This is a genomic window from uncultured Eubacterium sp. (assembly GCF_934561735.1).
Lineage (GTDB): Bacteria > Bacillota > Clostridia > Oscillospirales > Acutalibacteraceae > Eubacterium_R.
Genome location: NZ_CAKTGT010000002.1, coordinates 228947 through 286617, shown reverse-complemented (window position 1 = coordinate 286617; position 57671 = coordinate 228947). Strand labels below are relative to the sequence as shown.

Below are 57671 nucleotides of genomic sequence, written 5' to 3'. Positions count from 1 at the left end.
CAATTCTTGTTAATTTGCCGTGGTCGGGTGCAATTACTCAACCCGGAGCAGAGGAAGGTCCGATTGACACCTTGTTTAACGCAGGTATAGCCAACGAGCTGTTCCCGTTGCTGTTATTTATCGGCATCGGTGCAATGATAGACTTCGGTCCGTTGCTTAAAAATCCGTGGCTGATGCTTTTCGGTGCTGCAGCACAGTTTGGCATATTCTTTACATTCTTTGTTGCAAGCTTTTTCTTTGATGTCAACGACGCCGCTTCAATCGCCATTATCGGTGCGGCAGACGGTCCTACATCAATCTTTGTTGCAAATGAGCTTAACTCCAAGTATCTCGGTGCAATTATGGTTGCGGCATATTCGTATATGGCACTTGTTCCGATTGTTCAGCCTCCTGTTATCAAGGCTGTTACAACCAAGAAAGAACGCCAAATCCGTATGAAGTACACAGCAGGCGATGTATCAAAAACAACCAAGATTTTGTTCCCGATTGTTGTTACCGTTATTGCGGGTCTTGTTGCTCCAAAATCGGTTGCTCTTGTCGGCTTCTTGATGTTCGGCAACCTCATCAGAGAATGCGGCGTGCTTAACAATCTTTCAGAAACTGCACAAAATTCATTTGCAAATATCATCACAATTCTTTTGGGTATCACTGTTGCAGGCAGAATGAACTATAAGTCTTTCGTTCAGTGGGATACAATTTTGATTCTTGCCCTCGGTTTGGTTGCGTTTGTGTTCGATACAATCGGCGGTGTTATGTTTGCAAAGTTCCTCAATCTGTTCTTGCCAAAGGATAAAAAGATTAATCCTATGATTGGTGCTGCCGGTATTTCCGCATTCCCAATGAGCGGCAGAGTTGTCAACCAAATGGGACTTAAAGAGGATAATCAAAACTTCTTGCTTATGCAGTCAATCAGCGTTAATGTTTCGGGTCAAATCGCTTCTGTTATTGCCGGCGGCTTAATCCTGACTCTTGTATCTTAATAAGGAGGGAATATAATGCAAAATTTATTTATTTCTCTTTTAACGGTTTTTACAATGGCAATTCACGCAGATAGCTGGAAAACCTCACTTCCTGTTGTTTTGTACGGAATGCTCGGTATATTTATTGTTATCGGCGTTATTGTTCTTGTGACTTACTTGCTTAATAAATTCACATCTAAGAAAAAAGATGATTCGGATAAATAGTTTTTTATAACACAAACAAAAACGGAGAGGCTCACGCCGCTCCGTTTTTATTTATGTAGTTTCTTTTATTGCATTTTAGCTTCACGCTTTGCTTCGAGTTCCTTTTGTGCTTCTTCCTTTACCTTGCCGGTATAGTCGTTGAAGAACATAGGAATAATTGTAAGCAAGAATCCGATTGCCGGAACAATCGTTACAAGTGCAACAAGCATTTTTTGTGTGCTCTCCGATTGCTGGAAGAAAATCTGTCTGCCCGCAACATCCACAAGTGATTTGTCAACAGCCTTAAAGTCTGTTCTGTCAAGGATTTGACCGAATACAAATGTTGCAACAGCGGCGTTAACCTTTGAAAGGAAGGTTTGGAATGCAAAGCACACACCCTCTTGGCGTTCGCCAGTTTTCCATTCAAGATAGTCAACTGCGTCGGCAATGAGTGCATAGGTGATTACATTGTAAATACCGAGCGGAAGACCCATCAAGAAGAGGAATACCCACAAAACATAAATGTTGGCCTTTGTTACATCGTGAGCCATTACCACATAGCAAAGTGCGTGTACAACCATACCGAAAAGGGCAGAACCGATGTAAATTTGCTTGAGTGAAAACTTCTTTCTGAGAACAGGGAAGATAGCCATAGCAGGTACCATACCCACGCCGATAGCAACTGTGAGCGTTGTTACGATAGTTCCGCGAGGAATCCAAAAATCGTAAGCCGCAGCGGCGTCAACATTGTCGATGAGCAACTTTTGTGCACCCGGAAGGAAATCTTGGAAAATCTGCGTAAAGTCGGTGTAGTTTTGGATGATAACATAGTTGCCGATGTAGTCTGCACATTGGTTTGCAGTAACCATTGTAGAGCCGAGAACAGCAGCAAAAATAACGATGATGAGAAGCTTGTTTTTGCCAAGAACAACAAATGTTTCCTTAAATGACGGTGTGTGGTCCATCTTTGGAACTCTTTCCTTTGAAACAAAGAAAATAAGGATAGAAAGTGCACATCCGAGAACTGCAAAGATTACGCCTGAAAGGAAGAAACCCTTTGTGTAGCCCATATTGCTTTGGTAAAGAATCGGAACAAGGAGTGCCGGCAAGATACCGCCGAATGTAGAACCGAGTCTTGCAGTTGAGATGAATGATGTTCTTTCGCTTTCAAGCGGAGTGATTACGGAAGAAAGTCCCCAGAACGGAACATCCTGTACCGTAAATGCCACACCCCAAAGGATGTATGTAACAAGTGCCCATATAAATGCTGCCTTTGAACCTTCCTCAAAAGGTGCAGAGAACAATGCGATTGTTGTCAATGCAATCGGCACAGGTGAGAACAAAAGATATGGACGCATCTTGCCCCATTTTGACTTTGTTCTGTCAACAATCATACCCATTACAGGGTCGTTGAGTGCGTCAAAAATTCTGCCGATAAGAATAATTGTTGTGCCTTGTTTAAGTGTCAAGCCTGCTCCGTTTTGGAAAAATACGAGAGTAAACATTGACATAAGTGTGTATATGCCCGAACGGCCGAACGCACCCACTGTAAAGCAAATACGCTCTTTCATAGTTAAGTATTTTTTCTGCTCCATTAAATCTTCCTCGCTTTTACTGCCGGCATAATAATAGGTTTATCTTCACCGACATTCATCATTTCGTCAATAAGCTGTTGTTTCAATTCTTCACGAACCTTAGCATAAGCCTTGTTTTTGATAAGATTATGCTTTTCAATCGGGTCTTTTTCCAAATCGTAAAGATAATCTTCAAAGTAAACTTTTGCCTTTGCGTGAATATATCCGCAAGGAGTTGCGTCCCTGATTGAATATTTGTATTTATCGGTTCTTATGGCTCTTGAGTTTGAAGCCTCGCTGACCTGAATAAATACATTCTTTCGCGGCGGCTCTTCACCGCTTACTTGCTTTGCAAGGTCGATACCCATATACTGCTTTGGAATATCAATGCCCGCCATAGCCATAAGTGTCGGCGGAATGTCAATGAGTGATGAAAGCCTTGTTTCTCTTTTGCCACCAACAAATTCGCCGCCCTTGATGATGAGCGGGGTATGTGTTGCACTTTCGTGGCAAGAACGCTTGTATTCAAGGTTTCTTGTCTTGAAGTGACTGCCGTGGTCGGAGGTGTAAATAATGATTGTGTCATCATAAATGCCCTCGTCCTTGAGCTTTTGCACAAGTCTGCCTACATTGTAGTCAAGTCTGTTAATAGCCGACATATAGTCAGGGTACATTTCTTTGTAGTCGCCCTTCATAAATGTCAAATCATCCGGGAGCGGATAGTTTTTGTAGTCATCTATCGTTTCCTTGAAGCCCTCATAGCAATGATGGTCGTTTTGATGATGTGGCTCAAGCTGACTGATGAACATAAAGAACGGTTTGTCCTTATCTCTGTTTTCTATGTATTCGGTTGCATAGTCGTTTATGCAGTCCGCTCTGTATCCGGTAAAGTCGATTTTGTTGCCGTTTTCATCGAATATAAATCCGTCATAGCCGTGTGATGTAAATTCCAAAACATCGGCACCACGAAAGTATTGATATTCACCGAGTCGCTCCTTTGGAATTGCGGTTGCTTCGCAGTGCATACCGATGCCCGGTAATCTGTCCGATGCCAAATGCCATTTTCCGATGTACGCCGTTTGAAAGCCTGCATTGTTGAAGTAATGTGCAAGGCTCGGAGTACCGTCAGGAAGCGGAATACCGTTCCAATAACAACCGATTTGAGTTGCATAAAGTCCCGATTGCAGGCACGCTCTCGCAGGTCCGCAAACAGGCTGGCAGGTAAAGTTGTTTTCAAACATAACGCCCTCGCTTGCCAACTGCATTAAATTCGGTGTTACTCGGTCGTTAACCGTGTCCCAACGCTGTTGATCGGAAAAATAGAATATAATGTTTTTTTTCTTCATAATTTTCCCCTTTATTTTTGTTTACCGTGCAATAAATCCTGCTATTGCATTGTAGAAGTTAACAAGTGCAACGCAGGTAACAATTACGGTAAATATTTTTTGTATAACTTTCTCATTAACCTTTTTGTTCATTTTTGCACCAACGATACCGCCGATAGCCGCACACAAAATTGCAACAATAAGTGTAACAACATCAAACTTTGGTATTGTATGTGTAACCCCAAGGGTAATAAGCTTTGAAAGCTGACTGAAAAAGATTGTACCAACGCTGTAAACGGCAGCCTCTTTTACTGTCATAGAGAAGAACAGCACCAAAAATGCAACATTGATAGGTCCGCCGCCAACTCCCAAAAACGATGCAATAAATCCAAGAGTTAAACCAACAATAACAATAGGTACAGGCTTTGTGAGTTTGAAACTTTTTGCATTTTTTGCGTTTACATATATAACGGATGCCACGAGCAATATGCCCAAAACAAGCCCTTGAATACTCTTTAGAAGTGAGTTGTTGAACAATGTCAGGAAGTAATCAAACAGTTTTGAACCGCAAATACCTCCGACAACAGCACCTATTGAAAGATAAATGATTATGCCGAATTCAATTTTTGTTTTTGCTCTGATGTGTTTAACGGTTGAGGTTATGCTCATACTGAACACGGCACAAGCAGAGATGAAGTTAACCACCGCAATTGTATCGTGACCGATTAAATCAAGCAACGGCTTGATGATCACACCGCCGCCAAGGCCGACAAATGCTCCAAAAAATGTAGCGGCAAAAATTACAACCGCATATATTAAACAAAAAGCCATATTATCTCCGATTCTATTTGTTTTAATTCGTTGACATAAATCCGTCCGATTGATATAATCAATTTAAGGATGGTTGATTTTATGCCTATTTCAGTTATGATAAAGCCGTCGTCATCGGCTTGTAATTTAAAATGTGAATACTGTTTTTATACCTCTCTTGCCGAAAAACGAGATGAGGCGTTCAAAGGATATATGAATGATGAAACGGCTCAAAATGTTGTCAAAAGTGCACTTGAATACGCTGATTCAACAGAGGTGATTTTCACTTTTCAGGGTGGCGAGCCATTGCTTTCGGGCATAGACTTTTTCAAAATGTTCATCAAAAAAGAACAGGAACTTAACGCCAAAGGTTCAAAGATAACAAATTGTATTCAAACAAACGCCACACTTATAAACGAAGAATGGTGCGAGTTTTTTAAATCAAACAACATCCTTGTCGGTGTATCGCTCGACGGCGACCGTGAACTTAATTCCTACCGTATTTATAAGGACGGCAGGGAATCGTTTGACGATGTTATGTCGGCAATCGAACTTTTGAAAAAATATAATGTGCAGTTCAATATTTTGAGCGTGTTGACTTCTCGACTTGCCCAAAATTTCAGAAAATCATATCGCTTTTTTAAAAGTAACAATTTGCACTTTTTGCAGTATATCCCGTGCCTAAAGGAATTTGGCGAAGAAAACAGCGAATACGCAATGTCTGTTGAAGATTATGCAAACTATCTAAAATCGGGATATAAACTTTATTTCAACGATATAAGCCGAGGCACACAGATGTCAATCCGTCAGTTTGATAACTATCGACTTCTTATGCAGGGCAGACCTGCCGAGCAATGCGGAATGAACGGCTTTTGCTCCGAACAGTTTGTTGTTGAAGGTGACGGATCAACTTATCCGTGCGATTTTTATTGTATAAACGAATGTTACCTCGGTAATATAAACGAGACTTCATTTTCTAAAATGCGAGAAAGCGAAATCTTTAAATCTTTTGTAAAATCATCATATGCCGTTGATGAAAAATGCAAAGAATGCCGCTATTTTCGTCTTTGCAGGGGCGGCGGATGCAAGCGAAACAGAGCTTCTGCCGACTACTGCGAGGCATATAAAATGTTTTTTAAAAATATAATCTGTTTTTAAAGCCAGTAAATATTATACATTTTTTTATATATAAAGTCAACGAATATAAAAATTTGTACATACCGATACAATATGTTGATAATTTACAGTTTATTTGTGGTTGTACAAGTGTATAATTATCTATTTTGCATATTGACACATATATTACATATTGTTATAATACATTATACAAATTGTTATTGAAGGGATAACACTATGAGCAGAAAGATGAAGCACAGCGAAAAGCTTGCTTATAAATACAAATTCCTGCGTGAAAAGATTATTGAATCTTATCGCAAGGGTTGTAAAATTCTTAATATTGTAAAAATCGTATTTTCTGTTATTTTTATGATTTACAGCATTATTGTTGCATCTGCCATCAGAGAATCAAGTGACAAAACCGTTTGGCTTATTTGGTGGGTTGTTATTATATTTGTTGCGGTTGATGTGTTTACAATAACCGATTATTGCAAATATCTTGTAAAAGATAAGGTAATACCGTATTTGCTTGACGATGACCGGCTTGAATTTGGCGAATACGACATTTTCAAAGACGATGACGAAGAAGAAAACGAAGAAGAGGAGGACGAAGAATGAAAAATATATTCAAGATTTTCAAAAGAGATATGAAAAATATCTTTACCAATTCAATGGCTATTATTCTTGCTGTCGGCGTTGCTCTTTTGCCAAGTCTTTATGCGTGGTTCAATATTTATGCAAACTGGGACCCTTACGGCAAAACAGGTGCTATGAAAGTAGCTGTTTGTAACGAAGACGAGGGTGCAACATATAAAAAACTTGAAATTGCCATCGGTGACCAAATTTGCGAAAATTTAAAGGGCAACGATTCTATCGACTGGCAGTTCGTTTCAAAAAAGGATGCCGTAAAAGGTGTTGAAGCAGGCAGATATTATGCCGCTATCGAAATTCCGAGCGGCTTCAGTAAAAACCTTGCGTCTATCGTTACCGAGGATTATGAGCGGCCGCAAATCGTTTATTATGCAAACGAAAAGAAAAACGCTATTGCAACAAAAATCACCGACAAGGTTGTACAAACCGTTCAAACTACTGTTAACGAATCGTTTGTAACAACTGTTGTGGATGTGCTCAGTGCCGTCATCGGTTCGGCAATGGAGTCCGATTCCGTAACAGGTGAAAACACTTTTGATTATCTCAAACATCAGGTTAACAATGCAAGGGAAACAATCGGTACTCTTTCCGATTCTTTGGTAAGTATGGAAAAACTTCTTAAACTTACAAAAAATGTTAACTATGATGATACGAGCATAAAAGATTTGCTTAATGATACCGATACAATGATTGAGGATACTACAGATGCCGTAAAGGTTACTCAGGAAGCGTTTTCGACAACTGTTGATTCTTTGGGTAAGGTTTTGTCATCAAGTTGTGAGGTTATTGACACATCGGCTGACACTCTTGATAAAATTGCCGATAAGGATATGTCAAATGTAACAGCAACATTCAAGCAAATTTCGGTTCAACTTGATAATATTTCCGATCAGCTTACGGAAATGAGCTCTTTTTTAACAAAACTTAATACGGCTTTGCCAAAGCCTATAACAGAAATTACAAACTTTACAACAAAGCTTGACAATATCAGTACTTCTCTTAAAGAAACATCAACACTTTTGGTTAAGGTTTCTTCCGTTGATTATGACAAAACCGCATACGATGTTGCAAAAAAACTCCGTTCGGTTTCTTCTTCGCTTAAATCTGCCGAAAAATCATATTCAAACAAGGTTGAACCCGTGCTCACCAAAACGGTTGACAGTTTGGTAATTACTTTGGGTGATTTGAGCGATATGCTTAATAATTTTGACAGCAAATCTCCGCAGATTAACACCTTTGTTTCCACATTAAAAGAATGTGCCGATACAGGCGAAAATCTTGTATCGTCAATGAATAAGGTGCTTAAAAACACCGATAAAAAACTTGTAAATCTTATTAATATCATTGATAATATTAAGGACAGCGAAATTGTGAATGCCGCTGTAAACCTCACCACCAAAAACGGCGGTGATCTCGGCGAATTCCTTGCTTGCCCTGTTGAAGTAAAAACAGATAAGGTTTACGGAATCGAAAATTACGGTTCTGCCATGGCACCGTTCTATTCAACTCTCGCAATTTGGGTTGGTGCAATTATGCTTGTTGCCCTGGTAAAAACAAATGTCAAGAAGAAAAAAGAAATTTCACCGTTGCTGAAACCTCATGAAGAATTCTTTGGTAGAAGCCTTTTGTTCATGTGTATTGCGATTGTTCAGGGCTTGATTATCTGCCTCGGCGACCTCTATTTCTTGAAGATACAGTGCTATCACCCGCTCAAATTCCTGTTTGCAGGTGTGCTTGCCTCAGTAGTATATTCGTTCTTTATATATTCAATTGTATACACCTTTGGCGATATAGGCAAGGCAATAGGCGTTATTATGCTCGTCGTTCAAATCGGCGGTTCGGGCGGTACATTCCCGATAGATGTAACACCTCGATTCTTCGTATCCATCAATCCGTATATTCCGTTCACCTTTGTAATTGAAGCTATGCGTGAATGTATTTGCGGAACATATAGTAATAACTATTGGATTTATCTTCTCAAACTTCTCGCCTATGCGGTTGCAGGTCTTATTATCGGTTTGCCGGTTAAGGCAATTGTTAAAAAGCCTGTCAAATTCTTTGAAAAGAAGGTTGAAGAAACGGGATTATTCTAAGCTTACAGCTCCTCTTGTATGCACAAGGGGAGTTTGTTGTTATATTTTTTTGGAATTGTAAAAGTAAGATTTTGTGATATAATGTATTGGGTGATAAAATGGCAAAGATTATAAAAATTGCGTTAACGGGCGGACCTTGTTCCGGAAAGACTTCGATAGTCGAGCGACTTGCGGCAGAGTTTTACAGTGACGATAGGGATGTGTTTATCTGTCCCGAATCCGCATATGAGGTTATTGCAAACGGTGGCAGCAGGGAGGACTACCTCGCTTTTGAAACCCTTGTTGCAAAAAAGCAACTTCAAAATGAGTCTGAAATATTAAAAAAAGCCGAAGAAAGCGAAAAAAACGAGGTCGTTGTTTTTTATGACCGTGGTATAACCGATTGCTTCAGCTATGTTGACGACAGAGAGGCTCTTGCTGAAAATATCGGCATAAATATCATTGATTCTTGGGCTCGATACGATGCTCTTATTGTTCTTCAAACAGCACCGGAAAGTGAATATATATCGACTTGTGCACGAATTGAAGATTATCAAACGGCTCTTAAATTTGAGCAAAAATTGCTTGAGGTTACAGTCGGTCATTCGCACCTACGCTATGTAAAAAATCAAACAAATTTTGAAGAAAAATATCAATCCGTTAAGGCTGAAATAAATTCAATTTTAAGCGGATATGAGATTGAAAAAAAGTTTTTGATTGAATATCCCGATTTAACTTTGCTTCAAAAATATAAGCCTTTTAAGGCGGAAATTTCACAAACATATTTGCTTTGTGCAGTCGGCTCACACAGAATCAGAAAAAGAGGCGTCAACGGAATGTTTACTTATTTTGAAACGCTCAAAATCCGTGTAACAGGCTCTTGTGCGGAAGAAACCGAGGATGTTATATCCAAGGCACAATATGACGAACTGACGAAAAACGCCGACCCTAATAAAAATACTATTGTTAAGGACAGATATTGTTTTTTGTATGACGGTCAGTATTTTGAACTTGATGTGTTTCCGTTTTGGAATGATAAGGCTTTTTTGGAACTTGAACTAAAAAGCGAAAATCAAGAATATAAACTACCGCCCGAAATCAAGGTGATTGAGGATGTTTCAGACGATTATCACTATAAAAACAGTTATTTGGCAGGATTAAAATTATGAAAACAGTAAAACCGACATTTTATAAAGATTTTAAGTGCATTGCCGGTGCCTGTCCCGATTCTTGCTGTCAGGGATGGGAGGTAGATGCCGATATTGAGTCGCTTGAATATTACAAAACCCTTGATTCATCACTCGAAATTAAGCAGAGAATAGACCGTGTGCTTTCAAAGGATGAATTTGACAACACGATTTTTACCCTTGCAGCAAAAAAGCGTTGCCCTTTTTTGAATGACGAAAATCTTTGCGATATGCACATTGCAATAGGCGGAGAGCACACTCCGTACACTTGCCGTACTTTTCCGAGATTTATTTATGATTTTGGCGGTACAAGGGAAATCGGCGTTTCGTTTTCTTGCCCTGTTGCGTCCGATATGATGTATGATTTGCCGTCATTTGAGTTTGAGGAAGAAATAACAGACGAACTTCCGTCACTCAACGATATTGACGGTATGCTGTATTACACGCTTATAAAGGCAAGAAAAGAGGCATATGCGATAATAAAGGATAAGTCGCAACCTATCAGTCAACGACTTTCAAATCTCCTTGATTTTGCACGAAATTTGCAGTCACAACTTGACGATTATTCCGACGGTGTTGATGAAAGTACAGAGTTTTTTGAGGTGTTCGATAATCCGGAACTTATCAATCCCGAGTGGGAAGAAAAGGTTGAAAACAGAGTAGTTAAGCCTGTTTCAAATATTCAGGCAAACGAAAATATTGCAATGTATTTTTTGTATAAATATTTTTTGCAGGCTGTTTATGATTTGGATGTTTTGAGCAAAGCAAAAATGGCTGTTGTTGGCGTTCTTGTCAATACATATTTTGGCGAGGATAGCTGGACAATTCATCTTTGGAGCAAGGAAACGGAGCATTCTCAATATAATATGGACAGATACAAAAAACTTTTAAAAACCGCAAAGTGCCTGTCCGTAGAAGAACTGAAAAAACATCTTTTTATATAACAAAAAATTCCCGATTTTGTATCGGGAATTTTTATGTTAATTATTAAATATTGCATCGATAAGCGTTTCGTAAACTGCCGCAGGGTCGGAGATGAACTTGTCTTTTATCATTTCCGCTTGTGCTTCGTTAACGGCAAACAGTTCAAGGTTCATAAAATCCGTTGTGTTGTCGCTGACTTTGAGGTGAACTTTATATCCGCCGTCAACTTTTTCACTGATTACCTTGTTGTCACGCTGATATGTTTCTCTTGCGATAACCTTTTGGCAAGCTTTTATGCTTCTTTGTCTGATAGTTAACGGAAGCTCTTTCTCAATCAATGCAATTTCTTCTATGTCTTGTTCGTCCATATAGAGCATTTCGTCATCGTTTTCCATTATTGTGCCCGCTTTAAGGAGCTTTGCAACTGCGTCCGATATTTCAAAATAATTGGCAATCATTGCTCCGTCAACCGCTTCAATTATTGTTGCGGCACTTACTCTGTTATTCATATTTGCCACTATGTAGCATACAAGCATATAAATAGAACTTACGCTTCTCAAGCCGCCGTCTTTGACATTTGCCATAAAAGCGTCAAATCTCATTTTAGGCTCAATAATTTTTTCTGTATTGTCACTCATTTTTTTACCTCATTTATAATTTCTGTTTTATATATTAGCATATATTTATTCTTCTTGCAAACATTACTTGCAAATATCTTCAATATATATTATAATATAAAATACTAAAATGGAGATTTACGATGATTAAATTAACAAAACGCTTGCAGGCAATAGCCGATATGGTAAAGCGGGGCTGTATTCCCGTTGATGTCGGAACGGACCACGGATATATTCCCGTGTATTTGGTTCAAAATAAAATATGCAAAACAGCCGTTGCCTGTGATATAAATGAAGGTCCGCTTAATTCGTGCCGTATGCTTGTTTCACAATCGGGACTTGATGACAAAATCAAATGTGTTTTATCAAACGGGCTTCAAAGCGTTGATGATGAATACGATACCGTTATTATTGCCGGTATGGGCGGAGAACTCATTGCAGATATTTTGTCAAAGGCTGAAAATATTACTTCAAAAAACATTATTCTTAACCCTATGACACATCCCGAGATTGCCCGCAAATGGCTGTTTGATAACGGATTTGAGATTACAAGTGATATTGTTGTTGCCGACGGCAGGCATCATTACTGTATTTTTTCTGCCGAATATGTCGGCAATGTCGGTGAAAAAAAGCAGTCGGATTATTATCTTGGCTCAATTACGGATTTCAGCGATAAAGAATATTTTGAGCATTTGCTCGTTTATTTGAAAAATAAGCAAAAATCGGGGCTTGACCTTGCCGATTTGATAAAAACTATTGAGGAAAAATTATGACAACGGTTAAAAATATTTATGATTATATCAATTCGGTCGCACCTTATGATACGCAGGAAGAATGGGACAATTCGGGACATCTTGTCGGCGATTTCAGAAAACCGGTCAAAAAAGTTGTTATGGCACTCGACTGCACAAAAGATGTTGTCGCTTTTGCAAATGATGTAAACGCCGATTTGGTTCTTACGCATCATCCGCTTATTTTCGGCGGTATCAAAAATGTTTTGAGCGACACGGCGGTGTATAATCTTGCAAATTCAGACATTGCTTTTTTGTGTGCTCATACAAATTTTGACAAAGCTGAGTGCGGAATTAATGCCAATCTTGCAAAGATTATGGGCTTAAATGATACTCATACAATCTGTGACGGATTTGTGATTGTCGGCTCGCTTGACACTCCTATGAGTATGGATGATTTTGCCGAATATGTTGAACAAAAACTCGGTACGGTAGGTATCAGATATACAGATACAGACAAACTTATAAAAACGGTTGCCGTAGGCGGTGGCGCTTGCAGCGAATTTATGTGGGAGGCACTCCAAACATCTGATTGCTTTGTAACGGGCGACCTTAAATATCACGAAATGCTTGACGCCTCTGAAAAGAACTGTGCCGTTGTTTCGGCAGGACATTATGAAACCGAAAATGCGGCGTTTTTGATGTTTAAAGATAATTTAGAACAGATTTTTACGGATGTGAATTTTGTTGTTGCACCTCGTGAAAATCCGATTAAAACAATTTAGAATAGAGATGTACCATGGCATTTGACGGAATATTCCTTCATTTAATAAAAAACGAAATAGCTTCAAAAGTTGTAGGCTTTAGGGTTGATAAAATTTATCAACCGTCAAAGGAAGAAATACTCTTCACTTTCAGAACCTATGACGGAAGCGAAAAACTGCTTTTGTCGGCAAAGGCTGACAGCTCCAGAATACAGCTTACAAATCAATATATCGAAAATCCGAAAAAACCGCCTATGCTTACAATGCTTTTGCGTAAGCTTCTATGCGGTGCTGTGCTTAGAGAAATCAAGCAGGAGGGCTTTGAGAGAATACTCACCCTTGTTTTCGATGCAAAAAATGATTTGGGTGACCCTGTAGAATATCGCCTTATCATCGAAATAATGGGCAAGTACAGCAATATTATTCTTGTAGATAAGAAATACAAAATTATTGAGTGCGTAAAGCGAATTGACGAAACCAAGTCGTCTGTAAGAGAAATTTTGCCGGGATTAACCTATAAACTTCCGCCGGCACAGAATAAAATGAACATTCTTACCGACAGTATCCCTGACATCGAAGCAAAAATGAAGTCGCTTGATACCACTCGCGGCAAGGCAGCAGGCAAGGTTATTCAGGGAATATCACCGATTGTTGCCAATGAAATTGAGTTTGATTTGAGCCTTTCGGGATTAAAAGAGCATATCAATCATCCTCAACCTACTGTTGTCATTCTTGATAAGCCAAAAGATTTTACATATTTTATGCCGCATCAATTTGGCGATTTGTGCACATATAAAACCTTTGATACACTTTCGGATTTGGTTGATTATTTCTATTATGAGCAGGTAAGAATTGAGAGAATAAGACAGCGTTCAAATGATTTGTTCCACCGTCTTAATACCCTCAAAGAGCGTGCTGTAAGAAAGTCGATTAACCGAAAGAGAGAACTTGATGAGTGTGCGGATAAAGAAAGACTGAAAATCTGCGGTGATTTGATTAATGCAAATCTCCACCGCCTTGAAAAAGGTGCAATGTTTTATGATTTGGAGAATTATTATGACAATATGGCTCCGATCAGAATTCCTGTGGACCCAACTCTTTCTCCGGCACAAAATGCACAGAAGTATTATAAGAACTATCGCAAAAAGCAGATTGCCGAAAATAAACTTCTTGATTTTATTAAAGAAGCCGAGGAAGAAGCAGGCTATCTTGATACTGTTATTGACGAACTTTCAAGAGCCGAAACAGACAGCGAGATTACTGCAGTAAGAGATGAACTTCGTTCTGTCGGCTTACTCTCAAGAGCGGGAACTAAAAATCAAAAACAGAAAAAGCTACCGCCAAAGAAATATCTTTCTTCGGAGGGATATACAATATTTGTCGGCAGAAATAATGTGCAAAATGACAAGCTCACTCTTAAAACCGCTAAAAATTATGATTTGTGGTTTCATGTCAAAGATACACCGGGAAGCCATGTAATTGTTGAAGCGGTTAAGGAAAAGCCGTTTACAGACAAGCTCATTCGTGAAGCGGCGATGCTTGCGTGCGTAAATTCAAAGGCGGGTTCGTCATCAAATGTTGCGGTTGATTATACAATAGTAAAAAATGTTCATAAGCCTAACGGTGCAAAGCCGGGTATGGTTATTTATGACGACTATAAAACAGAGTATGTCACTCCAAATGAAGAAGAACTTGCGGAGGTGAAGGAAATTGAGTAATGTTGCCGTTATTCTCGGTGCCGGCAACGGTACAAGAATGAAATGTGAGCAAAGCAAACTTTTGCTTAAAATTAAAGGCAAAACCGTTATCGAGCGAAGCGTGGAAGCTTTTTTGAACATCTCCGATATAGATGAAGTTATTGTTGTTGCAAGGCAGCAGGATATAGATACATTTATATCTCTGTTTCCGGATGAAAGAGTATCTTTTGCAATCGGCGGAAATACAAGACAGCAGAGTGTTTATAATGCAATTCAAACGATTGATGATGCCGAGCTTATTGCAATTCACGACGGTGCAAGACCTCTTGTAAAAGCCGTGGATATAGAAAATACTATCCGTCAGGCTAAGGAACACAAAGCAGCCGCTGTCGGTGTTCCGGTAAAGGATACAATAAAGATTATAGACAAAGATTCTTTTGTTGTGGAAACTCCGGAGCGTTCTTCGCTTTTTGCCGTTCAAACTCCGCAGATATTTGATTTTAAGTTATATAGCGAAATACTTGAAAAAGCTGTTTCAGACGGCAAAGATTTTACCGATGACTGTCAGCTTGCCGAATACAGCGGTGTTAAGGTAAAAATGGTAGAGGGCAGTTATTCAAATATCAAAATTACAACTCCCGATGACATTCCCGTTGCCGAGAGTTTGCTTGAAAAGGAAGAGGCATAATTATGCGTATTGGTCACGGATATGATGTACACAGATTAACCGAAGGAAGAAAACTTATTATCGGCGGTGTGGATATTCCGTACAAGCTTGGGCTTCTCGGTCACAGCGATGCGGATGTGCTGCTTCACGCAATTTCGGATGCGATTTTGGGAGCCGCCGCATTGGGCGACATCGGCGGAATGTTTCCGGATACAGACGATAAGTGGAAAGACGCCGATTCTCTTAAACTGCTTGAAGCCGTTGTTCAAAGAGTATCGGATGAGGGCTATATAATTGAGAATATTGATTCGACTCTTATTGCTCAACAGCCTAAGATGAAGCCGCATATTCCTTTTATGAGAGAGAATATAGCAAAAGCGTGCGGCGTTGACATCTCACAGGTAAGCGTTAAGGCGACTACTGAGGAACAACTTGGTTTTACAGGCAGACAAGAGGGAATATCGGCTCATGCCGTCGTTCTTTTGAATAACAAATAATTTTAAAGGGTGCAAATTTTATATGGAAGAATTTACTTCAATTAAAGAAATACTGGAAAAAACAGGAAAGTATACAGGTCTTACAACGGGTACCTCTATGCGACCGATTATTCATCAGCACAGAGATAATATTATTGTTGTTAAGCCTACGGGCAGACTTAAAAAATATGATGTTCCTGTTTTTCAGGCAAAAAACGGCAAATACATTATGCACAGAATTATTGAAGTGTATGATGATCATTACATAACCATGGGTGATAATCGCAGGGATAGGGAATATGTAACCGATGATATGATTTGCGGTGTGCTTGTAGGATATTTTCGCAAGGGCAAAAAATATGTTGACTGCCAAAAGACAAAGTGGTATAAGATTTATTCACGCGTCTGGGTTGCACTTATGCCGTTAAGACCGATTTCTATGTTTATTAATCGTTGTCTTGATATTATAGACAGACATATTTTAAAGAGGTATTGATTGTGGAACAAAAGCGTAAAATATCAAAATCCGATTGGGCAACAATTAAATGGATGTGGGGCACTTTTCATAAAGAAAGATGGCATGTTGTTGTTTTGATTATAACAAATGCCATTAATGCCATACTCATGATTATGTATGCCGATTTTTCAAAAAAGATAATCAACGCCGCAACTCAGGAACACTCGTTTGACAGAGTTGTCTATTGTTCGGTTATGTTTTTGCTTCTTATTATGTTTCAACTTTTCCTTACGCTTTGCTCAAACAGCTTTTCTCAGCGGTGCAAGGCAAGAATTGAAGTTACGTTACGAAAGCATATACTTGATGTAGTGGTAAAAAAAGATTATCAGAGCGTAGCCAAATATCATACCGGTGAAATCCAAAACAGAATGACCAACGATGTTCAGCAGATTTCGGACGGCTTCACAAATATTTTGCCGAATTTGGTGTACTTTGTTGTCAAACTTATTTCGGCTTTTATCTATCTTATCGTTATTGACAGAATATTTACTCTTGTATTTTTCGTCGGCGGTGTACTTGTTTGTCTTTTCAGCTTTTCTTTTAGGAAAATACTCAAAAAGCTTCACAAACGAGTTCAGGAAACAGAGGGTACCGTTCGTTCGTATATACAGGAAATCCTTACTTCTCTTCTTGTTGTTAAGTCCTTTAACATTGAAGAAAAGGTCTCCGAAAATGCAGGCGAATTAATGGAAGTTAACTATAAAGCCAAGATGAAAAGAAGAATGCTCGGTATTCTTGCAAGTGCCGGTATATCCACAACTTTCAATTTGGGTTATGTTTTTGCTCTTGCATTTGGCGCTTATCGTTTGATTAACGGCTTGGATTACGGTACCGTTACTGCTATGCTTCAGCTTGTTAACCAAATTCAGCAGCCATTTGCTCAGCTTTCAAAAACCCTTCCGAGTTATTTTGCACTTCTTGCTTCGGCAGAAAGAATTATTGAGCTTGATAATGTTAAAAAAGAATTTGAATTTAACAAAGAAGATATTGATGTTAAAAAGACTTATGATGAACTTAAAAGTATAGATTTTAAAAATCTCACTTTTGCATACGACAGAGATTTGATTCTTGATGATACATCTTTGGTTGTTAACAAGGGCGATTTTGTTGCGATAATGGGTATTTCGGGTATCGGCAAATCAACACTTCTCAAACTTCTTTTGGGTGTGTTTAATCTTAATGGCGGTACGATTATGCTTGATACCGAAAGCAGAAATATACCTGTTGATTGCCACACAAGAAAGTTGTTTTCATATGTTCCGCAGGGTAACTTCCTGATGTCGGGTTCTATAAAAGACAATCTTACTTTTATCAATTCGGATGTTACCGATGAAGAAATCAAAAACGCTGTCAGAATTTCCTGTGCCGACCAATTTGTATATGAGCTTCCCGACGGACTTGATACTGTTATCGGTGAGCGTGGTATAGGGCTTTCCGAAGGTCAACTTCAGCGTCTTGCTATTGCCCGTTCAATTCTTTCAAAGTCCCCGATTATGCTTCTTGATGAGGCAACTTCGGCACTTGATGAGGCAACCGAACTTCGCTTTTTGAAAAATTTAAAGGAAATGCAGGATAAAACCTGTATAATCGTTTCTCATAAAACAGCCGCTCTTGAAATTTGCAATAAGCATATTCAAATTATCGACGGTAAAATTGTTGTGGAGGAAAAATAATGTTGATGACAAAATGGGGCGAAGATTTAAACAAGAATTGCCCTCTTTCGGATTATCCGCGACCGCAGTTTAAGCGTGACAGTTATTTTAATTTAAACGGTATGTGGCAATGTGAATTTTGCGAATCCGAAGAATTTCCGGATAGCTATTCTTATGATATTGTCGTTCCGTTTTCTCCCGAAGCACCGCTTTCAGGTGTTAACAGAACGCTCAAATCAACAGAGTACCTTATATATAATAAGGAATTTAATTTACCGGTTGAATTTAATAAGGGCAGAGTTTTCATTCATTTTGGTGCTGTTGACCAAATTGCCAAAGTTTATATTAACGGTCAATTTGCAGGCGTTCATCACGGCGGATATACTCCGTTTACATTTGAAATCACCGAGCAGATTAAGGAACATAATGTTATCAACGTAGTTGTTCGTGATTTGACGGAAAAAAACGAGTATTCAAGAGGAAAGCAAAAGACCAATCGAGGCGGCATTTGGTATTCTGCACAAAGCGGAATTTGGCAAACCGTTTGGCTTGAAAGCACGCCTGTTGATTATATTCCTAATGTCCGTATAACTCCTGATTTTGACAGCAAAACCGTTAAGTTTGAAACGGAAAATGATTTAACCGTTCAAAAGCTCATTTATGACGGCGATAATCTGATTGCTGACACAACAGATGATGTAGTAAAAATTGACAATGCAAAAGAATGGTCACCTGAAAATCCGTTCCTTTATAATGTTATTTTTAAGTATAAGGATGATGAGGTTCACTCATATTTCGGTATGCGTAAGTTTTCGGTCGGTAAGGACGGCAGCGGTATGCCTCGCCTTATGCTCAATAATAAGCCGTATTTTATGAACGGTCTGCTTGACCAAGGCTATTATCCCGACGGATTTCTTACTCCTCCGTCAAATGAGGCAATGGAGTTTGATGTCAAATCCATCAAGAATTTAGGCTTTAATATGCTTCGTAAGCATATCAAAATCGAGCCTATGCTTTGGTACCATTTCTGCGATGTAAAAGGCATTATCGTTTGGCAGGATATGATTAACGGCGGCGGCAATTACGGACTTGAAGTCAGTGCAATTCCTTTTGTCGGCATCAATCTTGACGATTCAAATTACAAAACCTTTAAGCGTACAAGCCTTGAAGCACGCAAACTTTACTATAAAGAACTTGAAGAAATGATTAATGCTCTTTATAACTGCCCGTGCATTGCTATGTGGGTTCCTTTCAATGAGGGTTGGGGTCAGTTCGACAGCAATTATGCTTATACCCTCCTTAAATCTATGGACAACACCCGAATTGTTGACTCCGCTTCAGGCTGGCACGACAGAGGCAACACAGATGTTATTTCAAAGCATATTTACTTTACGCCGATTAAGGTTCATTTAGGCGTAAAACCTTGGTGCTTAACGGAATTCGGCGGACTCAGTATCAGAGTAAAAGGCCATACCTTTAATAATAAGATGTTTGGCTATAAAATATTTAATTCCAAAGAAGGTCTTACAAAGGCTTATAAGAATTTGTTTGAAAAAACAATTATTCCGCAGATTAAAGACGGGCTATCCGCAACGGTTTACACTCAGGTTACCGATGTTGAAGATGAACTCAACGGACTGTTTACTTATGACCGAAAGGTGCAAAAAATCGACACCGATGTATTAAAATCAATTAACGAAAGGGTTAAATTATAATGAAAGCAATTATCAAAACAAACAAGGGCGATATGTCATTTGACCTTATGCCGGAGGTTGCTCCAAAGGCTGTTGAAAACTTTGTTACTCACGCAAAAAACGGCTACTATGACGGCCTTATCTTCCACAGAGTAATCAAGGACTTTATGATTCAGGGCGGCGACCCAACCGGTACAGGTATGGGCGGCGAATCAATTTGGGGCAAAAACTTTGAGGATGAATTTTCTCTTGACGCACGCAATTATTACGGTGCTCTTTCTATGGCAAACGCAGGACCTAATACAAACGGCTCACAGTTTTTTGTAGTTCAGGCAAAGGAAGTTCCGTCACATCTTCTTGAACAAATGGAAGATTTGCAGGATAACGGCTTCCCTCGTGAGGTTATCGATACTTATAAGGAAAAGGGCGGCACACCGTGGCTTGATTTCCACCATACTGTATTTGGTATGATTACCGACGGCGAGGATGTTCTCGAGGATATCGCCGCAACAAAAACCGGGGTGAACGACAAGCCTGTTTTTGATGTTACAATCGATACAATCGAAATTATAGATTAATCATATTTTGACAAATTATACCCTCTTTGCATTTTATAATGTATGCAAAGGGGGTATTTTTATTGTTATATATGTTGATATATTATTAGCACTCAACTTTTTTGTGTCGTTTTTTTTGCTTCAAATTACCTGCCTGTTCTGCAAGCGAAAGCCAAAGCTTGTAAAAATAATTCTTGCCTCCGTTATAGGGTCTGCATATTCGCTCGTTATCTTTTGTGACGATGTCCCTGCCTTTTCGCTCGTGCTCGGTCAAATTGCCGTTTCGGCTGTTATGGTTTTTGTAACATTCGGATTTAGCAGGTTTTATACCTTTGTTAAACAGCTTGCAGTCTTTTATTTCGGCAATTTTCTGCTTCTCGGTGTTATGATGGCGGCTTGCTGTTTGTTTAAATTGAAATTCATTGCAATTAACAATAACATTTTGTATTTCGATATTTCTTCAAGTACGATTATCGTTTGTTCCGCTGTTGCATATGTGGCGTCGTCTGTGATAATTCGTCTGTATAATCGTACACTTTCAAAAAAAGAAATATATTTTTTAACTATAGAAAATAACGGAACTTCAACCGATTTGCTCGCTTTTTTAGATACGGGTAATAAACTGCGTGAACCTTTTTCAAACGCACCCGTTATTATTGTTGATTCTTCCAAAATATCCGCAGACGGCAAAAATACTCGGCTTGTTCCCGTTTCAACCGTTAACGGAGTAGGATTTTTAACCGCCTTTAAACCCGATAAGATTATTCTTAAATCCGCCAAAGGCGAAGAAGTGATAGAAAACGCATACATAGCTCTCAGTAATGATGTAAAAGATGAGAATTATTCCGCAATACTTAATTATGATATTCTGTCTGTTTGAGGTGTTTTTATGAAAAATATATTATCAAAATTATTTTACAAGCTGTTTCCTAAGCAGTTTTGCCATTACATAAACGGTCCCGATGTTCTTCCGCCGCCGCTTAAAAGGGAAGAAGAGAAAAAAATTATGCTTGAACTTGCCGAAGGTAATGACGAACATAAGGATTTGCTTGTTGTACATAATCTCCGCCTTGTTGTTTACATCGCACGCAAGTATGATTGCCCGACTGCTACAACCGAAGACTTGGTGTCTATCGGCACAATCGGTCTTATGAAAGCGGTAAACACCTTTGATTATACAAAAAATATCAAGCTTGCAACTTACGCTTCCCGTTGTATTGAAAACGAAATACTTATGTATTTGCGAAAAACGGGAAATTCAAAAATCGAATTGTCGTTTGATGAGCCGTTGAGTACGGACTGGGACGGCAATGAGATGACGCTCCGTGATGTTCTCGGCACGGAACCGGACGAAATCAGCCAAAATATCGAATATGAGGACGAGAAAAAACTGCTTCGCAAAATAGTTGCCAACCTGCCGGATAAAGAAAAAAATATTATGAACCGTCGCTTTGGACTCAACGGTTGCAAGCCGCTAACGCAAAAACAACTTGCCGATGAGCTTTCCATTTCGCAGTCCTATATATCCCGCCTCGAAAAGCGGATAATATCAAATCTTCGCAAGGAATTTGACAAGGCACAAAAAATCGGCTGAACCAAAATATCTGCTTGACTTTTACATAACCCCGTGTTATTATATTCGGGCAGTTGCACCTGTGGCGGAACTGGCAGACGCGCCAGATTTAGGATCTGGTATCGAGAGATGTGCAGGTTCAATTCCTGTCAGGTGCACCAATTTCACCCTTGATAATCATATATCGAGGGTGTTTTATTTTTACTTTAAATAGCCTGTTTTAGCTGCTTTAAGCCAGAGAAATTTATATTAAATTCTATTTCAAAAGAATAAATAAAAATGAATTTGATTTATTATCACGAAATGCCGGTGTAATTCCGGCCGCGTACAACAACAAAAACAAATTCATTGATGAAATTGTATCAAAATCAGTCAAAAATGTCAATAAAAACGTTTACTAATAACCTATTCTTCAACATTTAATTTTATATATTTATCGAGTAAACGCAAAAACGGAACCGGCCGGGAGCTTATCCCCGAAAGTTTCTACACTTTCTACCGATTCCAAAATTAGTATATTCAATTTGCTTGATTATGTCAATAAAAATGTTTACTAACAATTTATCCTTCAACATTCAAATTTTATATATTTACATTGTGATGTTTTGTATGTTAGCGAAAACAAAAAATAGTCACAAAGCTGGTCGGTCAGATAGGCTTCGTTGACCCTAAAAAGGGTCTGCCTATTGAGCTCCAACAAAGTGGCTATATTGGTAGTATATCATATTCAGGGCGTTCCGTCAAGATTCAAGGCGTACCTTTTTCGGAAGCCTTTAATGCAAAAGACGGAAGAAAAATTCTTTACGATATAAATAAAATAACAGAAGTTAAAGACGCTGACGGTGCCTCTGTTCCGCTAAAAAGCGGAATGGGCGCAGCTGAAACGATAACTTCTGCTATTGATGAAAGTATACCAAAATCAAATGATGATGTCAAGTCGTATTACCTTAACATTACAAATCCTGCCGATGAACAAACAGGATATAAGGCATTGAGGAAATATCAAGGTCAAAACGGAGCAGGAATTAAGGCAAGAGAATACCTCGAAAGTCTTGGGTATGACGGAGTGAATAACGGCAACGAGGAATACATTGCGTTTAATTCAAATCAAATTAAGTTGATTGACAATGCCGCTCCTACAGACAAGTCCGATATTCGGTACTCAAGGAATATAGATGTTGACGAGTTTGACGAAAACAATTACAATGTAATTAACACAACAGGCTTAAAAAGATAAGGTGAATTAAAATCCGAAGTAATGACTTGGGATAATATAAAATATCCAAATCAAGTAAGATGTATTGAATTGGCAAGTAAAGGTTTTTATCTGTACAAAATGCTTGACAATGATACAAAAGACATATTAGTTTTTAGGCCAAAAATCAAATATGCAAGGAGACAATATAATGAAATTAGAAGAGCATACAGAAGAGGAGTTAATGGAGTTACTGTTTCAGCTTCTACACTCTTTGAAAATATCAGAAACGGCGGCTATGAAGATAGGAACATATCTCGGAATGGACAAGGGCAACTTGATAACGATGCTACGCTCAATGCTGAATCGTTACGACCAGAAAGGAACAGTAACGGAAGAGGAAGCCTTGAAAATGACAATAATGATAACTTGTTAGAAAGATTAGACAAGCATTCTCGAAACACTCGACTGAACTACGATGAAAACTTTGACGATGTAAACGATGCTTTTGAACAGGCAATAAAGGTTTTGCAAAACATTAATGGTATTGATGTATCAAGTGAAGTTGTTGAAGAAGTCGGCAACGGCAAACTGCTTGCATCGCTCAAAAAAGGTAAATTGATTAAGCCGTAAAAAAGAAGCCTATCGCACAACACAAATTGAAGTGCGGTAGGCTTTTTTTATTTTGTTTCGTAAGTTAAAATTTTTTCAACAAGCAGTTTTTCACACCAATTTGGACATTTCCGCCTACCGGCTTCCCAATCTTCAACGGTGCGTTTGGGAATTTCAAGCCATTCGGATAACTCTTTTTGCGTTAACCCTGCTTGCTGTCGTACTTCTTTTATTGTCATAGAATTACACCTTATTTCTTTTTGATAATTTTTATAAATGCGGCAATACTGATTATCAGTGCAATAATACTGATGATTAATGATAATACTTGCATTTAAATCGTGATTAAGCTATAATGGAGCTGAGGTCGGGAAGCCGAGGCTCCCTTTCCTTTACTTTTCATTAGCCAACTTGTAAGTTATTATCGCTGTGTTATTAACGCTAACATTGAGTTTGTCAAGTTGGCTATACTTGTTATCAGCTCAATCACTTTGTCACCCCCTCTTTTTTAGTGTATCAGTGTTTTGCTAATATCTCTATGTATTTATATACCTTTCAGTGCTCGATTTATTGTGTTGAGCACTGTTTTTTTATCTGCCGACCAAAGGGGAGCAATCAGGTCTTTTTTTGCCCCGTCACCTGTCAGGCGGTGGATAACCACATTCTCCGGAATGATTTGTACACATTCCTTTATTATCTCTGTGTACTGCTCCAATGTCAGCACTTCAAATTTGCCCTGCTCATAATCTTTTGCAAGGTCTGTGCCATTAAGAATGTGAAGCAGTTGAAGTTTTATTCCGTCAGTAACTTTGCACGCATATTCAACGCTTTTCAGCATATCGTTCTTGCTTTCACCCGGCAATCCCAAAATGATGTGAGTAACCACATTTATGCCGATTTTGTGCAAGTCTGTAACTGCTTTGTCGTAAACTTCAAGCGTGTAGCCTCTGCGGATATATCTTGCTGTATCTTCGTTGATTGTTTGCAGCCCAAGTTCAACGAATATCGGTTTGATTTTGTTGAGTTCATCAAGCAATGCGAGTACATCATTTCCAAGGCAATCGGGTCTTGTGCCGATTGAAAGTGCAACAATGTCGGGGTGATTGATCGCTTCGGTATAAATCGCTCTTAACTTTTCAACAGGTGCATAGGTGTTTGTAAAAGCCTGAAAATATGCAATATATTTGCCGTTTTTAATTTTCTTTTCAAGTCGCTTTTTTCCATTCTCAATTTGCTCTGTAATTGTCAGGTCGGGACTTTCGGCAAAATCACCGCTTCCGCCTTTTGAGCAGAATATGCAACCTCTTGTGCCGATTTTTCCGTCACGGTTCGGACAGGTGAAACCGCCGTTAAGTGCGATTTTGTAGACCTTTTCGCCAAATCTTTCTTTGAGATAATTATTGAGCGTTGTATATTTCATAAAATTCTTTCAAATTCTTTTTGTTTCCGCAAACATAGGATGTAATTTTGTTAAGGCTCAGTTCATCACCGTTCACCTGTGTGCAAATTCCGCCTGCTTCGTGCAAAATAAGTGTTGCACCTGCCCAATCCCAAGGGCGAATAATAAGCTCATAATATAAATCGGCTTTTCCGGCCGCAATGTAGCAGATGTCAAGTGCCGCCGAACCACCTCGTCTGACTTCAATAGCTTTATAAAATACATCTTCTGTAAGTTTGAATGTTTTGTGCGCAAGTTCGTGCTCATATGGACAAGTGCCAAAAAGAACAAGACTTTTTTTCAAATCGCAATCGCCGACATGGATTGGCTTGCCGTTTAAAAATGCACCTTTGCCTTTTTCGGCATAGTAAAGGTTGTTCAAATCAGGGTCAAGCACAACGCCGATGATCAACTCTTTGTCCTTTGCAAGACCAACGCTGATTGCACTGTGCTGAAAGCCTTTTATAAAGTTTGTTGTGCCGTCGATTGGGTCAATAATGAAGCAGTAACCGTCTGTAAGTTCCTTGTTGCCGTCACCCTCCTCACCAAAAAGCTGTGCTTCGGGAACAACTTTTTTAAGCTCGGTATATAAAAAGTCCTGAATTTTTTTGTCATATTTTGTAACGAGGTCAACACTTGAACTTTTTTCACAAATGCCAAGGTCATTGCCTGCACTGCGATATATTTCTCCTGCTTTTTTTACTATTTCAATAATTTCGTTTAACATAATATCATCTCCGTGATTTTTATAAGTCGATTATATCATATTTATTTTTTATTTCAATATAATTTAGTATGTTCATTATACTTTTGCTGTCTAAGATTTTGATAAAACTACTCAATATATCAGGCAATGGAGCAACCTCTTTGCCGGGGAAATTAGCATTGAAATTAAAACCCGGAATACTTTTTTATCTTTCAAGAGGTGTTTACTGTATTTGCGTTACGGGAACAAACGGCAAAACAACAACTTGTGCAATGATTGAACACGGTTTGAAAAGCAACGGTATTCCGTGTTTCATCAATAAAAGCGGAGCAAATATGCTCGTCGGAGTGACAACTGCATTTATTAAAAATTCAAATATTTTCGGCAAACCCAAATGTCGCTATGCTGTGCTTGAATGTGACGAAAATAGTTTGCCGTTGATTACAAATTGCATTAATGCAAAAATTATTGTTGTAACAAATATATTTCGTGACCAGCTTGACAGGTATGCAGAGGTTAACACAACATTTGAAAAAATCAAGCAGGGAATAGAAAATTCGCCAAATGCAACCGTTGTGCTCAATGCCGATTGTCCGCTTACATATTCGCTCAAATTCCATTGCAAAAATGATGTTGTGTCTTTTGGTGTCAACGGTAACGGCAAAGGCAATGTTCCGTCCGATTCTCCGTTTTGTCCTTGTTGCGGTGCAAAACTCAAATACAAAAGTGTTATGTATGCTCAACTCGGTGATTTTTATTGTCAAAATTGTAAGTATAAAAGAGCCACTCCGGATTTGTGTGCAACCGATGTGCACGGTTCGTCTTTTATTCTTGAAAATCAAAGTTTAAATCTTGCACTCGGCGGTATATATAATGTATATAATTTTCTTTCGGCGGCAAGTGTTTTGAAAATAGCAGAGCTAAACTTCTTGCCGCTTCAATCGTTTGGCGGTTCATTCGGCAGAACGGAAAACTTTTATTATGATAATAAAAAAATCACGGTTATGCTTGTTAAAAATCCCGTTGGCTTTTCAAATTGTCTGCATCTTGCCTTTGGGCAGTACAATGATTTTGACAGTGTGTTTGCACTTAATGATAACGATGCCGACGGCAGAGATGTCAGCTGGATATGGGATGTTGATTTTACATGCGTTTCGTCAAGAAAGAATTATACCGTAGGCAAGCGTGCATACGATATGGCACTCAGGCTGAAATATGACGGTGTTGCACCTACCGTTATAGACGGTGAAAAGTATCAAACCGTTATTAATCTTATAAAAAACGGCAACAGAGATTTTGTTATTTTTGCTTCTTATACCGCTATGATGAATATGAGGCATATGTTGATAGAAAATTTCGGCGGTGATGAATTTTGGCAGTAAAAATTGTGCATTTGTATCCCGATGAGATGAATCTTTACGGTGACGGCGGCAATATTATTTGTCTTAAAAAACGACTTGAAGCACGCAACTTTAAGGTTGATGTAATCGGAGTCGGAATAGGGGACAGAATACCGAATTTTGATATTATGTTCATAGGCGGCGGACAGGACAGAGAAATGAAACTTATTTGCAAAGATATTCGCCGCAAATCAGAAGAACTTACCTATTATATTAATACGGGTAAAACTTTGCTTGCAATTTGCGGCGGCTATCAAATTCTCGGAGAATATTATAAAACTCTAAATTCTCAAACAATCGAACTTACGGGTGCTTTGCCGTTTTTTACGGAATGTGCAAAACAAAGAATGATTGGCAATATTGTTTTTGACTCGCCGTTTGGCAAAACAGTCGGATTTGAAAATCACGGCGGCAAAACCTATCTTGCAAAAGAACTTCAACCCCTCGGAAAGGTGATAACCGGCTTTGGCAATAACGGTGAGGACAAGACGGAGGGAATACTTTACAAAAACACTTTCGGCACTTATGCTCACGGTCCTGTTTTGCCGAAAAATCCTTTGCTTGCCGATGAAATTATCAAAAGAGCACTTTGCGTCGGTGAATTGCAAAGCATTGATGACGAACTTGAGAATTTGTGCCATAATTCTCTCGTGTCAAGATTTACATAACCCTTGACAAAAAGCCGCTTATTTGGTAAGATACTATCAATATTAAAAGGCAGTGATTAAGAGGAGTAACACCTGATTGTTTTTCAGAGAGTTGGCGGGTGGTGTAAGTCAGCAGGCAGACGGTGTGAAGGTAGCTTATGAGCCGATAGGGTGAACTTACAGTAGTCCTGTCCGTATTTCTGCGTTAAGGAAATGAGTGGCACAGTCGCTATGCTGTGCAATTTGAGTGGTACCACGGATTTATTCGCCTCATTTTTTTGAGGCGTTTTTTATTTTTTATAGGAGATGAAAAAATGGCAAAAGAACTTGCAAAGCAATATAATCCTTCGGAAGTTGAGGATCGCACTTATGACTTTTGGTGCAAAAACAAATACTTCCATGCTAAAAGAGAAGAGGGCAAGGAAACTTATACTATCGTAATTCCGCCTCCAAACATCACGGGTCAGCTCCATATGGGACATGCCCTTGATAACACACTTCAGGATATACTTGTTCGTTATCACAGAATGGCAGGTTATGACACCCTTTGGCTTCCGGGCACAGACCACGCTTCAATCGCAACAGAGGCAAAGATTGTTGAAAAAATGCGTGAAGAGGGCATTACCAAAGAGGATTTGGGCAGAGAAAAGTTCCTTGAGCGCGCCTGGGATTGGAAAAAACAATACGGCGGCAGAATCATTGAACAGCTCAAAAAGATGGGTTCTTCTTGCGACTGGGACAGAGAACGCTTTACTCTTGACGAGGGTTGCTCAAAGGCTGTTCGTGAGGTGTTCGTTGGACTTTATGACAAAGATTTGATTTATCGTGGCAACAGAATGGTAAACTGGTGCCCTCATTGCAACACTTCAATTTCGGATGCCGAGGTTGAATATGAGGAAAAAGAGGGCAATTTCTGGCATCTTCTTTACACCGTTAAGGAAACAGGCGAAAAACTTGAACTTGCAACAACAAGACCCGAAACTATGCTTGGCGATACAGCGGTAGCTATTAACGGTGACGATCCAAGATACGCACATCTCCACGGTTGCCATGTTATTCTTCCGCTTCTTAACAAGGAAATTCCTATTGTATGCGATGAACACGCCGATATGACAAAGGGTACAGGTGTTGTAAAGATTACTCCTGCACACGACCCTAACGACTTTGAAGTTGGACTTCGTCATAATCTTCCTATTGTTCGTACTTTCACATATGACGGACATATGACAGGTGCAAAGGACAAGGCTGTTGCCGATGAAATTTTTGCTTCAGGCAGAGCAACACAAAATGAACCTGAAGTTCTTGACTGCGGCAAATATGCAGGTATGACAACTCTTGAAGCAAGAAAAGCTATTGTTGCCGACCTTGAAGCAGGCGGTTATATCAAAGAAATTGAGCCGCTCAAGCACGATGTAGGCACTTGTTATCGTTGCCATTCAACGATTGAACCGATGGTTTCAAAGCAATGGTTTGTAAAGATGGACCCTCTTGCAGGTCCTGCTATTGATGCAGTTGAAAACGGCGACATAAAGTTTGTTCCCGAAAGATTTAAGAAAAACTATATGAGCTGGATGCGTGGCACAAGAGATTGGTGCATTTCCCGTCAGCTTTGGTGGGGTCACAGAATCCCTGCGTGGTACTGCGATGATTGCGGTGCAACTATGGTTTCAAAAACCGATCTTTGCGAATGTACAAAGTGCGGCAGTAAGAATATCAAGCAAGACCCTGACACACTCGACACATGGTTCTCATCGGCATTGTGGCCGTTCTCAACTCTCGGTTGGCCTGATGAAACAGAGGATTTGAAGCATTATTATCCAACAAACACTCTTGTTACAGGCTATGATATTATCGGCTTCTGGGTTTCAAGAATGATTTTCTCAGGGCTTGCATACACCGATAAAGCACCGTTTAATACCGTACTTATTCACGGTCTTGTTCGTGATGCACAGGGCAGAAAGATGAGTAAGTCGCTCGGCAACGGTATTGACCCTCTTGAGATTATTGATAAGTACGGTGCAGATGCACTCCGCTTCACTCTTGCAACAGGTAATTCACCGGGAAATGATATGCGTTTCTCCGATGACAAGGTTATGGCTTCCCGTAACTTTGCTAACAAACTTTGGAACGCCGCAAGATTTGTTCTTATGTATCTCGGTGATGATTATAAGTACAACGGACTTCCTCAAAACCTTCTTATTGAAGATAAGTGGATTGTTTCAAAGGCTAATTCTCTCGCAAAAGAGGTAACTGAAAATCTTGATAAGTACGAGCTTGGTATAGCAGTTCAAAAGCTATATGACTTTATTTGGGATGTTTTCTGCGATTGGTATATTGAAATCGCAAAAATCAGACTTCAGGGTGACGACGAAAGTGCCAAGGAAGATGCAAAGGCTGTATTGGTGTTTGTTCTTACTTATATCTTGAAGCTTCTCCATCCGTTTATGCCATTTATTACAGAAGAAATTTATCAGGCTATTCCGCACGATACAGAGTCTATTATGGTATCACAGTGGTGCAAGTTTGATGAGTCACTCACATTTGAGGCTGACGAATCGGAAATGGAAAAGATTATGGCTTCCATTCGTGCAATTCGTAACCGCAGAGCAGAGATGAACATTCCTCCATCAAAGAAGTCAAAAGTTTATATCGAAACTTCAAATATTGCAACATTCTCAAACGGTGTTGACTTTGTAAAGCGTCTTGCGTATGCAAACGAAGTTGAAGTAAGCGAATCTTTCGGTGACCTCGGCAATGTTGTTACTATTATCACAGATGACGCAAAGGTATATATCCCTCTCGGTGATTTGGTAGACTTTGAAGCAGAAAAGAAGCGTCTTGAAAAAGAACTTGCAACAGCAGAGGATAAGCTTGAGTTCATCAATAAAAAGCTTAACAATCCGGGATTTGTAAACAAGGCACCTGAAAAGGTTGTTCAGCAAAATAAAGATGACGCTGCAAAACTTGAAGAAAAGATTGCACAGATTAAAAAGTCAATCGAGGAAATCGCACAGCAATGATTTATGATGAAGCACTAAACTTCATATTGGGTAAACAAAGCCTCGGCATTATGCCGGGGCTTACTCGTATTATAAACCTGCTTGAAACTATGGGCAATCCGCAAAACGACATAAAGATTATTCATATTGCAGGCACAAACGGAAAAGGTACGGTTGCCAAAACAATCAACAATGCCTTGATAGATTCAGGAAACAAAGTCGGTCTTTTTTCATCTCCGTGGATTGATGATTATCGAGAGCAAATTCAAATTAACAATGATTTTATTTCAAAGGAAGAATTTGCTTCTTATGTAGATGAATACAAGAACAACGATTGCACGGAATTTGAATTTTTGACCGCAATTATGTACAAATATTTTGCCGACAGCAAGGTTGATTATGCAGTTGTTGAGTGCGGAATGGGCGGCAAAGGCGACAGCACCAATGTCGAGCAGTCAAACATTTCTGTTATAACTTCAATTTCGCTCGACCACACTGCGTTTTTGGGTGATACTGTTGAGCGGATTGCAGAAGAAAAGAGCGGAATTCTTCGCAAAATTTCCACTTGTGTTCTGTATCCCAACCAGAATGTTGAACATATTTTTGAGGACAAATGCAAAAATCTTATTAAGGTCAGGGAACAGGGCAATTTCAAGAAAAACAACCTTGCAACCGCAAATGCCGTGCTTAAATTGTTAGGTGTTCCAACTGTGGAACAATGTGCCGAGTTGCCTGCAAGGCAGGAATATATCGGCTCTGTTATGCTTGACGGTGCACACAATAAAAACGGCGCACAGGCTCTTGAACCGTATCTTCCAAACGGAAAAGTGACCGCCGTTATCGGTATGATGAAAGACAAGGATGTTGACGGCTATCTGTCAATCATTGCTCCGCATTTGAACAGAATTATCACCACAACACCCGACAATCCCCGTTCTATGCCTGCCGACGAGTTGAAGCATCTTGCACAAAAATATTGCAACGATGTTGTTGCTGTTGACAGTTCAAACGAAGCTGTGGCACTCGCAAAGCAGGACAAAAATTTCAAACTTGTTTGCGGTTCGTTTTATCTTGCAAGAGAGGTCAGAAATTTAATTTAACCGCTTCTATAATTTTACAAAATACGCTATGCCAATCTGTTACTATGTTAACGGATTGGTATTTTTTATTTTTAGATTTGGGGGATAAATATGAATGTAACAATCGAATCAAGCGGAAATCTTGTAATTGCATATTTGTACGGCGAAATTGACCATCACACCGCAGTTGATATTCGGGACAAGATTGACAACGCATTGAGTTTTATCAAGCCGCAGCATCTTATTTTGGATTTTAAGAATGTAACTTTTATGGATTCCAGCGGAATCGGTCTTGTTATGGGCAGATACAGGCTGTTGATGAATTTTCATGCAAGCCTTGAAATCCGCAATGTAACAAAGCAAACAAAAAAACTTATGGAACTTGCCGGACTTGGCTCAATAGCGATAATTAAGGAGATACAATAATGAAAATATTAAATGAATTTAAACTTACCGTTGACAGTAAAAGTGTAAACGAGAGTTTTTGCAGGGTGGTGGTTACCGCATTTGCCTCTGCACTTGACCCGACAATTGAAGAAATTACCGATTTAAAAACCGCCGTGTCAGAAGCTGTTACCAATTCAATAGTTCACGGCTATGCCGACACTTGCGGCACTATTTACATAACAGGTCAGCTTTTAGAAAATGATGTGATAAAAATCAAAATCAAGGACAAGGGCAGAGGTATTGCTGATGTAAGTGAAGCAATGACACCGCTTTACACAACAGGCGGAAGCGACAGAGCGGGACTCGGCTTCACCGTTATGCAGTCATTTTGCGATAGGGTAAAGGTTACTTCTTCTCTCGGAATGGGCACAACGGTTGTATTAACTAAAAAAATCAACGGTCGTACAAAATGGTAACTTCGGACAGAAATAAAATGATTGAGGACAATATCGGGCTTGTTCACTCTATTGCCAAACGATTTAAGGGCAGAGGAGAGGATTATGACGATTTGTATCAGGCAGGCTGTGTCGGTCTTATCAAAGCGGTTGATAATTTTGATGAGTCAAAAGGTTTTCTGTTCTCAACATATGCAGTGCCTGTTATTATGGGCGAAATTCGCCGCTTGTTTCGTGACGGCGGTGCAGTCAAAGTTTCACGCTCTTTGAAAGAAAAATCCATCAAGGTGCAGGCTATCAGAGAAAAGTTCATCAAAAAAGAGCTTAGAGAGCCGACTGTCAGCGAACTGTCCGACCTTTGCGGAATAGAAACGGAAGAATTGTCCGAGGTGCTCAATGTAATCAATCCCGTTGTTTCTTTGAGTTGCACAACAGAGGACGGTGACGAAACAATCGACATTCCCGTTGATGATACGGATAAGCTGTTTGACAGATTATCTGTTCATCACGCAATCAAGGATTTGTCAAATGATGAACTTTTGTTGATAAAATACAGGTTTTATGAGGGCAAAACGCAGTGCGAATCAGCCAAACTTTTGGGCATATCACAGGTGCAGGTGTCTCGCCGAGAAAAACAACTCCTTGCAAAATTAAGGGCAAAACTTGAATGATTTATGGCATAATAATACAGCAAAATAATTTTTGTTTGCATTTTTTCTTTGCTTATGGTATAATCTTTCATTATATTTTATAAAATAGGGAGAACAGGTATGCAAACTTTTAATTTGGCAATTTCCGTTAACGACCTTATTGCAAAGGTTGACGGTTGGGTTTGGGGATGGCCTCTCATCATCCTCATTTTGTGTGCGGGCGTTTGCCTTTCTGTCAAAACAGGCTTCGTTCAAGTGTTTCACCTCGGTAAAGCACTTAAGTTTATGGTGAAAAATGAAGAGGGCGGACAGGGCGAAGTAACCTCTTTCGGTGCTCTTTGTACCGCACTTTCGGCAACAATAGGCACAGGTAACATCGTTGGTGTTGCAACTGCTATTTGCCTCGGCGGTCCGGGTGCAATGTTTTGGATGATTGTTGCTGCGTTTTTCGGTATGGCAACAAAGTACAGCGAGGGTTTCCTTGCTATCAAGTATCGTCAGGTGCATGCTGACGGTCACTATCTCGGCGGACCTTTTTATTATATTGAAAAAGGTATGGGCGAAAAGTGGAAATGGCTTGCAAAGTTGTTTGCCGTTTTCGGTGTGTTCGTTGGTCTTTTCGGTATCGGTACTTTCACTCAAGTAACAGGTATTACCAATGCCGTAAAAGGATTTTTTGACCCTAACGAAAATCACATTGCATTTTCTGTCGGTAACAATAACTATGTTTGGCCTGTTGTAATTTGCGGTCTTATCGTAACCTTGTGTGTCGGACTTGTTGTTATCGGCGGTATCAAGCGAATTGCAAAGGTGTCGGAAATCATTGTTCCTGCAATGGCTGTTATTTATATCGTTTGCACATTGATTATTGTGATTACACATATTAAAAATGTTCCGTCAGCCATTGTTTATATCGTAAGAACTGCATTTGTGCCTGACGCCGTAATCGGCGGTGCAACAGGTATCACAATCAAGGTTGCAATGCAAAAAGGTATCGGCAGAGGTATTTTCTCAAACGAAGCAGGTCTTGGCTCTGCACCAATCGCCGCTGCTGCCGCAAAAACAAAAGACGCTGTTCGTCAAGGTCTTGTAACAATGACAGGTACATTCATCGACACAATCGTAATTTGTACTCTTACAGGTCTTTCAATCGTTACCACTCAAGCAAATCTCAAGTTTGAACCTGACAAGTTTGAGGGCGTAAATATCACCACTTATGCTTGGCAAAACGGACTTCCGTGGAACTCAAATCTTTCGGCATTTCTTCTTATGCTTTGCCTCATTTTTTTCGCTTTCACAACAATTCTCGGTTGGGATTATTACAGCGAAAGATGCCTTGAATACTTAACCGATAATAAATATGTGTTGATAGGTTTCAGAGTTATTTATGTTCTTGCCGTGTTTATCGGCCCTTATCTCACAGTTTCCGCTGTGTGGAACATTGCCGATATTGTAAACGGTCTTATGGCTTTTCCAAACCTTGTTGCACTCTTTGCACTTTCAGGAATTGTCGGCAAAGAAACCCGTGCTTATTTTAAAAAGAAAAACCACGAGGACATAAAAGACATCGCCAAGCAAAATAAGTAAATAATATAAATCAAAGACGGTTTGAACTTGTTTTTAAATCGTCTTTTTGTTATGCTTATATTTCTTGCAATTTTATTGATTATGTGATAAACTGAAATTGCCAAATATCCAACTGAATAATTATGTCACAAAATAGGTATGCTATTTTTATCTCTTGATAAAAATGCATGCTCTAAAAGGCATACCGTTTGTGACGAATATGTTGGATGTTTGGCGACAGTTGAGCTATGTGTTTTTTGTGCGTATGGCTTCGGCTGTGCGCATTTTTTGTTTTTTGAGGAGATGATAAATTACTTGATTATCAATTATTTGTTTTCATAAATTTATTATTAAATAGGAGAAATTAAAATGAAAAAATTTATTAGTTTATTTATGGCATTTGTAATGCTGTTGAGCGTTACAGCCGGACTTAATTTAACGGCTTATGCCGAAACCGCAACTTCAGGCAAATGCGGTGACAATGTCTATTGGTCTTATGATTCAACAACAAACACTCTTACAATTTCCGGTAAGGGTGCGATGGATGATTATGGTAGTCATGATCCTGCCTATTCATCATATTTGTATAAACCTAATAGTATTGATATTGTTATTAAAGAAGGAGTTACTTCTATTGGTTCACATGCATTTTATAATCATATGCATTGTAATAATGTAAGAATTCCTTTGAGCGTTACAAATATTAAAAAATTTGCTTTTCATGAAGATTTACGCGTGCCGGAGATGGATGAAGAATTAGAAATGTATTCTTATAATTCGGAATCACTTGTGGCTTATAGCAATGAATATGTTATAAATAATGTGCTTTATGCGGGAAACGAAGAACAGTGGAAGAAGATTGGTATTGATGTAGGTAACGAAACCTTAACCAATGCAAAAATTCATTACAATTCTCCACTTCCGGAGCAACCTGATGATGGAACTTCAAAAGATTATATAAAAAATGATTTTATATCTGATGATAAGCCTTTTAAAGGTAAACATGGATATTGCTACAGTGATTCATATTTTGATCAATCGGCAACAAAATATAACCAAAGTTTGGCAACAATGTCTTTATGTTTAGCTTTTAGTACTTATAGTCCTGATGATGAAGTTAAAAATAAAGACAATAACACCGAGAAAATGTTGAAAGAATGTGGCTATAAAAAATATGAACAGTATCATTTTAATGAAAAACCTGAAAGAGAGAGCATCGGTTGTGCTATTGCAAGTAAGGAATATAACGGAAACACAATAATTGCTGTGGCTGTTCGTTCGGGTGGATATGCAGCGGAATGGGCAAGTAATCTTAAATTAAAGTCAGTAGACGGAAATGGTAAAAATGATCATGAAGGGTTTGATAAATCATCTGATAAAGTTGAATCTTATATAATGCAATATATTCAATCAAAAAATATTACCGGCAATGTAAAAATATGGATTACTGGTTTTAGTCGTGGTGCTGCGGTTGCAACTCAAACAGCAGCAAAATTGCAGAATGGTTTAGCATATGTCAAAGACGGAACATATGTAAGTGCCGAGTTTGATAAAAATTCAGTTTATGCGTATGGATTTGCAACTCCCGCTGGCGCTATAAAAGATAATAAACCTAACAGTTCAAAATATAATAATATATTCAATATTATAGAGTATAATGACCCTGTCCCTCTAATTGCTCCTGAAAGGTGGGATTACACAAGATACGGTCAAACAAGAGTTCTTCCGTTTAGAGAAAGTACAGATTCCAAAAAATATAATAAGTACATTAAACAAATAAAAAAGGAAATGGGTGATGATTGGAAAGTAGATGATTTTAAAAGTTATATTTATAATTATTTACTTGGATTAAATAATCCTCTTGGATATGTTCCGGTTATTGAACAGAAAAATAATCATGATACGCTTGGTACATATAATAGAAAACTTATTAAAGATATTTCAAAAGGCATAGGCTCAGCTGATAAATATTATAAACTTTATCAGTCAGATATTATGGACTTTGCTGCTAAGTATAAAGGAGAAGACGAAAAAGATAAAGACGAAAAAGATAAAGATGAAAAGGATAAAAATAAAAAAGGAGTAGATATTACAATAATTTTAGGTCAGCTTGTTCGTCTTCTTCCAACTGCTATTGTGCATAGTCATATAACAACGACATTTTTGGGAAATAAATCAATATTAGCTGATGTTCACGCTAATCAAAAGTATTATTTATATTGGATGCAGTTGATGGATAAGAATTACAGTAATAATTTGCCAGTACTATTTACAGATGGTGATTTTAGAAAAATTATTGTTAATTGTCCGGTTGATATAAAAGTGTACGATTCAAATAATACACTTGTTGCTTCAATAATTAATGATGAACCTCAAGAAATTGAAGACAGTTCAATTGTATCTTCTGTTGATGACAACAATCAAAAGGTTGTTTATCTTCCTCAAGATGAAGAATATCGTGTTGAAGTAACTTCTCGTGAAGATTGCCAAACAACATATACAATAGAAGAATTGGCAGGCGTCGACAGCGATGTTTCAAGAGTTGTAACATATGATTCATTAGCTATGAAACAAGGCGATACAATAACATCTACAATCAACCGTTATACTCAAGATGAAATTGACAATGTTGTTGATAACGGCAGTTCAGCCGATTACAAAACAAAACTTAACAATCAAGTTGTTTCTTCCGATGTTGATGCAAAGGGTTCAGAGGTTGAAAAATACACATATAATGTAACTGTAACATCTAACAGCGAAGACTGTTCAGCAGTTGGCAGCGGCACATTTAACATCGGTGAATTTGCACAAGTTGAAGCAGTTCCGGCAGATAATTACACCTTCGACGGTTGGTATATTGACGGCAAAAAAGTTTCTTCCGATGCGTCATATAGATTTGCCGTAAAGTCAAATGTTAATATTGAAGCAAAATTCAAATCTGTTGAAACAGGCGGTTCAACAGGTGGTGGCGGAACATCTTCTTCATCGGTTCCAAATGGAACAGATAAAAAAGATGATGAAACGAAGCCTGAAACAAAGCCGAATCAATCTCAAAATACCTCAACTTCGGCAACACAGAAGTTAAGCGTTAAAAAGCTTGTTTCAAAGAAAAAGGCACTTGTGGTTTATTGGAACAAGATTGCAGATGTTTCGGGTTACCAAATTCAAGTCGCTACCGACAAGAAGTTCAAGAAGAATAAAAAGACCGTTACCGTTGCAAAGCAAAATGCAAGCAAGAAAACCGTTAAAAAGCTTAAAGCAAAGAAAAAATACTTTGTTCGAGTAAGAGCCTACAAGAATGTAGACGGCAAAAAGTCTTACGGCAAATGGTCAAAGATTAAATCAGTAAAAACCAAATAAACCTATGAAGGCTCCTCTTACTTGTAAGGGGAGCTGTCGCACTTTATGTGCGACTGAGGGGTTAAAAAGTAAGCGGTGCACCAATATAAAAGAAAAAGCGACATAGTTCAAAAGAACCGTGTCGCTTTTTGTGCCTTGTTTAATGCGTGATTTTGCAGATAATTTTATTCTACTGTAACAACTTTTGCCAAGTTCCTCGGTTTGTCAACATCAAGTCCCTTGTCAGCCGAAACATAATATGCAAGCAGTTGCATTGCAACAACAGCCGGTATCGCCATAAAATCGTCATTGAGATTTGGCAAAACAAAATCAGGCTTGATGTCTTTTGTTTGAAGTCCGTCTTTTACAAAGCTGATAACCGTTGCTCCTCGTGACTCAACCTCTCTTATGTTCGAGATTTGCTTTGACATCAATTTTTCTTGCGTAAGCAGAGCTATAACCGGAGTTTTCTTGGTTATCAACGCAATTGTGCCGTGCTTCAATTCGCCCGATGCAAATGCTTCCGAATGAATGTAGCTGATTTCCTTTAGCTTCAATGACGCTTCAAGCAGAGCAGGGTAGTCAAGTCCTCTGCCAATCATAAATGTGTGCTCAGCGGTGAGCAGAGATTGTGACAGATGATGTATTTCATCCTTGCGTTGAAGTATGTCGTCAACAGCTTGCGGAATTTTTTCAAGTTCGTTTACGAAACTTTTTGTTTCATCTTCGTTGAAGCAACCACGCAAAAGCGCAGTTTTTGCAGTAATCAAACAGAACACCGCAACTTGAGTTGTGTACGCCTTTGTTGATGCAACGGCAATTTCGGGGCCGGCATTTGTGTAAATGACATTGTCACTCGTCATTGCTATTGATGAGCCTTTAACATTGACTATCGAAAGCGTTTTTGCTCCCTTTGATTTTGCGTATTTCAACGCTTCAAGGGTGTCTATTGTTTCACCGCTTTGCGAAACGCAGATAACAAGCGTTTTGTCGCTTACAATCGGGTCGCAATACATATATTCGCTCGCCATATAAACATTTACGGGAAGGGCGCAAGTCTTTTCAATCAAATGCTTGCCGATAAGCCCAGCGTGCATAGCCGTGCCACAGGCAATAACCGTGATGTTTTCACATTCCGTAAAAATGCTGTCGTCAACTCCGTCAGCCGAAAAATCAGGCAATCCGTCTTTAATTCTCAAACGGATTGTTTTTTCAATAACCTCCGGTTGCTCGCTGATTTCTTTTTCCATATAAAACGGATAGTGTTTCTTGCCCGAATTGTTGATGTCCCAATCAAGTTCAAGCATTTTCACATCAACCTTGTTGTCCTGAAAATCCCTTACTTCAATACCTTTTTTGCTGATTTCTGCAATAGTCAGTTCAGGCAAAACAAAGTATTCCTTGCTGTATTCGCCGATAGCCGTGATGTCGGACGCAATGTACGCACCGTCATCATTTACACAGCACACAATAGGGCTGACATTTCTGACAGCGTAAATCACATCGGGAATGTCATCAAACATAATTCCGAGTGCAAATGTGCCCTTGATTTCTTTGACCGCCTTGATAATGGCTTCGCTCGGGTCACTGCCGATGTGATAGTAATTGTCAATCAAAGCGGCAACAACCTCGCTGTCCGTCTGGCTTTTGAGCTTGCCTGCAATACCGAGTTGATTTTTTATTGAAGCATAATTCTCAATAATTCCGTTGTGCACAAGCGTTACATTGCCGAATTTGTGCGGGTGAGAGTTTGAGTCACTCACACCGCCGTGCGTTGCCCATCTTGTATGACCGATACCGGTGTTGCCCTTGATGTCCTTTGATTTTTCATCAAGCCTTTCAACTCTGCCCTCACATTTTGCAACGATAACTTCGTTGAGCGTGTCGTTGAAAACGGCGATTCCCGCACTGTCGTAGCCTCTGTATTCCAGGGTTTTAAGCCCTTTGATTAATTTACCTCTTGCGTCTGTATATCCTGTGTATCCGATAATTCCACACATAATCATTCCTCATTTCTTATTATAACTGTATGATTAAATTAAAATTTTATACTTAATATCGCTTTGTGAAAAAGGATTTGTTGCTTCGTTGCCGAAGTTTTTGCCTTTTTCTTACGCACCAAAGCGTACGAAAGAGCATCCGCCGAATATTTCGATAACTCTTTTCCTCGTCAACCCATAGGGTTCGGGCGCTAACTGCGGCTGAAATCACAGCCGACAGTTTTATATCATCAATAATTAAGTGCAAAATTATCACGCATTAAATTTTCAAGGTGCTATCCTCACGGATAAATACTATTTACCACAAAGAAAAGTAAATGTCAATCGAATTAACAGTTTGTTTATAGAATTATTAATGATTTGGTAACATTAGACAGGTTTTCTCTGCCCCTCGGAGCAAGATAGCAAACATCTTCAATTCTTATTCCAAACTTGTTTGGAATGTAAATTCCCGGTTCAATGGATGTAACATTACCTACTTCATAAGTGTCTTTACTTCTTGGTGAAGCGTTGAATCCTTCGTGAATTTCAAGCCCTACACCGTGTCCGAGTCCGTGCCTGAAGTATTGTGCCATATCCTTTTCGTTAAGCACATCATATGCCGCTTTGTAGACATCGGCACACTTAACGCCTGCGTTGAGTGCCTTTATGCCGGCAAGCTGAGCTTTGAGTACCAAATCGTACATTTCTTTCATCTCGTCACTTGCACTGCCAACTGCAACGGTCCTTGTCATATCGCTGTGATAACCTTGGTATGTTGCACCAAAGTCAAACAAAACAAATTCACCGTCTTTTACCGTGTTTTCGCTCGGTACACCGTGAGGCATGGAAGTCCTTTCGCCTGCAAGTAAAATTGTGTCAAAACTCACTCCGTCAGAGCCTTCTTTTGCCATAAGATAGTCAAAATATGCCGCAAGTTCTTTTTCTGTTTTGCCCGGCTTAATATGGTTAAGAAGTTCCAAAAATGCCTTTTCGGCAATTTGATTTGCTTTTTTCATCAGCACGATTTCGTCGGCTTCTTTTCTGTTTCGCTCTCTCATAAGCAAGTCGCCGAGTTCAACCATTTGAGCATCTTTACAGTGCTTTTTGATGTTTTCAAACGCTTTGAGCGAAATTGTGTCGCTTTCGTATACAACGCTCTTTGACTTGCTGTCGTTTATGATTTTCGCAAGTTCTTCATAATAGCTTCTCTTAAACTCAATAACTTTAAGTCCGGTTTCCTTTGCGTGATTTTCGGCAGTTTCGGTGTATCTTGAATCAACAAGATGAAAGGCGTCACCGTTATTCAAAATAATAACCATTCCTTCGCTCGGAGAAAATCCGCACAGATAGTGCATATTTGCTTCATCTAAGAGAACAAGTGCATCTGCACCCTTTCTTTTGAGTATATTTACACATTTTTCGATATTTTGCATTTTTTCACCTCATAAAATATATGATATTCGTATTATAAAACTTAAAAGATTTTATGTCAATTTATTGACTTTATATTTTTAATATGATAACTTATTATTAATTAGTTTTAAGGAGAAGTATATGGAAAAGTATCTTATCAATCCAAACCAAAAAATCGCAAAAATCAATAAAGATTTGTACGGCCATTTTTCCGAACATCTCGGCAGATGTATCTATGAGGGCATTTATGTGGGTGAAAACTCAAAAATCCCAAATGTAAACGGTATGAGATGTGATGTGGTAGAGGCACTCAAGGATATGGGCATTCCCGTTCTTCGTTGGCCGGGCGGTTGCTTTGCCGATGAATACCATTGGAAAGACGGAATCGGTGATAAATCTCAAAGAAAGAAAATGATTAATACCCACTGGGGCGGAGTTGTTGAAGATAATTCATTCGGCACTCACGAATATTTTGAACTTTGCCGTCAACTCGGTTGTGATACCTATGTCAACGGCAATGTCGGCTCAGGTTCTGTTCGTGAAATGAGCGAATGGGTAGAATATATGACATTTGACGGTGTTTCTCCTATGGCTGAACTTCGCAAGAAAAACGGCAGTGAAAAGCCGTTTGATCTTAAATATTTCGGTGTCGGCAACGAATCTTGGGGTTGCGGCGGAAATATGGACCCGGAATATTACGGTTGCCTTTTTAAGCGTTATAATACATATTGCCGTGATTATGATTCCAATAAGCATATTTCCCGTATTGCCTGCGGACCTAATGTTGATGATTATCATTGGACAAAAGAGGTTATGGACAAGGTTAAGCACCATGCAAACGGTATTTCGCTTCACTATTACACTATTCCTACCGGTCAATGGAATCATAAAGGCTCTGCAACGGTGTTTGATAAAAAAGAATATGATTCAACAATTTGCAAGGCTTACAGAATGGAAGAACTTATTACCAATCATCTTGCAATGATGGACAGTATCAATCCTCAACGCTGGGTTAAACTTATCGTTGATGAGTGGGGCACTTGGTATGATGTTGAGGAGGGTACAAATCCGGGCTTTTTGTATCAGCAAAATACTATGCGTGACGCTATTGTTGCAGGTCTTACTCTCAATATTTTCAACAAGCATGCCGACAGACTTATGATGGCTAATATTGCCCAAACCGTTAATGTGCTTCAGTCGGTTATTCTCACAGACGGTGAAAAAATGATTAAAACGCCTACCTATTATGTTTTCAAGATGTATAAGGAACATCAGGAAAATACTCTTGTGGGTTCATATATCACCACACCGCTTGTAAATTCACCTAATGATAACAAGGATTTTCCTCAGCTTTGCGAATCTGCTTCAGTTGATGAAAACGGTACGATTTATTCAACGATAACAAACAATTCGTCAACCAAGTCTGCAAAGATTAAATGTCAAATTGCAGATACAAAGGTTGAAAGCATTACTGCAGAAATTTTAACCGGCGAATGTCATCAAAAGAATGACTTTGACAACGCAGACAATGTAAAAACCGTGGATTTTACCGATTTCAGAAAACTCAAAGACGGCTTTACTGCTACAATTCCTGCTTGTAGTGTGGTTAAATTTGTTATTAATAAGTGATGGATAATAATTGCAAAAGATGTTTGCTTTTTGAAGCAGGTCAAAATGTGACATACAGTCAAATCCAAGATTATATCCAAACAATAGATGCTTCGGAAAAGGTGAGCGATGAGGTATATAATCATCGTTTGTCTATGTGTAAAAAATGCGACAGCTTGATTTCGGGTATGTGCCTGAAATGCGGCTGTTATGTAGAAGTTCGTGCAATTCTGAAAAACAAGGATTGCCCGAATTTTGATGATAAAAAATGGTGAAACGAGGAAATAATTATGCAAAGAATTGCCGAATTTGAAAAAGTCAGCTTTGAACAATTTGAAAAGGACTGGCTCAAGGTATATCCCGAAACAGAAAATGTAAAATCAATCTATGACAGTATCAAACTTCCTGTTCGTGCAACAGTCGGCTCGGCAGGATACGATTTCTTTGCACCGGCCGATATAACAATCAAAACAGGTAACTCTACCCTTATTCCTACCGGTATCCGTGCAAAAATCAATGACGGATGGGTGCTCAGCATTTTTCCTCGTTCGGGTCTCGGATTTAAGCACAGAGTCGGACTTGATAACACAGTCGGCATAATTGACGCCGATTATTATAACTCTTCAAACGAAGGCCATATTATGATTAAACTTTCCTGCACCGCTCACGATGACGGTCACAGCGTTACCGTATCGGCAGGCGATGGATTTTCGCAGGGTATTTTTACTCAGTTCGGCATTACAATGTCGGATGATGCCGACGGTATTCGTGACGGCGGCTTTGGCTCAACAACAAAATAAGAAGGCATATTATGGCAACAATACTCCAAATCGGTGAAGGCAATTTTTTGCGTGCCTTTGTTGAAGAATACATACAAAACGCTTGTGATGGCGGATATAAAGGTTCGGTGGCAATATGTCAGCCGAGAACAAATAACAAAGTCATCAACGCTTTGAACGGGCAAAACAGGATTTATGATATTATTCACAGAGGCAGAATTAACGGCAAAGTTATTGATGACAGACGCTGTATCACTTGTGTGTCAGATTGTATTGATACCATTATCGAAACGGACAGGCTTGTTGATACTTTTTGCAGTGATGAACTTCAAATTGTTGTTTCCAACACAACCGAAGCCGGAATTGCGTTTGTTGAAACAGATGAATATTCCGATTTTCCGAATGTTTCGTTCCCGGGTAAAATTGCTTATATGCTTTATCATAGATATAAGCAAAATAAAGGCGACTTGGTGTTTTTGCCTGTTGAGCTTATAGAAGATAACGGTATTGAACTTAAAAACTGTATACTTAAATATGCAAAGTATTGGGGCTTCGACGAGGATTTTACGGATTATGTTAATACAAAATGTCATTTTTGTAACACACTTGTTGACCGAATCGTAACCGGTCACAATCAAGCCGATACTGACCCTTGCAGTGTGACCTGTGAGCCTTACAGATTATTTATTATAGATGCAGACGATTACTCAAAACTCGTGTTGCCTTTTAATGACGATACGGTTGTGTTTACCGATAATATTGCTAAGTACAGAACCCGTAAGGTGCGTATACTTAACGGTGTCCACACATCAACCGTCTTGGGTGCTTATCTCAAAGGCTTTGACATTGTTCGTGATCTGGTAAATGACGATTATTTTAAGTCATACATTTCTAATATTTTGGAGGAAATTTATCCTACAATTCCGCTTGATAAAGCTGTTCTTGAGGAATACGCAAACAGTGTTTTGGAAAGATTCAATAATCCGTTTATTGACCATAAGCTTCTTGATATTTCGCTTAATTCGGTTGCAAAGTTTAAAGCAAGAGTTTTGCCGTCAATCCTTGATTATGCAAAAATCAACGGCACCGCTCCGCTAAATCTTTCAAAATCGCTTGCTTATCTTATCGCTTTTTACAATCACAAAAGTGCAAGAGAATACGAAGTGCACGACAGCGAAACCGTACTTTCGTTCTTTGAGGGCAAGCCGAGTATATCCGATGTGCTTGACAATACCGATTTTTGGGGTGTAAAGTTAACCGAATTTCCTGATATGAAAAATGTTGTTGAGGAATTCTACAATGAAATCTAAATTTATCAAAATTAACGAGGCGGATAATGTTGCCGTTGCACTTGAAGATATTAAAGCCGGCTATATAGAAAATGATTTGACCGTCCTTGATGATATTCCTTTTGCTCATAAGGTTTTGCTTGAAGATATAAAAGCAGGGGATGATGTAATCAAATACGGTTATCCGATAGGTCATGTTGATTGTGATTTAAAAAAAGGAAACTATATTCACTCACACAATCTTAAAACCAACTTGTCCGATAAACTCGAATATTCCTTTTCGCATAACAATGAATATTTGCCTAAAAAAAGCGACCTCACTTTTAACGGATATGTCAGAGCAGACGGCAGGGTCGGTATAAGAAATGAAATTTGGATTATCCCTACGGTAGGTTGCGTAAATAAAACAGCTGCCGAACTTGAAAAACGCTTTTCAAATATCGGCAAAGGCTGTGACGGCGTGTATGCTTTTACACATCAATTCGGTTGCAGTCAACTCGGTGACGACCAGGAAAATACTCGAAAAATTCTTGCCGCTCTCGCTCATCATCCGAATGCAGGCGGTGTGCTTATTGTTTCTCTCGGATGCGAAAACACAGATTTGAGCGTTTTCAAAGAATATCTCGGCGATGTTGATGAAAACCGTGTAAAATTTATGGTTTGCCAAGATGTTCCCGACGAAATTGAAGAGGGAACAAGGCTTGTTAATGAAATATATAATACGATTAAAAACGATAAAAGGCATCCTGTAAATATTGACAAACTTGTTGTAGGCTATAAATGCGGCGGTTCGGATGCTTTTTCGGGCATTACTGCAAACGCACTTTGCGGAATAATAAACGACCGCCTTACCTCATACGGTGCAACAACGATTCTTACCGAAGTTCCCGAGATGTTCGGTGCAGAACAAATCCTGATGGAACGAAGCGAAAACGAAGCCGTTTTCAATAAACAAGTTGATATGATAAACGGGTTTAAGGATTATTTTTATTCCCACGGTGTTGTGTGCTATGAAAATCCGTCACCGGGCAATCACGACGGCGGTATAACCACCCTTGAAGAAAAATCACTCGGTTGTGTTCAAAAAGGCGGTAAAAGCATAGTAACCGATGTTTTGAAGTACGGCGAGAGTGCATATAAAAACGGACTTAATCTTTTGACCGGTCCGGGCAACGATATTGTGTCGGTAACAAATCTTGTTTGTGCAGGATGTCAGGTTATTTTATTCACAACGGGCAGAGGCACTTCGCTCGGTGCGGCTGTGCCTACAATCAAAATTTCTTCCAATTCTGCACTTTTTGAAAGAAAAAGTAATTGGATTGATTTTAACGCCGGAGAACTTATTGACGGAACAGATTTTGATGTTCTTGCCGATGAACTTCAAAATAAGCTTGTTGCCGTTCTTAACGGCGAAAAGACAAAAAACGAATTGAACAATTATCGTGATATATCTGTTTTTAAGGACGGAGTTATAATGTAACTCTTGTATTTGTCGGCTTTTAGTGGTATATTAGCACTGGATTATTTAGTTATTTAAAGGTGAAATGATGGGATTCTTGGGTAAACGATTAAAAGAAGCAACGGGTCTTAATATTATTATTGTCGGTTGCGGGGTTGTAGGCACTGCTCTTGTTGAACAGCTTGTGCTTGAAAACCACGACATTACCGTTGTTGATACCTCTCCTCAAAAGGTGCAAAAAATAACGGATATGTATGATGTTATGGGGGTTGTAGGCAACGGTGCGTCATTCAGCGTTCAAAAGGACGCCGGTATTATAGATGCCGACCTTATCATTGCCGTAACGGATTCGGACGAACTTAATCTTCTTTGCTGTACTGTCGCTTCCCGTGTGGGTCACTGTGCAACTATCGCAAAGGTTCGTAATCCCGAATATTCGCACGAACTTAATCATATCAAGGACAAACTCGGTCTTGCAATGATTGTAAATCCCGAATATGAAGCTTCACGAGAAATATACAAAATTCTTTGCCTGCCTACCGCTCTTGAGGTTACCTCATTTGCTCACGGCAAAGCAGACCTTGTAAAAATCAGAATACCGCACGGTAATATACTTGACGGTATGACCCTTGCACAACTCGGTAAAAGCACAAACGATGTCCTTATTTGCGGCGTTGAAAGAAATAAGCAGATATACATTCCAACAGGTGATTTCGAACTTAAAGCAGGGGATATGATTTCGTTTGTTGCTCCGGCAAAAAAGGTTTCGGACTTCTTTAAACATATCGGTTTTAAAACCAATAAGGTAAAAAATACTATGATTATCGGCGGCGGTGACGCAGGGTATTATCTTGCAAAACGCCTTTCGGATAACGGCATTGATGTTTGCGTTATTGATAAAGATAAGGAAAGATGCGAAGAACTTGCAACCATGCTCCCAAAGGTTGTTGTTATCAACGGCAACGGCGTTGATGAGGATTTACTTAACGAAGAGGGCATACAAAGTGCCGAGTCTTTTGTAACTCTCACAGGTTCGGATGAAGAAAACATTCTTCTTACTGTTCATGCAAAACAGTTTTCAAATGCAAAGCTTGTTACAAAGATTAATAAAATCAGGTTTAAGGACGCTATCAATAATCTTGATATAGGCTCGGTTATCTATCCTCGTTACATAACAAGTGAGGCTATTATTGCTTATGTCAGAGCAAAAAACGCTTCAAAGGGTTCAAATGTAGAAACCCTTTATCATTTGTTTGACCACAGAGTTGAGGCGGTCGAATTTAAAATAGACAAAGAGTCAAAAGTGACCAACACGCCTATTATGAAACTTAAACTTAAAGATAATCTTCTTATCTGCTTTATTTTCAGAAGAGGTAAGGTTATCATTCCGTCCGGTCAGGACTGTATTTTGCCCGGTGACAGCGTTATGATTGTTACCACTCACTCGGGCTTTAATGATATAAGTAATATTCTTGCATAAGGATAACATATATGAACGGTTCTATTATAAGAAAAATTTTGGGCTATGTGCTGATTTTAGAGGGCGCACTTTTGCTTTTGCCTTGTTTCGTCGGATTAATTTATCACGAATCGGAATACAAGACTTATCTTATCTGTGCGGCTGTAACCTTTGCAATCGGTGCTTTGATAGCCGTTAAAAAAACTAAAAATAATGTGTTTTATCTCAAAGAAGGATGCACGGCAACGGCACTCAGTTGGATTGTCCTTTCTGTTTTCGGTGCTGTTCCGTTTGTGCTTACAGGCGAAATTCCGCATTTTGTCGATGCTTTGTTTGAAACGGTATCGGGCTTTACAACAACGGGTGCAAGCATTCTCACGGATGTTAAAGCACTTTCGCACGCTTCTCTCTTTTGGCGAAGCTTTACACACTGGATAGGCGGTATGGGCGTTCTTGTTTTTTTGCTCGCCGTTGTTCAAATGTCGGGCGGTTCAAATATGAATCTTATGCGTGCAGAAAGTCCGGGACCTTCGGTAGGCAAACTTGTGCCAAAAATGCGTTATACCGCACGAATTCTTTATGTTTTGTATTTCGTTTTAACCGCTTTGGAGATTGTGTTTCTTGTTTGCGGTGATATGCCTGTGTTTGATGCTATTACGGCTTCACTCGGCACAGCCGGTACCGGTGGATTTGGTATCAAAAACGATTCTATGGCAAGTTATTCAACCTATATTCAGTGGGTTATCACAATATTTATGGCACTGTTCGGAGTTAACTTTAATTTTTATTATTTTCTTATTCTCCGTCAATTCGGTAAAGCACTTAAAATGGAAGAAGTCAGAGCGTATTTTTGCGTTATAATTTTTTCAATCGTTGCGATAGTTATTGATACTTATCATTTGTTTGATAATCTTTCGGCTGCAATTACGCATTCTGCTTTTCAGGTTTCGTCTATTATCACAACAACAGGTTATTCAACCGTTGACTTTGATATGTGGCCGTCATTTTCAAAAGCGATTTTGGTGCTTTTGATGTTTGTCGGCGCTTGTGCGGGAAGTACGGGCGGCGGTATAAAAGTTTCAAGATTTTTGGTTGTTCTCAAAACCGTTAAAAAAGAAATTCAATCTTATCTTCATCCAAAAAATATCAAAAAGATAACACTTGACGGTAAAGCGGTTGAACACGAAACTCTTCGCTCGACAAATGTTTTTATTATTACATATTTTGTAATTTTTGTTTTCAGCATGCTTATTGTATCGGTCGAAGATTATGATTTGGTAACAAACTTTACCGCTGTTGCCGCTACACTTAACAATATCGGTCCGGGTCTTGAACTTGTAGGACCTTCAAGGAATTTTGGCCAATTTACCGATTTGTCAAAGATTGTTTTAATTTTCGATATGCTTGCCGGCAGACTTGAGCTGTTCCCGATTTTGCTTCTTTTCAGTCCTCGTCTTTGGATTGACACATTTAAGCGAAAGACAGCCCGCAAAATCCGTAGTAATTAAAAAATCCGTAGGAGTTCTTTTCCTACGGGTTTTTATGACTTTATGCCGCAATATCGTACCAATTTTGCTGAACATCTTTTATTTTCTGTGCACGCTCCTCGTGGCGTGCTTTTTGCTTTTTTGCTTGCTTTTCTTTTTTGTCCTGAATAAGCAGAAATATGCTGCCTATTACTAAATAAATGCAAAGCTCCGCAAGGAAGAAAATACGCTGTCCGTCCTTAGATACCGTTAAAAATATATTGAACGGTATAGCCATTGCTCCGTAACCGGCAATAAGTGTAACAATCGAAATAATAATTCCTTTAAGCAAATCTTTTTTGTTCATAATAAATCTCCTTTTTCATTTAACAATGCGTGTTTTTTGTCTACATCTGCATTGTAAACCATATGAGATTTATATACAATAGGGTTGAGAACTCGAGTCCAAAAAAGAGTACTTATAATACAAAAGTTCTGATTTTTATTAAATTATTGTTGACTTAATAATTTCAATTGCTTTTGGAATTTCGTCGGTTTTAATTGCCGACGGTACAAATACTATTTTCAAATTACCGTTGTTGCATTCAACAATGTTTGCACTTATTCCGTTTTGTTCAAAAACCTTGTAATCTTTGGTAAAAGGCACTTCGGCTTTGACTTGAAGTCCGTTTTCGCTCAAATTAATTTTTGCATTTGGCAAAGCGATTTTTAACTCTTCACAAAAGTATTTTGCTTTCGCTGTGTACAATCTTCTTATTTTTCTTGCCTGCGAATTGATATGTCCGTCACGGATGTATTGACAAAGTGCGATTTGTTCCGTTTTGCTTGCTGTTTGTGAAAATTTATTTTCGCTTTTGTGAAATTCGTTTGCAAGTTCTTCCGTTAGCACCATAAAACTGATTCTGATACCCGGAATGAGCACATTTGAAAAACTGCCCATATATATTATATTTTGAGCGTTTGACAAAGCATATAAAGAGGGAATAGGTTTTGTTTGATATAAGAAGTCGCTGTCAAAGTCATCCTCAATTACAAGACTTCCACGCTCCTTGCTGTATTCCACAAGTTCAAGGCGTCTTTTAATCGGCATAACATTTCCGTACGATGTCATGTGTGACGGAGAAACGTATATTATGTCTGCATCCTTGTTTCGGGTTTTCACCTCAAAGCCGTAATCCGCAAATTGGTTCATACCCTGAACAAAGCTTTTGTCGGGGAATGACACGGTTTTTCTGTCTTTAATCAGTGAGCATAAAATATAAAGAAGTGATTGCACGCCTGCACCTACTACTATTCTGTCCGCCGAAGCGGATACATTTCTCTTTGATCTTATGTAGTCGGAGAGCACATCTCTCAAATCGCTTTCACCCTGAACATCACCGTAGGATAGCAATCGTTCCTCCTGCCTTAAAGCACTTTTTATGTATCGTTGCCACAACTTAATGTCAAAGCTTTCCTCGTCGGCGTCACCGCTTTTGAGGTCGTAGAGAATTTTGCTTTCCTCCTTCTTTTCTTTTATAACAGTTGAAGCGGTACTTTTTTGCTCTGTTACATAATATCCGCTTTTTGGTGAAGCAATAACATATCCGTCTGCCTGAAGTTCAAAGTAAGCATTTTGTATTGTTGTTTTGCTTACAGGTAAAAGCTGTGTAGCCGCTCTTACCGATGGTAACTTGTCACCGGCTTTGAGCTGATTTGTAAGTATCAGGTTTTTGTAATAATTATATATTTCAATATATTTTTTCATATCTGTACCTTAAATTATTTATACATTTGCCTATATGATTAATGTCAACAATATTATATAATATATAGAATAAAATATCAATAGGAGATAGTGTTTATTACACTTTGTGCATATATTATGGCTGATATTATTTATACACTTTGCGGCGGAACATATATTAATATTACAAACAAATGCCCTTGCAGATGTACTTTCTGTATTCGTTCGCAGGGCAATGCAGTCGGCGATGCCGAGAATTTGTGGTTCTACGGCAATGAGCCGAGCCTTGATGATATTAAAAAGGCTGTTGATGATTACGGCTTTGAAAAGGTAGATTCCGTTTGCTTTTGTGGATACGGTGAACCTACCGAACGCCTTGATGTTTTGATTGCTACGGCAAATTACCTCAGAACAATCAATCCGTCAATCAAAATCCGTGTTAACACAAACGGACTTTCGGATTTAATCAACGGCAGAAGTACAGCCAAAGAAATCGGCGAAGCGTTTGATATCGTTTCTGTTTCTCTCAACGACCCTGATTCCGACAGCTACGATGCCGTTACAAGAAATATATATCCTAAAAAGGCATTTCCGTCACTTCTTGAATTTACAAAAGAATGTGCAAAATATTGCCCTGAGGTTCATATGAGCGTTGTTGATGTTATCGGTGAAGAAAATATCGAAAAATCAAGAAAACTTGCCGAGTCCCTCGGTGCCAAATTCATCTGCCGCTCCTTTGATGAAGGCAGATAATCATAAATGTATAAGACTGCAATCCGTATCGGTTGCAGTTTTTTTAATTATAAAATGTTAAAGTTTTATAATAATTATTTACAAATTAAAATAATTAAAAAAATATTACCAAAAGTTAGTGACAAACGGTGTGATTTATTGTATAATAGTGCAGTAAATTTATAAATCTGAAAGGAGTTTTTTATGAAACACTCTGAAATCGTCGGAAAAATGAGCCTTGAGCAAAAGGCAACATTTGTTTCCGGTTATGACTATTGGCATCTTGAGGAAGCTCCGGAACTCGGACTCCCTAAGATTTGCATTACAGACGGTCCTCACGGCTTGCGTAAGGCAAAGGGTAAGGACTATGTACCTGAAGAAGGCGAGGCAAAGTCATCGGGTGGTATCGGTCTTGGCAACTCTGTGCCGACAACATGCTTCCCACCTGCTGCAACTTCATCTTGCTCTTGGGATGATGATTTGCTCTTTGAAGAGGGTGCAGCTATGGGTGAAGAGTGCCTTAAAGAAAAGGTTTCCGTTATTCTCGGTCCGGGTACAAATATCAAGCGTGCTCCAACATGCGGCAGAAACTTTGAGTATTTTTCAGAAGATCCGCTTCTTGCAGGTAAGTGCTCAGCCGCTATTATCAACGGTGTTCAGTCTAAGGGCGTAGGTACTTCGCTTAAACACTTTGCTTGTAACTCACAGGAAGCATTCCGTATGGTCCTCAACGAAGTTATTGATGAGCGTACAATGCGTGAGATTTATTTCCCGGCATTTGAAATTGCCGTTAAAGAGGCTCAGCCTTGGACTATTATGAATTCATATAATCGTATTAACGGTGTTTATGCTTCACAAAACGAATGGATGCAACAGCAGGTTCTCCGTAAGGAATGGGGCTTTAAGGGTCTTATCGTAACAGACTGGGGTGCATCTGTTGACCGTGTTGACGGCGTTAAGGCAGGTACAGACCTTGAAATGCCTACATCCGGTAAGCTTAATGCTAAAAAGATTGTTGCCGCTGTAAACGACGGTACTCTTGAAGAATCAATTCTTGACGAAAGAGTAGATGCTGTTGTTGATCTCATCTTAAAGTCAAAGCCGGCTCTTGAAAAGACACATACATATGACAAAAAGGCTCACCACAAGATTGCTCAAAAGATTGCAGAAGGCTCAATGGTTCTTCTTAAAAACGATGACAGCATTCTTCCTCTTCAGGCAGGTCAAAAGGTAGCCGTTATCGGTGAGATGGCAAAGGCTCCTCGTTTCCAGGGTGCAGGTTCTTCTGTTATCAATCCTACAATGCTTTCAAACGCTTATGACGAACTTGTAGAACTCGGCGTTGATGTTACATATGCACAGGGTTATTACAAGACAGCAGGCACCAAGAAAGAGCAAAAGACAAGAATGACTGAGGCACAGCTTACAGCAGAAGCTGTTAATGCTGCAAAGAATGCCGATGTTGCAATCGTTTTCGCAGGTCTTACAGAGGACTTTGAGGGTGAAGGCTACGACAGAGAAACAATTAATATGCCTCCAAACCACAACAAGCTTATTTCGGATGTTGCCGCTGCAAATCCAAATACCGTTGTTGTTCTCGCAGGCGGTTCTGTTGTACTTATGCCATGGCTTTCTGAAGTTAAGGGCCTTCTTAATTCCGGTCTCGGCGGTCAGGCAGGCGGTGCCGCAGTTGCAAATATCCTTACAGGTAAGGTTAATCCTTCCGGTAAAACTTCGGAAACATATCCTGTTTCGTTTGAAGCAAATCCTACATTCGGCAATTATCCGGGCGGTCCTGTAACTTCAGAACATAAAGAAAGCGTTTATATCGGTTACAGATATTACGATTCCGCTAACGAAGATGTTGTATTCCCGTTCGGTTACGGCCTTTCTTATACAACATTTGAATACAGCGACATTAAGCTTTCAGCTGATTCTATCAAGGATACAGATACTCTTACCGTATCGTTCAAGGTTAAGAATACAGGCAGTGTTGGCGGTGCGGAAATCGCTCAGGTTTATGTTGCAGACAAGGAATCAACAATCTTCCGTCCTGCAAAGGAACTTAAAGGATACAAAAAGGTATTCCTTAATGCAGGCGAAGAAAAGGAAGTTTCTGTTGAACTTTCAAAGAGAGCATTTGCTTTCTATAATGTTAAAATCGGCGATTGGTGCGTTGAGTCGGGTGACTTTGATATTATGGTTGCCGCTTCATCAAGAGATGTTAAACTCACCGCTACCGTAAATGTAGAAGCTCCTGCTTGCGAAATCCCTGATTATCACACAACTGCTCCTGCTTACTACAACGATGTTAAAAACATCACTCGTGATGATTATGCCGCAGTTTACGGTGAGCTTCCAAATCCTCAAATTGATACTTCAAAGAGGATTGATAAGTACTCATGCCTTAACGATGCAAGACATACAAAGTGGGGCGGCAGACTTTGCAGACTCATTTCAAAGGTTATGTCGGGTATGGGCTCAGCTGAAAACGGCGACGGTAAGATGCTTGCCGCTATGGCAACACAGATTCCTGTTCGTAACTTCGTACAGATGTCTATGGGTGCATTCAGCGAATATCAGGCTGAGGGACTTCTTATGATGCTTAATGATGACCAATCATCATTCATTGGTTTCAGCAAAATTTTCTGGACTCTCGGCGGAACACTCGCAAGACTTCCAAAACTTCTTTCAGCTATCTAATAGGATAAAAATTATCGGGAGATGTTGACATCTCCCGATTTTTACATTTGTAAATTTTTATTCTTGCTTTTTGTTTTCTTCTTCCAATTCTTTTGCTTTAACTGTGTTTAGATAAATTAAAACAAGCATTACTAAAAGTGCGACATAAAGCAAAATAGAAATAGCAAAGAATTTTTTAAAGTTGTTTTTGTATTCGTCTGCGCGTTCTTTAGCCGAATCTGTTTGAGCGGATAATTTAGCGGTACCTAAGTCGAATCCTGATTTTTGATAAAGTTTATAAGCCGCAACGGTTCCTTTATAATCATTGCCTGCTTTGATTGCAACACCTGTTGTAATCGCACCGACTATGAGTAAAATTACGGCAAAAACAGCATAAAGCACAGTTGATTTTTTGTTTTTCATTTTAAAGACCTCCCAAATTTATATTTTTATTATAACATATTAATTTTTTACTTGCAATTTATATTTTAATAAGTTATAATAGGCAAGTAAATTATTTGGAGAGTTGTCCGAGCTGGCCGAAGGAGCACGATTGGAAATCGTGTAACGGGCTATAACCTGTTCGAGGGTTCGAATCCCTTGCTCTCCGCCAAAAATAAAAAGTTCGTCACAGACGGACTTTTTTATTTTTAAGTATAATAAAGGGATTCGAACAAGGATGGAGCGAAGCGGAAAAACAGTCAGTACAAGAAATTATCTCATCAAGAAAATTCGTATTTTAACCTCTTGTAAAACTCTATATGTTATGATAATATGAGAAAAAGCAGAATACGATTATCTGCTTCCTGTTAATAAAATTTTTATTAGGAGTTTCGATATGAGATATGAATGTAAAATAACAGTATTAGATACAAAGGTTTTTCCTGATTTGCAAGAACAATATTTGGCAAATCCAAAATCCGGTGCTTGTCCATCATTTAAAAAAGGTGACACTTTTGTTTTGAAAAGAACTCCTGAACAAGATGATTTTTATCATTTGATGAACGGTGAGTTTTGTGGAGAAGCGTGGGATGCTATCAGCCGATATGTTTATACACTGCATTGCAAGGTGGCTCAATTATGCGTAAATGGACAAATGACGACAGAATGATGATCGCTTGCTGTAATGACGGAACAAGACCTGTTATTTTTAAAATTGAGCGAATTGATATTCCTGAAAATGATGAAGAAAAACAATGGCTTGAAAAACAAAATTTTAAAAATACAACAGATGATGCATACACAGGCTGAACGACTGAATTTGTTACGAATACATAAAAAACGGACTCGTCTTTATGGGCGAGTCCGTTTCAATTTATTATAGCTTAAAGCATTTTTGGAGTGATTTGTAATCTCCGAGAACAAGCAGAGTAATGTTGCTTGAAAGCACGGTGTCAGGCGTTATTGCCATATTCAGCTTGCCGTATTCTTTAAGAGCCAAAATGTTGATATTATATTTTTTACGAATGTCAATTCTGCCGATTGATTTGCCAATCCAATTATCAGGCACTTGTACCTCAAAAATGGCATATGAATCGTCCACTTCGATATAATCGAGTATATGGTCGGAAGTGTACCTGATAGCGGTCCACTTTGCCATTTGCTTTTCGGGATAAACAACTCTGTCCGCTCCGTTGCGTAACAAAAATTTTTCCTGTACATCACGCTTTGCGGCAGATACAACAAGTTCTGCACCCAATTCCTTTAGCAGGGAAGTGGTTTCAAGCGAGTTTTGGAAGTTGCCCGACATTGTTACAATACAAACATCAAAATTTCTTATTCCGAGTGACTTCAAAAAATCAGGGTCTGTACTGTCGCCGATTTGTGCATTTGTGACATATGGAAGAACATCATTAACTTTTTCTTCGTTTTCGTCAACTGCCATAATCTCATGGCCTAATTGGTTAAGCTCCATTGCAATGTGCTTGCCAAAGTGTCCAAGACCGATAAGTAAAATATTTTTCATTTTGTGCTCCTTTAACCTACTGTAATTTTATCAAGCGGCATTTTTGCATTGATTTGTTTTTTGCCCGATAGTGTTGCATAAATGAGGGTTAATCCTCCGACCCTGCCGATGTACATCAATACTATAAGAATAATTTGTGATGCTAAGCTTAGTTTTGGTGTGAGTCCTAAAGTCAATCCTACCGTGCCGATTGCAGAAGCGGTTTCAAACAAACTTGCAACCAACGGTAACTTTTCGATAGTGCAAATTGAAACACCGCCGATGAAGAAAAGTGCAATGTACATCATAACTATTGTTGCCGCATTTTTTATAACGCTGTTGTCGATTCTTCTGCCGAATGCACAAACATCCTCTTTTCTTCTGAAACAAGCAAAAGCATTTAGAATAAGCACGGCGATTGTAGTTGTTTTAAGACCGCCTGCCGTTGAGCCCGGTGAACCGCCGACAAGCATAAGAAAAATCATAATTGCCTGTGACGGTCGAGTTAATTTTGTCAAATCGGTCGTGTTAAAACCTGCCGTTCTTGTTGTGACCGATTGGAACAGTGAAGCAAGCAATCTGTTGCCGATGCTGTAATCCGAATAGTCAAAAAAGAAGAAATATATAGCCGGCAGTAAAATCAAAATAAGCGATGTAACAAGAATAATCTTGCTTTGCATACGGTATTTTTTAATTTTAAACTTGTTGTTGTATATGTCGTCCCAAGTTAAAAATCCGATACCGCCGATTACAATAAGAAGCATAACCGTTATATTGATAACAGGATTTGATGTATATGAGGTCAGCGAGCAGAATTGATTGCCCTCTGTGCCTAAAATGTCAAATCCTGCGTTGCAAAATGCGGAAACA

The 57671-nt window shown here is 39.0% G+C and carries 55 protein-coding genes, 2 tRNA genes and 1 other annotated feature (2 of these 58 running past the window's edge); of the genes, 43 read left to right on the top strand and 14 right to left on the bottom strand.

Going from position 1 to position 57671, the window contains the following annotated elements; translation table 11 throughout:
- Both Q0E08_RS03350 and Q0E08_RS03345 read left to right on the top strand, forming a co-directional pair.
- Nucleotides 1–980 carry the 3' portion of a sodium ion-translocating decarboxylase subunit beta gene (locus Q0E08_RS03350; protein WP_294776714.1) on the top strand. Its footprint begins 175 nt before the window's first position, so the window shows 980 of its 1155 coding nt (coding positions 176–1155); its start codon lies off the left edge, out of view; the stop codon is at nucleotides 978–980.
- Between the two features lie 15 nt (nucleotides 981–995).
- Nucleotides 996–1184 (top strand): hypothetical protein, encoded by a 189-nt coding sequence (locus tag Q0E08_RS03345; RefSeq protein ID WP_294776701.1) that lies wholly within the window; start codon nucleotides 996–998, stop codon nucleotides 1182–1184.
- 65 nt (nucleotides 1185–1249) lie between these two features.
- Here Q0E08_RS03345 and Q0E08_RS03340 read toward each other — a convergent pair whose 3' ends face one another.
- From Q0E08_RS03340 to Q0E08_RS03330, 3 genes are read right to left on the bottom strand one after another with little or no spacing between them, the layout of a single operon-like run.
- Entirely contained in the window at nucleotides 1250–2758 is a 1509-nt protein-coding gene (locus tag Q0E08_RS03340) for an MFS transporter (RefSeq protein WP_294776687.1), read from the bottom strand.
- Entirely contained in the window at nucleotides 2758–4083 is a 1326-nt protein-coding gene (locus Q0E08_RS03335) for a sulfatase-like hydrolase/transferase (protein ID WP_294776674.1), read from the bottom strand. Before Q0E08_RS03335 ends, Q0E08_RS03340 begins: the two co-directional genes overlap by 1 nt.
- A 21-nt stretch (nucleotides 4084–4104) precedes the next feature.
- Nucleotides 4105–4893, bottom strand: coding sequence for a sulfite exporter TauE/SafE family protein (locus Q0E08_RS03330; protein ID WP_294776664.1), 789 nt, complete (start codon nucleotides 4891–4893; stop codon nucleotides 4105–4107).
- Nucleotides 4894–4974: 81 nt separating this feature from the next.
- Between Q0E08_RS03330 and Q0E08_RS03325 the strand changes: the two genes are divergently transcribed.
- From Q0E08_RS03325 to fliB, 5 genes are all read left to right on the top strand, one after another.
- Entirely contained in the window at nucleotides 4975–6030 is a 1056-nt protein-coding gene (locus Q0E08_RS03325) for a radical SAM/SPASM domain-containing protein (protein WP_294776650.1), read from the top strand.
- 195 nt (nucleotides 6031–6225) lie between these two features.
- Nucleotides 6226–6606 carry a hypothetical protein gene (locus Q0E08_RS03320; protein ID WP_294776638.1) on the top strand — a complete coding sequence of 127 codons (381 nt, stop codon included), beginning with the start codon at nucleotides 6226–6228 and terminating at the stop codon, nucleotides 6604–6606.
- Complete coding sequence (locus Q0E08_RS03315) at nucleotides 6603–8732, top strand: YhgE/Pip domain-containing protein (protein ID WP_294776626.1); 2130 nt, start codon at nucleotides 6603–6605, stop codon at nucleotides 8730–8732. The genes Q0E08_RS03320 and Q0E08_RS03315 overlap by 4 nt, the downstream gene beginning before the upstream one ends.
- 98 nt (nucleotides 8733–8830) lie before the next feature.
- Complete coding sequence (locus Q0E08_RS03310) at nucleotides 8831–9880, top strand: AAA family ATPase (protein WP_294776614.1); 1050 nt, start codon at nucleotides 8831–8833, stop codon at nucleotides 9878–9880.
- Nucleotides 9877–10842 (top strand): flagellin lysine-N-methylase, encoded by a 966-nt coding sequence (gene fliB / locus Q0E08_RS03305; RefSeq protein ID WP_294776599.1) that lies wholly within the window; start codon nucleotides 9877–9879, stop codon nucleotides 10840–10842. Before Q0E08_RS03310 ends, fliB begins: the two co-directional genes overlap by 4 nt.
- A 36-nt stretch (nucleotides 10843–10878) precedes the next feature.
- Here the strand turns inward: fliB and Q0E08_RS03300 are convergent, their stop codons facing one another.
- Complete coding sequence (locus tag Q0E08_RS03300; protein ID WP_294776589.1) at nucleotides 10879–11460, bottom strand: DUF4364 family protein; 582 nt, start codon at nucleotides 11458–11460, stop codon at nucleotides 10879–10881.
- A gap of 122 nt (nucleotides 11461–11582) precedes the next feature.
- On the opposite strand from Q0E08_RS03300, the gene Q0E08_RS03295 reads away from it, so the two are divergent.
- The 15 genes from Q0E08_RS03295 (at nucleotide 11583) to Q0E08_RS03225 (ending at nucleotide 23595) form a co-directional block, all read left to right on the top strand.
- Entirely contained in the window at nucleotides 11583–12212 is a 630-nt protein-coding gene (locus tag Q0E08_RS03295) for a class I SAM-dependent methyltransferase (protein WP_294776576.1), read from the top strand.
- Nucleotides 12209–12955 carry a Nif3-like dinuclear metal center hexameric protein gene (locus Q0E08_RS03290; protein ID WP_294776544.1) on the top strand — a complete coding sequence of 249 codons (747 nt, stop codon included), beginning with the start codon at nucleotides 12209–12211 and terminating at the stop codon, nucleotides 12953–12955. The genes Q0E08_RS03295 and Q0E08_RS03290 overlap by 4 nt, the downstream gene beginning before the upstream one ends.
- A 14-nt stretch (nucleotides 12956–12969) precedes the next feature.
- The gene (locus tag Q0E08_RS03285; protein WP_294776513.1) at nucleotides 12970–14652 is read left to right on the top strand and encodes an NFACT family protein; all 1683 of its coding nucleotides are present in this window, start codon (nucleotides 12970–12972) and stop codon (nucleotides 14650–14652) included.
- A complete protein-coding gene (ispD, locus tag Q0E08_RS03280) occupies nucleotides 14645–15319 on the top strand; it encodes a 2-C-methyl-D-erythritol 4-phosphate cytidylyltransferase (protein ID WP_294776501.1) in 675 nt (224 codons plus the stop codon). The genes Q0E08_RS03285 and ispD overlap by 8 nt, the downstream gene beginning before the upstream one ends.
- A gap of 2 nt (nucleotides 15320–15321) precedes the next feature.
- Nucleotides 15322–15795, top strand: a complete 474-nt coding sequence (ispF, locus tag Q0E08_RS03275) for a 2-C-methyl-D-erythritol 2,4-cyclodiphosphate synthase (protein WP_294776489.1) — start codon at nucleotides 15322–15324, stop codon at nucleotides 15793–15795.
- Between the two features lie 22 nt (nucleotides 15796–15817).
- On the top strand, nucleotides 15818–16270 hold the full coding sequence (locus tag Q0E08_RS03270; protein WP_294776458.1) for a S24/S26 family peptidase: 453 nt from the start codon (nucleotides 15818–15820) through the stop codon (nucleotides 16268–16270).
- A gap of 2 nt (nucleotides 16271–16272) precedes the next feature.
- Nucleotides 16273–17964, top strand: a complete 1692-nt coding sequence (locus Q0E08_RS03265; protein ID WP_294776445.1) for an ABC transporter ATP-binding protein — start codon at nucleotides 16273–16275, stop codon at nucleotides 17962–17964.
- A complete protein-coding gene (locus tag Q0E08_RS03260; RefSeq protein ID WP_294776432.1) occupies nucleotides 17964–19658 on the top strand; it encodes a glycoside hydrolase family 2 protein in 1695 nt (564 codons plus the stop codon). The genes Q0E08_RS03265 and Q0E08_RS03260 overlap by 1 nt, the downstream gene beginning before the upstream one ends.
- On the top strand, nucleotides 19658–20215 hold the full coding sequence (locus Q0E08_RS03255) for a peptidylprolyl isomerase (protein WP_177664021.1): 558 nt from the start codon (nucleotides 19658–19660) through the stop codon (nucleotides 20213–20215). Before Q0E08_RS03260 ends, Q0E08_RS03255 begins: the two co-directional genes overlap by 1 nt.
- Nucleotides 20216–20222: 7 nt before the next feature.
- The gene (locus Q0E08_RS03250) at nucleotides 20223–21074 is read left to right on the top strand and encodes a sigma-E processing peptidase SpoIIGA (protein WP_294776408.1); all 852 of its coding nucleotides are present in this window, start codon (nucleotides 20223–20225) and stop codon (nucleotides 21072–21074) included.
- A 9-nt stretch (nucleotides 21075–21083) separates the two neighbouring features.
- The gene (locus Q0E08_RS03245) at nucleotides 21084–21788 is read left to right on the top strand and encodes a sigma-70 family RNA polymerase sigma factor (protein ID WP_294776395.1); all 705 of its coding nucleotides are present in this window, start codon (nucleotides 21084–21086) and stop codon (nucleotides 21786–21788) included.
- Between the two features lie 55 nt (nucleotides 21789–21843).
- Nucleotides 21844–21928 (top strand) — tRNA-Leu (locus Q0E08_RS03240).
- 707 nt (nucleotides 21929–22635) lie between these two features.
- Nucleotides 22636–23004 (top strand): hypothetical protein, encoded by a 369-nt coding sequence (locus tag Q0E08_RS03235; RefSeq protein ID WP_294776382.1) that lies wholly within the window; start codon nucleotides 22636–22638, stop codon nucleotides 23002–23004.
- A gap of 169 nt (nucleotides 23005–23173) precedes the next feature.
- On the top strand, nucleotides 23174–23398 hold the full coding sequence (locus Q0E08_RS03230; RefSeq protein WP_294776371.1) for a hypothetical protein: 225 nt from the start codon (nucleotides 23174–23176) through the stop codon (nucleotides 23396–23398).
- On the top strand, nucleotides 23392–23595 hold the full coding sequence (locus Q0E08_RS03225) for a hypothetical protein (RefSeq protein ID WP_294776359.1): 204 nt from the start codon (nucleotides 23392–23394) through the stop codon (nucleotides 23593–23595). Before Q0E08_RS03230 ends, Q0E08_RS03225 begins: the two co-directional genes overlap by 7 nt.
- A gap of 47 nt (nucleotides 23596–23642) precedes the next feature.
- On the opposite strand, the gene Q0E08_RS03220 is transcribed toward Q0E08_RS03225, so the two are convergent.
- From Q0E08_RS03220 to Q0E08_RS03210, 3 genes are all read right to left on the bottom strand, one after another.
- Nucleotides 23643–23813, bottom strand: coding sequence for a DNA-binding transcriptional regulator (locus tag Q0E08_RS03220; protein WP_294776347.1), 171 nt, complete (start codon nucleotides 23811–23813; stop codon nucleotides 23643–23645).
- A 305-nt stretch (nucleotides 23814–24118) separates the two neighbouring features.
- Nucleotides 24119–24994, bottom strand: coding sequence for a TIGR01212 family radical SAM protein (locus Q0E08_RS03215; protein ID WP_294776336.1), 876 nt, complete (start codon nucleotides 24992–24994; stop codon nucleotides 24119–24121).
- Nucleotides 24972–25739 carry an inositol monophosphatase family protein gene (locus tag Q0E08_RS03210; RefSeq protein WP_294776328.1) on the bottom strand — a complete coding sequence of 256 codons (768 nt, stop codon included), beginning with the start codon at nucleotides 25737–25739 and terminating at the stop codon, nucleotides 24972–24974. Before Q0E08_RS03210 ends, Q0E08_RS03215 begins: the two co-directional genes overlap by 23 nt.
- 158 nt (nucleotides 25740–25897) lie before the next feature.
- Between Q0E08_RS03210 and Q0E08_RS03205 the strand changes: the two genes are divergently transcribed.
- From Q0E08_RS03205 to Q0E08_RS03165, 9 genes are all read left to right on the top strand, one after another.
- On the top strand, nucleotides 25898–27100 hold the full coding sequence (locus tag Q0E08_RS03205) for a MurT ligase domain-containing protein (RefSeq protein ID WP_294776325.1): 1203 nt from the start codon (nucleotides 25898–25900) through the stop codon (nucleotides 27098–27100).
- Nucleotides 27091–27786, top strand: coding sequence for a type 1 glutamine amidotransferase (locus Q0E08_RS03200; RefSeq protein WP_294776322.1), 696 nt, complete (start codon nucleotides 27091–27093; stop codon nucleotides 27784–27786). Before Q0E08_RS03205 ends, Q0E08_RS03200 begins: the two co-directional genes overlap by 10 nt.
- 43 nt (nucleotides 27787–27829) lie before the next feature.
- Nucleotides 27830–28041: a binding site (T-box leader), on the top strand.
- A gap of 38 nt (nucleotides 28042–28079) precedes the next feature.
- Nucleotides 28080–30785, top strand: coding sequence for a valine--tRNA ligase (locus Q0E08_RS03195; protein ID WP_294776319.1), 2706 nt, complete (start codon nucleotides 28080–28082; stop codon nucleotides 30783–30785).
- A complete protein-coding gene (locus Q0E08_RS03190; protein WP_294776316.1) occupies nucleotides 30782–31864 on the top strand; it encodes a folylpolyglutamate synthase/dihydrofolate synthase family protein in 1083 nt (360 codons plus the stop codon). The genes Q0E08_RS03195 and Q0E08_RS03190 overlap by 4 nt, the downstream gene beginning before the upstream one ends.
- A gap of 90 nt (nucleotides 31865–31954) precedes the next feature.
- A complete protein-coding gene (locus Q0E08_RS03185) occupies nucleotides 31955–32269 on the top strand; it encodes an anti-sigma factor antagonist (RefSeq protein ID WP_294776313.1) in 315 nt (104 codons plus the stop codon).
- Nucleotides 32269–32706 carry an anti-sigma F factor gene (spoIIAB, locus tag Q0E08_RS03180; RefSeq protein WP_177664039.1) on the top strand — a complete coding sequence of 146 codons (438 nt, stop codon included), beginning with the start codon at nucleotides 32269–32271 and terminating at the stop codon, nucleotides 32704–32706. Before Q0E08_RS03185 ends, spoIIAB begins: the two co-directional genes overlap by 1 nt.
- Nucleotides 32700–33356 carry a sigma-70 family RNA polymerase sigma factor gene (locus tag Q0E08_RS03175; protein ID WP_294776310.1) on the top strand — a complete coding sequence of 219 codons (657 nt, stop codon included), beginning with the start codon at nucleotides 32700–32702 and terminating at the stop codon, nucleotides 33354–33356. Before spoIIAB ends, Q0E08_RS03175 begins: the two co-directional genes overlap by 7 nt.
- A 99-nt stretch (nucleotides 33357–33455) precedes the next feature.
- Nucleotides 33456–34922: an alanine/glycine:cation symporter family protein gene (locus Q0E08_RS03170; protein WP_367118517.1), complete on the top strand. Its 1467-nt coding sequence runs from the start codon at nucleotides 33456–33458 to the stop codon at nucleotides 34920–34922.
- A 348-nt stretch (nucleotides 34923–35270) separates the two neighbouring features.
- Nucleotides 35271–38261 carry a leucine-rich repeat protein gene (locus Q0E08_RS03165; protein ID WP_294776308.1) on the top strand — a complete coding sequence of 997 codons (2991 nt, stop codon included), beginning with the start codon at nucleotides 35271–35273 and terminating at the stop codon, nucleotides 38259–38261.
- Between the two features lie 164 nt (nucleotides 38262–38425).
- Here Q0E08_RS03165 and glmS read toward each other — a convergent pair whose 3' ends face one another.
- Nucleotides 38426–40240 (bottom strand): glutamine--fructose-6-phosphate transaminase (isomerizing), encoded by a 1815-nt coding sequence (gene glmS / locus Q0E08_RS03160; protein WP_294776305.1) that lies wholly within the window; start codon nucleotides 40238–40240, stop codon nucleotides 38426–38428.
- Nucleotides 40241–40581: 341 nt separating this feature from the next.
- Nucleotides 40582–41655: a Xaa-Pro peptidase family protein gene (locus Q0E08_RS03155; protein WP_294776304.1), complete on the bottom strand. Its 1074-nt coding sequence runs from the start codon at nucleotides 41653–41655 to the stop codon at nucleotides 40582–40584.
- A 121-nt stretch (nucleotides 41656–41776) separates the two neighbouring features.
- On the opposite strand from Q0E08_RS03155, the gene Q0E08_RS03150 reads away from it, so the two are divergent.
- The 7 genes from Q0E08_RS03150 (at nucleotide 41777) to Q0E08_RS03120 (ending at nucleotide 49737) form a co-directional block, all read left to right on the top strand.
- Complete coding sequence (locus tag Q0E08_RS03150) at nucleotides 41777–43264, top strand: alpha-N-arabinofuranosidase (protein ID WP_294776302.1); 1488 nt, start codon at nucleotides 41777–41779, stop codon at nucleotides 43262–43264.
- On the top strand, nucleotides 43264–43518 hold the full coding sequence (locus tag Q0E08_RS03145) for a DUF6171 family protein (RefSeq protein WP_294776895.1): 255 nt from the start codon (nucleotides 43264–43266) through the stop codon (nucleotides 43516–43518). The genes Q0E08_RS03150 and Q0E08_RS03145 overlap by 1 nt, the downstream gene beginning before the upstream one ends.
- 15 nt (nucleotides 43519–43533) lie before the next feature.
- Nucleotides 43534–44043, top strand: coding sequence for a deoxyuridine 5'-triphosphate nucleotidohydrolase (locus tag Q0E08_RS03140; RefSeq protein WP_294776299.1), 510 nt, complete (start codon nucleotides 43534–43536; stop codon nucleotides 44041–44043).
- Nucleotides 44044–44054: 11 nt separating this feature from the next.
- Nucleotides 44055–45332 carry a tagaturonate reductase gene (locus Q0E08_RS03135; RefSeq protein ID WP_294776297.1) on the top strand — a complete coding sequence of 426 codons (1278 nt, stop codon included), beginning with the start codon at nucleotides 44055–44057 and terminating at the stop codon, nucleotides 45330–45332.
- Complete coding sequence (locus Q0E08_RS03130) at nucleotides 45322–46791, top strand: UxaA family hydrolase (RefSeq protein ID WP_294776294.1); 1470 nt, start codon at nucleotides 45322–45324, stop codon at nucleotides 46789–46791. The genes Q0E08_RS03135 and Q0E08_RS03130 overlap by 11 nt, the downstream gene beginning before the upstream one ends.
- A 64-nt stretch (nucleotides 46792–46855) precedes the next feature.
- Nucleotides 46856–48250: a Trk system potassium transporter TrkA gene (gene trkA / locus Q0E08_RS03125; RefSeq protein WP_294776290.1), complete on the top strand. Its 1395-nt coding sequence runs from the start codon at nucleotides 46856–46858 to the stop codon at nucleotides 48248–48250.
- Between the two features lie 11 nt (nucleotides 48251–48261).
- Nucleotides 48262–49737 (top strand): TrkH family potassium uptake protein, encoded by a 1476-nt coding sequence (locus tag Q0E08_RS03120; protein ID WP_294776287.1) that lies wholly within the window; start codon nucleotides 48262–48264, stop codon nucleotides 49735–49737.
- Nucleotides 49738–49777: 40 nt separating this feature from the next.
- On the opposite strand, the gene Q0E08_RS03115 is transcribed toward Q0E08_RS03120, so the two are convergent.
- Both Q0E08_RS03115 and Q0E08_RS03110 read right to left on the bottom strand, forming a co-directional pair.
- A complete protein-coding gene (locus Q0E08_RS03115) occupies nucleotides 49778–50062 on the bottom strand; it encodes a hypothetical protein (RefSeq protein ID WP_294776284.1) in 285 nt (94 codons plus the stop codon).
- Nucleotides 50063–50200: 138 nt separating this feature from the next.
- Complete coding sequence (locus Q0E08_RS03110; RefSeq protein WP_294776281.1) at nucleotides 50201–51463, bottom strand: PLP-dependent aminotransferase family protein; 1263 nt, start codon at nucleotides 51461–51463, stop codon at nucleotides 50201–50203.
- A 117-nt stretch (nucleotides 51464–51580) separates the two neighbouring features.
- Here Q0E08_RS03110 and Q0E08_RS03105 point away from each other — a divergent pair, with 117 nt between their 5' ends.
- Together Q0E08_RS03105 and Q0E08_RS03100 are read left to right on the top strand one after the other, a co-directional pair.
- A complete protein-coding gene (locus Q0E08_RS03105; protein ID WP_294776277.1) occupies nucleotides 51581–52195 on the top strand; it encodes a TatD family nuclease-associated radical SAM protein in 615 nt (204 codons plus the stop codon).
- A gap of 183 nt (nucleotides 52196–52378) precedes the next feature.
- Nucleotides 52379–54877, top strand: coding sequence for a glycoside hydrolase family 3 C-terminal domain-containing protein (locus Q0E08_RS03100; protein WP_294776273.1), 2499 nt, complete (start codon nucleotides 52379–52381; stop codon nucleotides 54875–54877).
- Nucleotides 54878–54934: 57 nt separating this feature from the next.
- On the opposite strand, the gene Q0E08_RS03095 is transcribed toward Q0E08_RS03100, so the two are convergent.
- Nucleotides 54935–55279 (bottom strand): hypothetical protein, encoded by a 345-nt coding sequence (locus Q0E08_RS03095; RefSeq protein ID WP_294776269.1) that lies wholly within the window; start codon nucleotides 55277–55279, stop codon nucleotides 54935–54937.
- A 97-nt stretch (nucleotides 55280–55376) separates the two neighbouring features.
- Between Q0E08_RS03095 and Q0E08_RS03090 the strand changes: the two genes are divergently transcribed.
- From Q0E08_RS03090 to Q0E08_RS03080, 3 genes are all read left to right on the top strand, one after another.
- Nucleotides 55377–55469 (top strand) — tRNA-Ser (locus Q0E08_RS03090).
- Nucleotides 55470–55694: 225 nt separating this feature from the next.
- Nucleotides 55695–55967, top strand: a complete 273-nt coding sequence (locus tag Q0E08_RS03085; RefSeq protein ID WP_294776266.1) for a TIGR04076 family protein — start codon at nucleotides 55695–55697, stop codon at nucleotides 55965–55967.
- A complete protein-coding gene (locus Q0E08_RS03080) occupies nucleotides 55937–56107 on the top strand; it encodes a TIGR04076 family protein (protein ID WP_294776263.1) in 171 nt (56 codons plus the stop codon). Before Q0E08_RS03085 ends, Q0E08_RS03080 begins: the two co-directional genes overlap by 31 nt.
- A gap of 67 nt (nucleotides 56108–56174) precedes the next feature.
- Here Q0E08_RS03080 and Q0E08_RS03075 read toward each other — a convergent pair whose 3' ends face one another.
- Both Q0E08_RS03075 and Q0E08_RS03070 read right to left on the bottom strand, forming a co-directional pair.
- Nucleotides 56175–56822 (bottom strand): TrkA family potassium uptake protein, encoded by a 648-nt coding sequence (locus tag Q0E08_RS03075; protein WP_294776261.1) that lies wholly within the window; start codon nucleotides 56820–56822, stop codon nucleotides 56175–56177.
- Between the two features lie 11 nt (nucleotides 56823–56833).
- Nucleotides 56834–57671, bottom strand: partial view of a TrkH family potassium uptake protein gene (locus tag Q0E08_RS03070; RefSeq protein WP_294776258.1) — the 3' portion only. It continues 500 nt past the right edge of the window; 838 of the gene's 1338 nt are visible here — the last part of the coding sequence; its start codon lies off the right edge, out of view; its stop codon occupies nucleotides 56834–56836.

What these genes read in the sequence shown, in the direction of transcription:
- Q0E08_RS03345 (WP_294776701.1), top strand. Translation starts at nt 996, where the DNA reads ATGCAAAATTTATTTATTTCTCTTTTAACGGTTTTTACAATGGCAATT.
- Q0E08_RS03340 (WP_294776687.1), bottom strand. Translation starts at nt 2,758, where the DNA reads ATGGAGCAGAAAAAATACTTAACTATGAAAGAGCGTATTTGCTTTACA.
- Q0E08_RS03335 (WP_294776674.1), bottom strand. Translation starts at nt 4,083, where the DNA reads ATGAAGAAAAAAAACATTATATTCTATTTTTCCGATCAACAGCGTTGG.
- Q0E08_RS03330 (WP_294776664.1), bottom strand. Translation starts at nt 4,893, where the DNA reads ATGGCTTTTTGTTTAATATATGCGGTTGTAATTTTTGCCGCTACATTT.
- Q0E08_RS03325 (WP_294776650.1), top strand. Translation starts at nt 4,975, where the DNA reads ATGCCTATTTCAGTTATGATAAAGCCGTCGTCATCGGCTTGTAATTTA.
- Q0E08_RS03320 (WP_294776638.1), top strand. Translation starts at nt 6,226, where the DNA reads ATGAGCAGAAAGATGAAGCACAGCGAAAAGCTTGCTTATAAATACAAA.
- Q0E08_RS03315 (WP_294776626.1), top strand. Translation starts at nt 6,603, where the DNA reads ATGAAAAATATATTCAAGATTTTCAAAAGAGATATGAAAAATATCTTT.
- Q0E08_RS03310 (WP_294776614.1), top strand. Translation starts at nt 8,831, where the DNA reads ATGGCAAAGATTATAAAAATTGCGTTAACGGGCGGACCTTGTTCCGGA.
- fliB (WP_294776599.1), top strand. Translation starts at nt 9,877, where the DNA reads ATGAAAACAGTAAAACCGACATTTTATAAAGATTTTAAGTGCATTGCC.
- Q0E08_RS03300 (WP_294776589.1), bottom strand. Translation starts at nt 11,460, where the DNA reads ATGAGTGACAATACAGAAAAAATTATTGAGCCTAAAATGAGATTTGAC.
- Q0E08_RS03295 (WP_294776576.1), top strand. Translation starts at nt 11,583, where the DNA reads ATGATTAAATTAACAAAACGCTTGCAGGCAATAGCCGATATGGTAAAG.
- Q0E08_RS03290 (WP_294776544.1), top strand. Translation starts at nt 12,209, where the DNA reads ATGACAACGGTTAAAAATATTTATGATTATATCAATTCGGTCGCACCT.
- Q0E08_RS03285 (WP_294776513.1), top strand. Translation starts at nt 12,970, where the DNA reads ATGGCATTTGACGGAATATTCCTTCATTTAATAAAAAACGAAATAGCT.
- ispF (WP_294776489.1), top strand. Translation starts at nt 15,322, where the DNA reads ATGCGTATTGGTCACGGATATGATGTACACAGATTAACCGAAGGAAGA.
- Q0E08_RS03270 (WP_294776458.1), top strand. Translation starts at nt 15,818, where the DNA reads ATGGAAGAATTTACTTCAATTAAAGAAATACTGGAAAAAACAGGAAAG.
- Q0E08_RS03260 (WP_294776432.1), top strand. Translation starts at nt 17,964, where the DNA reads ATGTTGATGACAAAATGGGGCGAAGATTTAAACAAGAATTGCCCTCTT.
- Q0E08_RS03255 (WP_177664021.1), top strand. Translation starts at nt 19,658, where the DNA reads ATGAAAGCAATTATCAAAACAAACAAGGGCGATATGTCATTTGACCTT.
- Q0E08_RS03245 (WP_294776395.1), top strand. Translation starts at nt 21,084, where the DNA reads ATGAAAAATATATTATCAAAATTATTTTACAAGCTGTTTCCTAAGCAG.
- Q0E08_RS03235 (WP_294776382.1), top strand. Translation starts at nt 22,636, where the DNA reads ATGGGCGCAGCTGAAACGATAACTTCTGCTATTGATGAAAGTATACCA.
- Q0E08_RS03230 (WP_294776371.1), top strand. Translation starts at nt 23,174, where the DNA reads ATGAAATTAGAAGAGCATACAGAAGAGGAGTTAATGGAGTTACTGTTT.
- Q0E08_RS03220 (WP_294776347.1), bottom strand. Translation starts at nt 23,813, where the DNA reads ATGACAATAAAAGAAGTACGACAGCAAGCAGGGTTAACGCAAAAAGAG.
- Q0E08_RS03215 (WP_294776336.1), bottom strand. Translation starts at nt 24,994, where the DNA reads ATGAAATATACAACGCTCAATAATTATCTCAAAGAAAGATTTGGCGAA.
- Q0E08_RS03210 (WP_294776328.1), bottom strand. Translation starts at nt 25,739, where the DNA reads ATGTTAAACGAAATTATTGAAATAGTAAAAAAAGCAGGAGAAATATAT.
- Q0E08_RS03195 (WP_294776319.1), top strand. Translation starts at nt 28,080, where the DNA reads ATGGCAAAAGAACTTGCAAAGCAATATAATCCTTCGGAAGTTGAGGAT.
- Q0E08_RS03190 (WP_294776316.1), top strand. Translation starts at nt 30,782, where the DNA reads ATGATTTATGATGAAGCACTAAACTTCATATTGGGTAAACAAAGCCTC.
- Q0E08_RS03185 (WP_294776313.1), top strand. Translation starts at nt 31,955, where the DNA reads ATGAATGTAACAATCGAATCAAGCGGAAATCTTGTAATTGCATATTTG.
- spoIIAB (WP_177664039.1), top strand. Translation starts at nt 32,269, where the DNA reads ATGAAAATATTAAATGAATTTAAACTTACCGTTGACAGTAAAAGTGTA.
- Q0E08_RS03175 (WP_294776310.1), top strand. Translation starts at nt 32,700, where the DNA reads ATGGTAACTTCGGACAGAAATAAAATGATTGAGGACAATATCGGGCTT.
- Q0E08_RS03170 (WP_367118517.1), top strand. Translation starts at nt 33,456, where the DNA reads ATGCAAACTTTTAATTTGGCAATTTCCGTTAACGACCTTATTGCAAAG.
- Q0E08_RS03165 (WP_294776308.1), top strand. Translation starts at nt 35,271, where the DNA reads ATGAAAAAATTTATTAGTTTATTTATGGCATTTGTAATGCTGTTGAGC.
- glmS (WP_294776305.1), bottom strand. Translation starts at nt 40,240, where the DNA reads ATGTGTGGAATTATCGGATACACAGGATATACAGACGCAAGAGGTAAA.
- Q0E08_RS03155 (WP_294776304.1), bottom strand. Translation starts at nt 41,655, where the DNA reads ATGCAAAATATCGAAAAATGTGTAAATATACTCAAAAGAAAGGGTGCA.
- Q0E08_RS03150 (WP_294776302.1), top strand. Translation starts at nt 41,777, where the DNA reads ATGGAAAAGTATCTTATCAATCCAAACCAAAAAATCGCAAAAATCAAT.
- Q0E08_RS03145 (WP_294776895.1), top strand. Translation starts at nt 43,264, where the DNA reads ATGGATAATAATTGCAAAAGATGTTTGCTTTTTGAAGCAGGTCAAAAT.
- Q0E08_RS03140 (WP_294776299.1), top strand. Translation starts at nt 43,534, where the DNA reads ATGCAAAGAATTGCCGAATTTGAAAAAGTCAGCTTTGAACAATTTGAA.
- Q0E08_RS03135 (WP_294776297.1), top strand. Translation starts at nt 44,055, where the DNA reads ATGGCAACAATACTCCAAATCGGTGAAGGCAATTTTTTGCGTGCCTTT.
- Q0E08_RS03130 (WP_294776294.1), top strand. Translation starts at nt 45,322, where the DNA reads ATGAAATCTAAATTTATCAAAATTAACGAGGCGGATAATGTTGCCGTT.
- trkA (WP_294776290.1), top strand. Translation starts at nt 46,856, where the DNA reads ATGATGGGATTCTTGGGTAAACGATTAAAAGAAGCAACGGGTCTTAAT.
- Q0E08_RS03120 (WP_294776287.1), top strand. Translation starts at nt 48,262, where the DNA reads ATGAACGGTTCTATTATAAGAAAAATTTTGGGCTATGTGCTGATTTTA.
- Q0E08_RS03115 (WP_294776284.1), bottom strand. Translation starts at nt 50,062, where the DNA reads ATGAACAAAAAAGATTTGCTTAAAGGAATTATTATTTCGATTGTTACA.
- Q0E08_RS03110 (WP_294776281.1), bottom strand. Translation starts at nt 51,463, where the DNA reads ATGAAAAAATATATTGAAATATATAATTATTACAAAAACCTGATACTT.
- Q0E08_RS03105 (WP_294776277.1), top strand. Translation starts at nt 51,581, where the DNA reads ATGGCTGATATTATTTATACACTTTGCGGCGGAACATATATTAATATT.
- Q0E08_RS03100 (WP_294776273.1), top strand. Translation starts at nt 52,379, where the DNA reads ATGAAACACTCTGAAATCGTCGGAAAAATGAGCCTTGAGCAAAAGGCA.
- Q0E08_RS03095 (WP_294776269.1), bottom strand. Translation starts at nt 55,279, where the DNA reads ATGAAAAACAAAAAATCAACTGTGCTTTATGCTGTTTTTGCCGTAATT.
- Q0E08_RS03085 (WP_294776266.1), top strand. Translation starts at nt 55,695, where the DNA reads ATGAGATATGAATGTAAAATAACAGTATTAGATACAAAGGTTTTTCCT.
- Q0E08_RS03080 (WP_294776263.1), top strand. Translation starts at nt 55,937, where the DNA reads ATGCGTAAATGGACAAATGACGACAGAATGATGATCGCTTGCTGTAAT.
- Q0E08_RS03075 (WP_294776261.1), bottom strand. Translation starts at nt 56,822, where the DNA reads ATGAAAAATATTTTACTTATCGGTCTTGGACACTTTGGCAAGCACATT.